Raw genomic sequence first — 55993 nt, forward strand, 5'->3', positions numbered from 1 at the left:
CACGCCGCGGCTTCGGAAGCTAGGCCTGGCGGTTGTTGGGGACTCGGGGTGGAGGGGAGTGGTGCCGCGCAGGGGTGTCCCCGCAGGACGAGCGCGCAACCTGGGCCGAGGGGTCATAGCGGGGGCTCAGTGCGCGAGCCGAGGAGACAGCCCGGAGGGGCACCGCGGACCGACCCCACCGACGGGGCCCCGCTGCGACGAGCGCACCCCGGCCGAGCCGCCCGCAGGGCATACGGCACCGCGGACCGACCCCACCGACGGGGCCCGGCTGCGACGAGCGCACCCCGGCCGAGCCGCCCGCAGGGCATACGGCACCGCGGACCGACCCCACCGACCGGGCCCGGCTGCGACGAGCCCACCCCGGCCGAGCCGCCCGCAGGGCACACGGCACCGCGGACCGACCCCACCGACGGGGCCCCGCTGCGACGAGCCCACCCCGGCCGAGCCGCCCGCAGGGCACACGGCACCGCGGACCGACCCCACCGACCAGGCCCCGGCGCAGCCGAACCCCACCCTGCCAGGGCAAAGCCAGGGCAGATCCAGCCCCGCCGGCGTTTGAGGCGCGGGGTCTGGGGCGGAGCCCCAGGAGCCCGGGCGCAGCCGAACCCGGACACCGCCGAGGCGCCCGCAAGGCCTAGGCGTAGCGGTCGCGGAGTTGGTACTTCAGGACCTTGCGCAGGGCCTCGTTGCGGGGGAGGGACTCCAGGAGTTCCAGTTGTTCGGGGAGTTTGTGGGCGGCCAGCCCCTGAGCGCGGAGGTGCGCGGTCACCTGGGGCAGGGTCAGGGGGGCGGCTCCCGGGGGTTGTTCGACCACCGCGCAGACGCGTTCGCCGCGGTCCGCGTCCGGGAGGCCGATGACGGCCACGTCGGCGACGCCCGGGAGCTGGTGGAGCAGGTCCTCGATCTCCTTCGCCGAGATGTTCTCGCCCTTGCGGATGATGACGTCCTTGCTGCGGCCGGTCAGGACCAGGTAGCCGTCCCCGGTGAGGTGGCCCAGGTCGCCGGTGATCAGGTAGCCGTCGGGGTCGAAGACCTCGGCGGACCGGTCCTGGTTCAGGTACCCCTGGCAGACGGCCTCGCCGCGCAGCCGGACCTCGCCGTCCGTGTTCGGGGGCAGGGGGGTGCCGTCTGGGGCCGTGATGCGGATGGACATGCCGGCCGGCGGGCGGCCCTCGGTGGTCGCCAGGTGTTCCGCGGTGTCGTCCGGGGCCCCCATGGTGATCATCGGGACCTCGGTCATGCCGTAGCCGTGGGTCAGCTGGCAGCCCAGCTCGCGGACGACCGCGTGGTAGATCTCCGGCGGTTTGGGGGCTCCGCCGCCCGCCAGCAGGCGCAGGGTGGGGATCAGCGGGACGTCCGGGGTCTTGCGCTGCTCGGCCAGGAACATGGAGTAGAAGGCCGTGGAGCCGCCGGCCACGGTGACTCCGTGGCGGCGGTAGCCGTCCAGCGCGCCGGGCATCGCGAACTTCTCGAACAGGACCGCGGGGAAGCCGTAGAGCAGCAGCATCACGGTGTAGTCGGGCCCGGCTATGTGCGCGAAGGGGAAGGCCATGGAGCCGACGTCGGCCGGGGTGAGGTGCAGGGCGTGGGCGAGGCAGGAGCCCCCCGCGATCAGGGAGCGGTCGGTGTGCAGGACGCCCTTGGGGTCGGAGGTCGTGCCGGAGGTCCAGTAGATCCACCGGACGTCGGTGCCGCGGGCGGGCGGCGGGGGGAGTACGGCGGGGTCGCCCTCGGGGAGGTCCTCGTAGGCCTCGAAGACGCCGCGCGCGCCGAGGCGGGTGGCCATCGCGGTGTGGTCGAAGCCGCGCCAGACGCCCGGTACGGCGAAGAACTCGGCCTTGGACTCGCGCAGCGCGAAGCCGACCTCCCGGTCCCGGTAGAAGGGGATCACGGGGGACTGGACGGCGCCGATGCGGGCGAGGGCGGCCGTGAGCAGCACGGTCTCGATGCGGGTGGGGAGCTGCCAGGCGACGACCGTGCCGGGGCGGACGCCCATGCCGTGGAGGCCCGCGGCGACGCGTTCGGCGCGGTCGCGCAGCTGCCCGAAGGTCAGGCGGCGGTCCGTCGACGGGTCCGCCGGGGGTTCGTCGGCGGCCTGGATGAGGACGGTGGTGTCCGGGGTCAGCGCGGCCCTGCGGGCGATCAGCTCCCACAGGGTCGCGGACCGGCTCAGTTCTGTCGCGGTGTCCGTCATCCCGGACCTCCCTTGGCCGATTTGCTGACGGATAGTCAGATCAAGCGGAGAGCGTAGGGCGCCGACGCTTGCCGGTCCAGAGGTGGCGGGGCTAGCTTGTTTCTGACGATCCATCAGATTGGGGAGACGGTCATGGAACTGGAATTGCCTCGGATCATCAGCGTCGACGACCACGTGATCGAGCCCGCCCACCTCTTCGACGTCTGGCTGCCCGCCAAGTACCGCGACCGCGGCCCCAAGGCGCTCACCGCGGGCATCGGTGAGCTGGAGTACACCGGCGGCAAGTACGTGATCTCCATGGACCCCGACGGCCCGCCGACCGACTGGTGGATCTACGAGGACCTCAAGTTCCCGTACAAGCGCAACATCGCCGCCGTCGGCTTCGACCGCGACGACATGACCCTGGAGGGGATCACGCGGGAGGAGATGCGCCGGGGCTGCTGGGACCCCAAGGCGCGCCTGGCCGACATGGACCTCAACCACGTGGAGGCGTCCCTGTGCTTCCCGACGTTTCCGAGGTTCTGCGGGCAGACCTTCGCCGAGGCGCACGACAAGGAGGTCGCGCTGGCCTGCGTACGGGCCTACAACGACTGGATGGTCGAGGAGTGGTGCGGCGACAGCGGCGGCCGGCTGATCCCGCTGTGCATCATCCCGCTGTGGGACATCGACCTCGCCGTCGCCGAGATCCGGCGCAACGCGGCCCGCGGGGTCCGGGCGGTCACCTTTTCCGAGATCCCCACCTACCTGGGACTCCCGTCGATCCACTCCGGGTACTGGGACCCCTTCTTCGCCGTCTGCCAGGAGACCGGCACGGTCGTCAACATGCACATCGGCTCCAGCTCCCAGATGCCCGCCGCCTCCCCCGACGCGCCGCCCGCCGTACAGGCCTCGCTCAGCTTCAACAACGCCATGGCCTCGATGATGGACTTCCTGTTCAGCGGGGTGCTGGTGAAGTTCCCGACGCTCAAACTGGCGTACAGCGAGGGCCAGATGGGCTGGATCCCGTACGCCCTGGAGCGCGCCGACGACGTCTGGCAGGAGCACCGCGCCTGGGGCGGGGTCCGCGACCTGATCCCCGAGCCGCCGTCCACGTACTACTACCGGCAGATGTTCTGCTGCTTCTTCCGCGACAAGCACGGGATCGCCTCGCTCGACGTCGTGGGCCGGGACAACGCCACCTTCGAGACCGACTACCCGCACGTGGACTCGACCTTCCCGCACACCAAGGAGGTCGCCCTCGACCACGTCAAGGGCCTCGACGACGAGACGGTCTACAAACTGATGCGCGGCAACGCCATCCGCATGCTCGGCCTGTCCCTGGACCAGGACCGCTGATGGACCTGACGTACACGGAGGAGGAGCGGGACTTCCGCGCCCGCCTGCGCGAATGGCTCGCCAAGACGCTGCCCGAGCTGCCCGCCCGGCCCTCCCCGGACGACTGGCCGGGGCGGCGGGCCTACGACCTCGGCTGGCAGCGCAGGCTGTACGAGGCCGGGTACGCGGGCCTGCACTGGCCCGTCGACGCGGGCGGGCGCGGGGCCGGCCCGACCCAGCACCTGATCTTCCTGGAGGAGACCGAACGCGCCGGGGCCCCGTACGTCGGCGCGAACTTCGTCGGACTGCTGCACGCCGGCCCGACCATCGCCGCCGAGGGCACGCCGGAGCAGCGGGCGCGCTGGCTGCCGCCCGTACTGCGGGGCGACGAGGTGTGGTGCCAGGGCTTCAGCGAACCCGGCGCGGGCTCCGACCTCGCCTCGCTGCGCACGCGCGCCGTCCGCGACGGCGACGAGTACGTGATCACCGGGTCGAAGATCTGGACCTCGCACGCCGAGGTCGCCGACTGGTGCGAGCTGCTGGTGCGGACCGAGCCCGTCAGCGCGGAGGTCCCCAAGCACCGGGGGATCACCTGGCTGGCCATGCCGATGGACGCCCCCGGGGTGTCGGTCCGGCCGCTGCGCACGCTCGCCGGGTCCACCGAGTTCGCGGAGATGTTCCTCGACGAGGTGCGCGTCCCTGTCACCCACCGGGTCGGGGCGGAGAACGACGGCTGGCGCGTCACCATGGTGACCCTGTCCTTCGAGCGCGGCACCGCCTTCGTCGGCGAGGTCGTCGCCTGCCGCCGCACGCTGGGCGAGCTCGCCCGCAGGGCCAAGGCGAACGGGCGCTGGGACGATCCGGTGCTGCGCCGCCGGCTCGGGCGGCTGTACGGGGAGTTCGGCGCGCTGTGGCGCCTGACGCAGTGGAACGTCAGCGAGGCGGAGCGCTCCGCCGGGGGTCGCGGTGGTGGTTCCGGCAGTGGCGTCCCTGGCAGTGGAGTCCTTGGCGGCGGCGGTTCCGGCAGCGGCGGTTCCGGTTTCGGCGTCCCCGGCATCGGTGGCTCCGTCTTCAAGCTGGCTTACTCGCACGCCCGCCAGGAGCTGTACGACGCGGCGGCGGAGGTCCTGGGGGCCGCCTGCCTCTCGCTGGAGGAGGAGTGGGCGCTGGACCGCCTCTCCTCGCTCTCCTACACCATCGCGGCGGGCACCTCGCAGATCCAGCGGAACATCGTCGCCGAGCGGATCCTCGGCCTCCCGAAGGGCCGGTGAGGGCCATGCACTTCCAGCCGACCGAGGACCAGCGGGCCCTGCGGGCGGGCGTACGGGACCTGCTGGCGGGCCGGTACGGGCGCGCGGCCCTGCGGGAGTCGGTGGACAGCGGAGCCGTGGTCGACCGCGCCCTGTGGCGGGAGCTGGGCGAGGCGGGCTTCTTCGCGCTGCGGCTGCCCGAGTCCGCCGGGGGCGTGGGGCTCGGCCTCCCCGAGGCGGTGCTCGTCTTCGAGGAGGCCGGGCGGGCGCTGCTGCCGGGGCCGCTGGTCGCCACGCACCTGGCCGCCGGGGTGGTGCCGGGGGCCGCGGAGGGGACCGCCGTGGTGACGGCCTTCGACCTCGGGGGCCGGCTGGTGGCGTACCTGGGGGAGGCGGACGCGGTCCTGGGGGAGGCGGACGCGGTTCTGGGTGCCGCCGGGGTCCCGGCCGGGGAGCCGGTGCGCTCGGCGGACCCGCTGACACCGCTGCACCGCGTGTCCTCGTACGCGGACTGCACGGCGTACCGCGAGACCGGGGCGCTGCTGACGGCCGCGCTCCAGGTGGGCAGCGCGCTGCGCACGGTGGAGCTGGCGGTGGGGTACGCGTCCGAGCGCGAGCAGTTCGGGCAGCCGATCGGGGCCTTCCAGGCGGTCAAGCACCTGTGCGCGGGGATGCTGGTCCGCGCGGAGGTGGCCCGTACGGCGGTCTACGCGGCGGCGGTGACGGGCGACGCGGGCGAGGCGGCCGGGGCGAAGCTGCTGGCGGACGAGGCGGCGGTGCGCAACGCCCGGGACTGCCTCCAGGTGCACGGCGGCATGGGCTTCACCTGGGAGGCGGATGTGCACCTGCACCTCAAGCGGGCCTGGGTGCGGGCGGAGCAGTGGCGGACCGGGGCGGAGGCGGAGGAGCTGCTGGCGGCGGAACTGCTGGGGGCCGCTGGGGCGGAACCGCTGGGGGCCGAGGGGCGGGGCGGAGACGCTGGGTGAAGGGGGGCCTCGGCGGGCCCGGGTGGGGCTCGGTGGGGCGCGGCGTCGTCATAGCGCGCTGTGACGGGGAGCCGGGAGGAGGGTGCGGCGGTGACGACGCGGGACGCATGTCCGATTACAGAGAGTTGATATCGGTTTGTGTCCTTCGTCCGCCGCATTACGGACCGGAGCGGGGTGCCTGCTCCGGTACGCTCCCACGAATGCGAGCGGTTGAGCGGCGCAGGCGTCGCACAGTATGCACCACGCCCAGTCCTTCGCGCGGGAATATGCCCGAAGCGCTTGTTGTCGTGACTGTATGTCAACCATGCTGCTCCGCAAGGGGATCACACTGGGTGATCCCATCCTGTCGCGAGGCGAAGTGTCCGCCGGTTCGGATGGTGTGAGCGGTGCAGGTGCTTCAGGTTCAGCTGGAAGTAGGTCCGGATCCCGCCGAGGTCGGCCGGGCCCGCCGGTGGGCGCGGTCCCGGCTGGCGGGGTCCGGCATAGGGGACGATGAGCCGCTCGCCGAGACGCTGATCCTGCTGATCTCCGAGCTGGTCACGAACGCGGTCGTGCACACGGGCTGTCCGGCCGTACTGCGGATGCTGTTCGGGGAGCCGGGCGTACGGGTCGAGGTGGCCGACGCGAGCGACCGGGCCCCGGCCCGCCGTCAGGCGGCCGGCGACGACACGGGCGGCCGGGGCCTGGAACTGGTCGACGGCCTGGCGGACCGCTGGGGCTGGCAGCGCGAGGGCGCGGGCAAACGGATCTGGTGCGAGATCGACCGCGCGGAGAAAGCGGCGGGCGACTGCGCCTCGGACGGGCCGCCGCAGGTTCACACTCCCGGGCGGGAACCGCGCGTGTACCTCTAACGAGGTGTTGACGATCCGTCACATTGTGATCACCCTGGTGTGGAGCGATTCGACGCGAGGGGACGCCAAGGGCACGCCTTGACGAGTGCGGGTCGCGGGGTGGCGGCTGCCGTGCCGCGCTCGGGGCGTGCACGCGCGCCGCCGCCACCCGCATGTACTCCGGCTGCGCCGCCGTGAGGCGCGGGCGCGTTCCCCCATTCGGCCCCTACGGCGAGCCGAAACCGATCCAGCGCGGCCGGGTAGCCGCCGCGGGCGGGATCCCCTGCGGGCAGCGCGGCGAGCCCGCCGGAGGCCAGCTCCTCTGCTGCCGCTTCGCCCGATGTGCGGCGGCGCCGGCGCGGGCGGTGGCGTCACCCGATCCCTGTGGAAGCCTCCAGGAACTTTTCCACATCGCGTTCGATGCACGGGGAAAGGTCGGAGAGGAGATCGAGGATTTCCCGCATCTCTCTCGCCAAGTCGTGGTGCGCGGCCCAGACCACTGCCTTTCGGGTGAGCACCGCCGACAGCAGATCATCGTCATAGAAGCCCCCTCTGCTCTGTTCCGGAGCCGTGGCGCGGAGAATCTCAAGAGCCGCTGGAAGCGTCCAGCGGAGGCCCACGTCCTGCCTGACAAGTCGTCCCAGCTCGTACGCAGTCAGCTCCCCGAGGGGGCGCCGCCGCAATCTGTGGACGGCCTTGACCAGACCCGTCGACTCTGCCGGCGGCTCAGGCCAGTACTCCCCTTCGAGGTCTTCGAGAGTGCGCTCGCGCTCACGTTTCCTGCTCACGCCAGCTTTCATGAGGGTTCGGCGCCGGCCTGGTGTCGACATTCAGACGCACCCCTTGTAGATCAGTCTCTCCAGCGTGTGGGCGTATTCCCTCAGCTTCTCCTTGTTCGCTGTCGATGCCACCGCGGAGGGCATCAGTGGTCAAATGCCGCAACCGTCTGAGCGAGCTACGCCCCGCTGGGTATAAACCTGCTCACCGCGGATGAATCTGCTGTTCTTCGTTCGTGCCATTGACCAGCGAAACGCGCACTTGGCGACGCTGGAGGTTGATGTAATCAACTCTGACTGCAACTTCATCTCCGATTTCGGTGCTAACTGCCCTGGCGTCGCCTGACCTGAAACTCGGCAGAAGGCCTTCGATTTCCGACGAAAGGCGCACGAAAATCCCGATGGGGGTAATTTTTGCGACGCGCCCTCTGTGGACCTCTCCCAGCTGTGTACGCGCAAATTCGACAAACGGGTCGACGGTGAGTTCTTTAATGGAGAGGGAGATATTGTTTCGGTCCGAGTCGAAACTCATGAAGACAACCGTGACCTCCTCTCCGATACCGGCGACTTGTGATGGATGATCTACTCTCGCCCACGAAAGATTGGCTGCAGAGACCTTCCCGCGGAATCCCCCTTCGAGGGTGACGGTCAAGCAAAAATCATCAACGTCGGAAATTACCCCCCTGCACACCTGACCAGGCTCAAGGTTCATGCTTGCCTCCATGTGAATAATCAGCTTCCAGGTGGGCGACAGTGTTATGTATTACGCATGAAGTCAGTCCTCCCAGCGGTACCCTTGATAGAAGTGGATCCACTTCCTATCCTGGATGAAAGAATTGAAGTGAGGAATGTCGGCCTGATCGATAACCCACTGCCATTCATTCGGTCGACCGTCATGCGGGATTCTGAGTTTAGGGCCGCCGGGATGCCCGTTTGGTGGAAACGCTTCCAAAAATCCCGGTCTCATCACCCATTCGTAGTATCCATCTTCCATGATTCCCTGTTCGGCGTATCTCTGTACGACCTTTTCGCTTTCTGCCAGATAGGCCGTTCCAGGGCCACCTTCGGTTGCTGGGTGAAGAGAGGGATCGAGTCCGTTCGCCTCTAGAGCCTTGTTTCCCTTTTTGGGGGTCCGGTACAGCGTGACCGGCTCCTCTGGGCAGCCCTCGGGAGCCAGCCCCAGAGGGTCGGACCAGGTGTGGGGGTTGTGGACGTAGGTGGCCGGGTTGGGGGCCGGGGTGAGGCCCAGGGGGTCCGGGGTGAGGTAGCGGGCTGTTTCGGGGTCGTAGGTGCGGAAGTAGTTGTGGTGGAGGGCGGACTCCTGGTCGAAGTATTGGCCCGGGAAGCGCAGGGGGGTGTAGGCGGTGGCGTTGCGGGTCCAGGTGGTGGAGCCCCAGAGGGTGGAGCGGGCGCGCCAGGCGATCTCCCCTGATTCGTCGACCAGCTCCTTCGGGGTGCCGATGAGGTCCGTGACGATGGCGAAGAAGCGGGTGTCCGTCGTGCCGAGGACGCTTTCCGCCTGGGTGAGGGGGTGCAGGCCGTCGTGGGTCCAGGTGAGGGTGACCGGGCCTGCCGTTTCTTCGCAGAGGGTGGTGCCGTCCCAGGTGAAGAGGACCTCTTCCGCCACCTCGCCGGTCGGGGTGAGGCGCTGCTTGGCCGTGCGACGGGAGAGGGCGTCGTAGCGGTAGCGCCAGACGGTGCCGTCGGGGGTGGTCACCGAGGCCATGCGGTCTTCCGCGTCCCAGGTGTAGCGCCAGGTGTCCGGCTTGCGGGAGAGGCGGGTCTGCTGGCGGAGGATGACGCGGCCGAGGGTGTCGTGTTCGTAGCGGATCGAGCCTGCGCGGGTGATGCGAGTGCCCTGGTACTCCCGCGGGCCCCGGGCCTCGCCTCCCGGGTGGCGGGAAGGCCAGGAGGCGGTGGTCTGGTTGCCCGCCTCGTCGTAGGCGTAGCGCTCCGACCAGTTGGCGGCGTCGACCGCGGTGACGCGGGACGCCGGGTCCAGGGTGAAGGTGTGCGGACCGGCGAGGGCGTCGTCGATTCCGGTGAGGGATCCGTCGGCGCGGTAGCTGTACCCACGGCGCTGGAGGGTGCGGCCGTCCTGGCCGACGAGGTGCTGGTCGGTCAGGCGGCCGAGGGGGTCGTAACCCTGTAGGAGGGCCAGGTCCGGGCCGATGGTGCGGGTGAGCTCGCGGCCGGCGGCGTCGCGCTCGAAGGTGATCGTGCGCCCGGACGTGGTGAGCTGGGTGCGGCGGTCGGCAGGGTCGTACGTCCACTCGGACCGCGCCCCGGTGGGGGTGGTACGACCGGTGCGACGGCCCAGGGCGTCGTGGGTGTAGGAGACGGTGCGGTCGTCCGTCGTTTCCGAGACGAGGCGACCGGCTTCGTCCCGGAGCAGGGAAAGCGTGGTGCCGTCCGCGGAGACAGCCCGGGCGAGCTCGCCGAAGACGTCGTACTCGTAGGAGGTGATGCCGTCCGCCGTCTCCTTGCGCAGGAGTCGGGACAGGGAGTCGTGCTCGTACGTGGTGGTCGAACCCAGGGCGTTCCTGCGCGATGCCAAGCGGCCCACGGCGTCGTACGCGTACGTCAGGGTGCGGTCGTCGAAGTCGGTCTCGGTGGCGAGGCGGCCGGCCTGGTCGTAGGTGTAGGTCCAGGTCAGGCCTTGGGGGTTGGTGACCCGGGTGAGGCGTAGTTCGGTGTCGTGGTCGAAGGAGTGGCGGACGCCGTCCGGGCCGGTGCGGGCGGTGAGGAGGTCGAAGTCGCCGTACTCGGAGACCGTCACACCGCCTGTCGCGTCAGTGTGGGTCAGGCAGTTTCCCTCGCCGTCGTACGTCCAGGATTCCGTGCTGCCGTCGGGGTTGGCCCGGTGCAGGAGGCGGCCCTCGACGCTCCAGGTGAGGCGAGTGGTGTGCCCGAGGGGGTCGGTGACGGTGGCCGGCCGGCCGAAGGCGTCCCGGGTGTAGCGGGTCCTCGCGCCCAGGGGGTCGACGGTCTCCAGGAGCAGGCCCGCGGGGTCGCAGCGGACCGAGGTCGTGTGGCCGAGCGCGTTCGTCACCGAGGACAGGTGGCTGCGGGTGTCGTAGGTGAAGCGGGTCGTGGTGCCGGCCGGTGAGGTGGTCGAGGTGCGGTTGCCCTGGGCGTCGTAGGCCGTACGGAAGACCCGGCCATCGGGCTGGATCACCTGGAGCGGCAGGCCCAGCGCGTTGTACTCGGCCCGGATCTCGCGTCCGTCGGGTCGGACCACGGTGGTGAGGCGGCCCTGCTCGTCGTAGGCGAAGCGGGTCGTGTGGCCGAGGGCGTCGGTACGCGTCAGCAGACGGTTGTAGGCGTCGCGGGTGAAGTGGGTCGCGGCGCCCGTCGGGTCGATTTCCGCGGTGACTTGGGCTCGGTCGTTGATCAGGTACTGGGTGCGGTGGCCGAGGGAGTCGGTGCGGGTGGTGACGCCGTCCTCGTAGGTGAAGCGGACGTTGAGGTGGCCGTTCGTGCTGGACTGGGCGATGCAGCGGTGCTGGGCGTCGTAGACGTAGTCGAAGTGGCGGTCGTTGGTGTCGGTCCAGGAGGTGATCCGGCCCAGGGCGTCGTAGCCGAAGCGCAGTGGCAGGCCGGAGGAGTTGGTGACCTCGGTGAGGTGGCCGTCCGTGTAGCCGTAGCGGAGCACTTGGGTGCCGTCGGCGAGGGAGAGGCCGGTTATCCGGCCCTCGGAGGAGGCGAGGCGCACCTCGTAGCCCCCGCTGTGGGAGATCGTGAGCGGGGCGCCGGTCAGCTCGTCGTAGGAGAAGGCGATCCAGGCGCCGGTGCGGTCGTCGATCTGCTGGAGGAGGCCGTTGTCCGAGAAGTGGCGGACGTGGCCCGTCTCCGGGTCGGTGACGGTGTACCAGCCGTCGGTGTCCCGGGTCATGGGCCAGCGCCGGCCCAGGGTGGGGAGGACGGGTGCGCCGTCCGGGTCGGGGTGCGGGTACTCCAGCAGGCTGCCGTCGGGCTGGACGAGGACGACGCCCTGCGGGTCGATCTCCAGGCGCTGGTCGACGGTGGAGGCCCAGGTGGGGCCGAACCAGCGGCCTGAACGGTACGAGGACTCGAAGGTCCTGGCGAGGACGAGGGGGAGCGATCCCGGCAGGACGAGGTCGGTCTGGGGGAGGAGCATCCGGCCCGTCGCGACGTCGACCGGGTCGTCCACGCAGGTCTTGCAGTCCTGCTCACGGGAGTTGCCGGGCTTGTCCTCATTGAGGTTCTCCCGGGCCGAGTGCTTGTGGTCGGGGGCGTCGGGCAGGTGTGGCTTCGGCAGTTCGCCGTTCGCGAGCCGGCCGAGGGTGGCGCCCTTTCTGATTGCGCTGGCTCCCGCGCCCACGCCCTTCGTCCCGGCGGCTTCGAGGATGAACTTGCCCACGCCCTCGCCGGGGTCCTTCATGAACTGCTCGTACATGCGCGATCCGGCCGTGGCCGGGTCGTTCACCATCGTCATGAGGCCGACGCCCAGGCCGCTGAGCCGCATCTTGTACTCGGTCGGATGCATGCGGTTGTACGGGTCGTCGGGGTCGACCGCGCGGAAGAAGCTGATCGCGCCCGCCGCGCCCTTGACCACGCCCCCGCCCACGTGCTGGAGGTCGACGCCCATACGGAGGGTCTCGGACGCCAGTTGCATGGCCGCGGACGGCATCGGCGGCGCGGCGTCCCGCGCCGTCTCCAGCGCCTTGACCACCGACCGGGCGGCCTCGTCACGCTGGTGGCGGGCCTCGGCCAGCTTCTCACGGGCCGCCTTGATGCCGTCCGCGCCGGGGTCGGTGAAGCCCATGGGGCGGGCGGGCAGCGGGTCCTGCTCGGCGCGGACCGCCGCGTTGTACGAATCGACCCACTTGTTGTACGCGTCGTGCGCGGCGACCGACGTCTTGACGGCGGTCTTGTACTCGTCGAGCGCCTCCTGGGCCCGGCCCTGCGCCCACTCCACCGTGTCGGCGAACCGGTTCAGCGCGCCGGCCGCGGTCTCGAAGGCGTCCGCCGCCGCGAACCACTTCGGGGGCTGCTTCTGGGCCTTCGCACGGAAGGCCTCGGCCGACGCGCCCTGGATGCCGTCCTCGTCCAGGCCCTTCAGGCCCTCGCCGGTCAGGTCGAAGGCTGCCTGGAAGTCGCTCAGGTGGGAGGCCGTCGCGCGGAGCTTGGAGGCGCTTCCGTGGATCAGCTTCTTCGGATCGTCGGTCTCCCCCAGCTCGACCTCCCCGACCTCGGCGCCGAGCCGGTTGGCGACCGCGTTCGCCCCGCCGCGGACGGCGTTGGCGCCGTCACGCCAGCCGATCTTCTCCAGCTTGTCGGCCGCTTTGTCGCCGGCCCATTCGACGCCGTCGCCGATGAGTTCGGCGCCGCGGTCGAGCCAGCCGTCGAGGTCGCGCCCCATCAGCGGTCACCTTCGGCCGCGCGGTTGCGCGCCCGGTCGAGGGTCTCGCGGTCCATGCCGGTGTGGTCGGCCACGCGCTCCACCACCTGGCCGGTGAAGCCCTTGGTCATCGCGTCCTGTTTGGCTTGGTCCCACGTCTGCTGGAAGTCGTTGCGGGCCTTCTGGGCCTCTTCCGGGGTCTCCTGACGGAACGGCGCCTTGATCTCGTCCCAGGACTTCCGTTCGGTCTCGTCCTCGTCCGCGTGCGGGTTGCCGACCACGGAGTTGACCGCGACCTTGAACGTGCCCTCCCGGTACTGGTCCTCCTCCCAGACCATGCCCGCGGAGATCCCCAGGTCACTCGCCAGACTGCTGGCACTCAGGACGAGCCCGCGAACACCCCACTCCCAGCGCGTACACAGTTCCTGGAAGACGTCCGTGACCTGCGGATGCCCGGCTTCCATGCCGGTCATCGCCAGGCTCTTGAACCCCCCGCCCATGGATGCCGGTCCTGCCGCACCGAACTCGCGCAGCTCGCCGATCGCGGCACGCAGGCCGTCCGTGATGTTCTTGACCGCGACCGGATCCATCTCCAGGTCTTTGCCACTGGTACTGCTCAAATCCCCACCCCCATGATCTTGGTCAGGGTAGAGGGGCCCCACGGCAGCCCGAACTTTGAGGATGCGAATTCGGTCAGACGTGCGAGGCGGCTTCCCGGGGCGCCGGCGCCGGTGGGGAGGCCGGCGCCGGCGGGGTGGGTCAGGCGGCCGGCTGGCCGGTCAGGTGGCCCAGGAGCTGGTCCATTTCGTTGCGCCAGACGCGGTGGACGTTCATCCGCGTCGGCTTCTGCTGACCCGGGAACTGCATGCGGAAGTTGCTCCACACCGCGTTCCGGTTGATCTCTGAGACCAGGTTCGCCGCCTGGTCCGAGGCGACCGCGAAGGCTATCTCCTGCGGACGGTTGCTCATCCGGCTGGCCTTGTGAACCACCACGGCCTGTTCGGTCACGGTGATGAAGTAGTAGGTGAGGAACGCCTGGCCGATGAGGCCGAGCATGCTCATCAGCCAGACGCTGGGACCCGCGACGGCCTGGATCACGACGAGGGGACGGTCGGCCGGGTTGGCCTGGGCGATGGCTTCCGCCACCTGCTGTTGGATCGTGGCCTTCTTGATGGCCATGGGGGACTCCCGAGCGGAAATAGGCGGCCCCCGACGGTCGGGGGCAACGCAGGGTACCGGGGTGCTTCGGGGTCCGGCGGGGCGGGGGTTCGCGTGGGCCGGCGACGCGTTCGGTCTGTCGTCTGCCGTCTGTCGTCTGCCGCCGTGTGCTCAGGCCCGCCGCCCGCCCAGGTCCGTGCCGACCCGCCGTCGGCGCCGGGTGGGGAGGCCCGGCGCCGGTCGGGGGCTACGCCTTGCCGGTGCAGATGACGTCGTACGGGCGGCCGACGGACAGGGTCAGCTGCATGGGCTCCTTGGTGCCGGCCGGGCACTCGCTCTTCGTCTTGACGAGGGCGAGCACCTTGGACGTGCCCGGACCGCCCGTGGCGCAGGGGACTTCCTGGGCCTGGTCGGTCACGCAGTCGCCCTGGACCAGCTGGCCGCCGCCGGCGCCCGCGTCGCCGGGGTGGTCGCCGGTGAGGTTGCGGCCGCAGACGGTGTTGGTGGGGATGCCGCTCGACTTGCCGCCGCTGTAGGAGATGCTGACCTCGATCATGAGGTCGGTGCCGGGCGGGCACTGGATCGACCCGGGGAGGATGCTGGCGTCCTTGATGTCGATGGCCTTGAAGGTGGCGCCGGAGGCCGAGCAGCTCTGCGGGCGGTAGCCGTCGGGCTTGTTGTCCGGGTCCGGGCCGCCGCAGTCGCCGACCTTCCACGAACTGGAGGTGTCGGAGGAGGACTCGGGATTGCCGGGGTCCTTCGAGGCCTTACCGGAGGGCTTGGCGGAGGCGGACGCCGAGGCCGAGCCGGAGGCGGTGGAGGAGGCCTTGTCGCCGAGCCACTGGGTGGCGCCGTAGAGGGCGCCGGCGCCGAGGACGACGGTCAGGACGGCGGCCAGGGCGCCGCTCGCGCGGCGTCTGGGGGGCTGGGGCGGCTGGGGCGGCGTGACCTGGTAGGGGTTGGCCATGCGGTACTCCTGGGGTGAGGGTGGCGGGGAGGGGACGGGGGGCGACGCGCCGACAGTGACGCGTCATGCACACCTCATGGTTCCACGGCCCTGTGACAGCCTGGATCCGGCCCTCGCCCCGGTCCGGATCCCGGTCCCGTGCCGCGACCTGGCCCTGCCCGGCGCCCGCCCCGCGCCCGCCCCGCGCCCGCCCGGCACCCGCCTCATCCCTGCCCCGCACCCGTCCCGCCCCGCCCCGCACCCGTCCCGCCCCCGCCCCGCACCCCGCTCCGGGCCGCCCGCAGACGGGTCGGAGTACGCGTCGGAGGGACCGTCGGCGGCCGGGTCAGAGGACTGCCACCGGGGCCACCGGGGTGCCCACGGCGCCGACGAAGGGTTCGGGCATCGCGGAGAGCAGGAAGGAGTAGCGGCCCTCTTCTGCACAGGCTGTGGACAACTTTTCGAGGTTCCAGTTCTGGCCCTGGTGCATGCCCATCTCGACCAGGTCGAGCGCGTGCACCGGCAGCCACAGGTCCTCGATCTCCGGCGGGAAGATCTCGAAGGTGAGGGTGTCGTTGGCGACCGCCGCGACGTCCCGGGCGTGGAACCACTGCGGGGTGCGGACGGACAGCCCGGGGGAGGGGAAGCCGTACCCGTGCTTGTCGCCCGCCAGGTAGACCTGGACCTGGCCCGTGCGGACGAGGACGATGTCGCCGGGCCGGACCGTCACCCCGCCGAACTCCTCGGCCTCGGCGAGGTCTTCCGGGGTCACCGCGTGGCCGCCCGCCAGCCGGTCCAGGCCCTTGGCGCGCGCCACGTCGAGCAGCACCCCGCGCGAGACGATGTGGCCGGCCTTGTCGATGCCGCTGTACTCGGCCCGGGAGTGCGCGGTGATCGAGGAGGCGGGGCGGCCGTTGTAGATCTTCCCCGAGTGCGAGACGTGCGTGAGCGCGTCCCAGTGGGTGCCCGCCTGGAGGCCCATGGTCACGGCGTCGTCGCTGCACGCCACCGTGCCCGGGCCGAAGAGTTCCTGGTTGATCTGCACCATCGTGTGCAGCGGGTTGATCCGGCCGGGGATCAGGCCCGCCTGTACGCCGTCCTCCTTCAGGGGCAGGGCCAGGGGGATCCGGCGGCCGCTGCGGATCTCCCGCGCGGCCTCCCGTACGACCTCGTCGGTGATCAGGTTCAGGGTGCCGATCTCGTCGTCGGCGCCCCAGCGGCCCCAGTTGTTGACGCGCTTGGCGATGTCGTGGAACTCCTCGGGCAGGGCCATGGCTCCATCAGCTCCTCGGGAAGGCGGACCCCAACTAGGGCTTGTGCGAGTGCATCTGACTGGTCATAGAATCTAACGGTCCGTCAGAAAACGCGGGAAGGGGCCGGACGTGGGGAACTTCTTGGCAGGCAAGGTCGTCGCCGTCACCGGCGCCGGCCGGGGCATCGGGCGGGCCGTGGCACTAGCCGCGGCCGCCGAGGGCGCCAAGGTCGTCGTCAACGACTACGGGGTGGGCATCGAGGGCGGCGAGCCGACGAGCGAGATCGCCGACGGCGTGGTGAAGGAGATCCAGGCCGCCGGCGGCGAGGCCGTCGCCGTCGCCGACGACATCTCCACCATGGCGGGCGGCCAGCGCATCGTCGACACCGCCCTCGCCCGGTACGGGCGCATCGACGGCGTCGTGTGCGTGGCCGGCATCCTGCGCGAGCGGATGCTCTTCAACATGTCCGAGGAGGAGTGGGACCCCGTCGTCGCCACCCACCTCAAGGGCACCTTCACCGTCTTCCGCGCGGCCTCCGCCGTCATGCGCCGCCAGGGCGGCGGCACCCTGATCGGCTTCACCAGCGGCAACCACCAGGGCTCGGTCGCCCAGGCCAACTACAGCGCCGCCAAGGGCGGGATCATCTCCCTCGTCCGGTCCGCCGCGCTCGGCCTGGCCAAGTACGGGGTCACGGCCAACGCCGTCGCACCCGTCGCCCGTACCCGCATGTCCGCCAACGTCCCCATGGAGCTCAAGGAGATCGGCGAGCCCGAGGACGTCGCGGCGCTGGTGACCTACCTGCTCAGCGACAAGGCCGTGGCCGTCGGCGGCGAGCGGATCACCGGGCAGGTCTACACGATCGCCGGACCGAAGATCGCCGTCTGGGCCCAGCCGCGCGAGCTGCGCGCCGGGTACGCCGAGGGCTCCTGGACGCCGGAGAAGATCGCCGACTTCCTCCCCGGGACGGTGGGCACCGACCCGATGCCGATGCTGGCGCAGCTGGAGGCCATGGCCAGGGCGGCGGCCGCCAAGGACCGCCCCAACGCGTAGGACACGGCAGCAGGGGGATCGGCATGGACTTCAGCTTCGGGGCCGAGGACGAGGAGCTGCGCGGCCGGGCCCGCGCTTGGCTCGCGGAGCACCTCGTGGGCCCGTACGCGCAGGCCGTCGGGCTCGGCGGGCCGGGCAGCGAGCACGAGGGGGTGGCCGCGCGGCGCGCGTGGGAGTGCGAGCTGGGCCGCGGCGGCTGGATCGGGCAGGGCTGGGAGGTCCCGTCCGGAGCGTACGGGCAGCAGCGGCTGTCCCTGACCGGGCAGGTGGTGTGGGCCGAGGAGTACGCGGCGCTGCGCGCGCCCGCCCGGGTCGGCCACATCGGCGAGAACCTCCTCGCGCCGACCCTGGTCGCGTACGGCAGCCGGGAGCAGCAGGACCGCTTCCTGCCCGGCATCGCGCGCGGCGAGGAGCTGTGGTGCCAGGGCTACAGCGAGCCGGGCGCGGGCTCCGACCTCGCGGGCATCCGTACCGCGGCCGTACGGGACGCGGCCGACGGGCTGTTCCGGGTCACCGGGCAGAAGATCTGGACCTCGCTGGCCCGGGACGCCGACTGGTGCTTCGTCCTGGCCCGCACCGAGCCGGGGTCCCGGCGCCACCGGGGCCTGACCTTCCTGCTCGTACGGATGGACCAGCCGGGCCGGATCGAGGTCCGGCCGATCCGGCAGATGTCGGGAACCTCGGAGTTCAACGAGGTGTTCTTCGACGGGGCGGTGGCGGCGGAGGCCGTCGGCGGCGAGGGCGAGGGCTGGACCGTGGCCATGGGTCTGCTCGCCCTGGAGCGGGGGGTCTCGACGCTGGTCCAGCAGATCGGCTTCGCGGCCGAACTGGACCGTGTTCTGGTGGCCTACGCGGCGTACGCGGCCTCCGCGCGGGCCGGGGACCCGGTGCTGCGCGAGCGCCTCGTACGGCAGTGGGCCGAACTGCGCACCATGCGGTGGAACGCCCTGCGCACCCTCGGCGCCGAAGGCGGTCCGGGCGCGCCCAGCGTGGCCAAGCTGCTGTGGGGCGGCTGGCACCGGCGGCTCGGTGAGCTCGCGGTGGAGGTCCGCGGGGCGGCGGCGACGGCCGGGCCGGCCGACTGGGCCGCGGACCTCCCGTACGAGCTCGGACTCGACGAGGAGCAGCGCCTGTTCCTGTTCACCCGCGCCGACACCATCTACGGCGGCTCGGACGAGATCCAGCGCAACATCATCGCCGAGCGCGTGCTCGGCCTGCCTAAGGAGTCCAGGTGAGAGGCGTCGTGTTCGACGGCAAGCAGGCCCGGGTGGTCGACGACCTGGAGATCCGGGATCCGGGGCCGGGGGAGGTGCTGGTCGCGGTGGCGGCGGCCGGGCTGTGCCACAGCGACCTGTCGGTGATCGACGGGACGATTCCGTTCCCGCCGCCGGTGGTGCTGGGGCACGAGGGTGCGGGGGTGGTCGAGGCCGTGGGGGCGGGCGTGACGCACGTGGCGCCCGGGGACCACGTGTCCCTGTCCACCCTCGCCAACTGCGGGGCGTGCGCCGACTGCGACCGGGGGCGGCCGACGATGTGCCGCAAGGCGATCGGGATGCCCGCGCAGCCCTTCTCGCGGGGCGGGAAGCCGCTGTTCCAGTTCGCCTCGAACTCCGCCTTCGCGGAGCGGACGGTCGTCAAGGCCGTGCAGGCGGTGAAGATCCCCGAGGACATCCCCTTCACCTCGGCGGCGCTGATCGGCTGCGGGGTCCTCACCGGGGTGGGGGCGGCCCTGAACCGGGCGAAGGTGGACCGCGGCGAGTCCGTGGTCGTCATCGGGACCGGCGGGATCGGGCTGAACGTGCTCCAGGGGGCCCGGATCGCGGGCGCCACGACCATCGTGGCGGTCGACGCGAACCCGGCGAAGGAGGCGGTGGCCCGGCAGTTCGGGGCCACGCACTTCATCGACGCCTCGGCCGTCGCGGACTCCTCGGCGGCGGTCCGCGAGATCCTGCCGACGGGCGCGGACCACGCCTTCGAGTGCGTGGGCAGCGTCAAGCTGATCCGGCAGGCGATCGACCTGCTGGACCGGCACGGTCAGGCGGTGCTGCTCGGCGTGCCCGGCTTCAAGGAGGAGGCCTCCTTCCTCGTCTCCTCTCTCTACCTGGACAAGACGATCATGGGCTGCCGGTACGGGTCCTCGCGCCCGCAGCGGGACATCGCCCTGTACGCGGAGCTCTACCGGCAGGGGCGGCTGCTGCTGGACGAACTGGTCACCGAGGTCTACCCGGTGGAGGACTTCGCCAAGGCCGCCGACGACGCCCATCACGGGCGGGTGGCGCGGGGGGTGCTGACCTTCTGACCGGGGCGGCGGGGTGGGCCGGGCCCCGTCGCATGGCCGGGGGCGGCCTTCGGGTGGTCCGCCGGGCGTGGCCTACGGTCGCGCCTCGTGACCTCGTGACCTCGTAGCCTCGTGACCTCGTGACCCCGTGGCCCTTCAGTGCCCGGGTCGCGGGGCGCCGGGGCGGCTGCCGGGCCGGCTCAGTCGGTGAAGCGGCCGAAGCGGCCCTTGTGGAAGAGGAGCGGCTCGCCCTCGCCGGCCGCGCCCATGGCTTCGACCCGGCCCACCACGATGAGGTGGTCCCCGCCGGTGTGGACGGCGTGGATCCGGCAGTCGATCCAGGCGGGCACGGCGTCGAGCTGCGGCGACCCGGTGACGGGGGCCGGGCGGTGGGCGACCCCGGCGAACTTGTCCGCGCCGCTGACGGCGAAGGACCGGCACAGCCCGCCCTGTTCGGCGCCGAGGATGTTGACGCAGAACACCCCGGCGCGGGCGATCCGCGGCCAGGTGGTCGACGTACGGGCCACCATGAAGGTGACCAGAGGCGGGTCCAGGGACAGCGAGGCGAAGGACTGGCAGGCGAAGCCGGCCGGTCCGTCCTCCCCCTCGCCGGGCGGCGCGGTGATGACGGTGATCCCGCTGGCGAAGTTCCCGAGGACGGCCCGGAATTCGGCGGCGCTGACCGGTGCGCGCTCGTCCTCGCCGACGGCCCGCAGGTCGGGGCGGGGCAGGGCTTCGACCGTCTCGGGCTCCGGCGCGGCAGAGGTGGGCGAGCCGACTGATCTGAGGTATCGGACGACGGTGGCCGCCATCCCTGCGTGTCCCATCACACGAACGATTGAACCTGACGGTGCGTCAGATGGGAAGGGGTGCGGGGCGCGGGCACCGGGCGGTGCGGGGCGCCGCGCGAGCCGTACCGGCCGGTGGGGGTGCGGATCCGCTCCGTTCCCACCGTGGTACCGCCGCTGCGGCCACACGGGTGAATCCCCGACCCGCCCTGGACCGGTCGGCCCACCGGCCGCCGGGGGCTCGGCATCGTGGCCAGCTACCGCACCGCCACACCGCCACACGCCACACCGCCGCACCACCGAAACCCTCGGAGAACCCCATGCTCGGCACCGACTTCCGTACCGGATCACCCAACTGGCTCGACCTCGGCAGTCCCGACACGGACACCGCCGCGCGGTTCTACGGGGCCCTCTTCGGCTGGCAGTTCGTCTCCGCCGGACCCGACGCGGGCGGGTACGGCTTCTTCCAGCTCCAGGGCAGGACCGTCGCCGCCCTCGGGCCGCTCACGGCGGAGGGTGCGAAGTCCGCCTGGATGGTGCACTTCATGAGCCCCGACATCCAGGCCACCACCGAGGCCGTCAGGGCGGGCGGCGGGGCGGTCCGGATGGAGCCCATGGACGTCATGGGCGAGGGCCGGCTGGCGCAGTACACCGACCCGCAGGGCGCCGAGTTCGCCGGCTGGCAGCCCGGCAAGACCGCCGGACTGCAAGTGGCATCCGCCGACAACACGCTGGTGTGGGCGGAACTCCACGTACCCGACCCGGTCGCGGACATCGCCTTCTACCAGGGGGTGTTCGGCTGGCGCCACGCCGAGATGAAGGCGCCCGGGATGACGTACCGCGTGCTGAGCATCGCCGACGGGGACCAGGAGGACGGTTCCTTCGGCGGGGTCGCGCCGCTGGGCGAGGGCGCGGGCGAGGAGGCGCGCTGGGTGCCGTACTTCAACGTGCCGGACGTGGACGCCACCACTGCCGCCGCCCAGCGCAACGGCGGGTCGGTGCTCATGCCGGGCGCGGACGTGCCGGAGGTCGGGCGGCTCGCTTGGCTGGCGGATCCGGCCGGAGCGGTGTTCGCGCTGCTGAAGCCTGACCCTCGGATGTAGGGGGGTGGGGGGCAGCCGTCGGGGTCGGCGTCGGGGTCGGCCTCGGGGTCGTCGGCGTGGGGGTTCGAGGTGCGGGGCCGGGCGGAGGAGGGGGTCCGGCGGTGACGGGATTCCCTGGGGCGCCGCCCCGGACCCCGCGCCTGCCTGGACCCGCGCCGTCCGGTCGTCAGCGGCCCAGGTACTTGGGTGTGCGGCGCTCCACGAAGCTGGCCACGCCCTCGTTCGCGTCGGCCGTGCTCATGTTGATCTCCTGGGCGGTGGCCTCCGCGGCCAGGGCGGCCGCCCGGTCCCCGTCGAGGGAGGCGTTGACCAGTTGCTTGGTCATCGCCAGGGCGCGGGTCGGGCCCTGGGCGAGGCGTTCCGCCCAGGCGCGGGCCGTCTCCTCCAGGGCGTCGGCCGGGACGACCTTGTTCACCAGGCCCAGGCGTTCGGCCTCGGCCGCCGGGACGGCGTCGCCGAAGAACATCAGCTCCTTGGCCTTCTGCGGGCCGATCAGGCGGGGGAGCAGGTAGGCGCCGCCGCCGTCCGGCACCAGGCCGCGGCGTACGAACACCTCGATGAACCGGGCCGGTTCGGCGGCGATGACGAGGTCGCAGGCGAGGGCCAGGTGGGCGCCGATGCCGGCGGCCGTGCCGTTGACTGCGGCGAGGACCGGCTTCTCGCAGTCGAGCACCGCCGTGATCAGGCGCTGCGCGCCGAGCCGGATCATGCGGGCCACGTCGCCCGCGACCCTCTCGCCGGCAGCGGGCGAGCCTCGCAGGTCGGCGCCTGCGCAGAAGCCCTTGCCGGTGGCGGTGATGACGACGGCGCGGATCGCCGGGTCGGCGGAGGCGTCGGCGAGCAGGGCGATGATGCGGTCGCGTTGGTCCCAGGTGACGGCGTTCATGGCCTCGGGGCGGTTGAGGGTGATCCAGGAGACGCCGTTCTCCGTGCGGTGCAGGATGTCGGGCTGGGGGGTGGGGGCGGTCATGGTTGCTCCCGTTCGGGGGGTGACTGAGGTGGGGCCGTGGCCGTGTCTTTGGGCGGGGCCAGGGCTGGGCTGGTGGGCGCGTGCGGGTGGGGGTGCGGGTGGGGGTGCCGCTGCGCGGAGCTGGTCCCCGCCCCGCCCTTCCTCCGTTCCCCGGGGCTCCGCCCCGGACCCCGCGCCTCAAACGCCGGCGGGGCTGAAGAACGGGGCTCCGCCCCGGACCCCGCGCCTCAAACGCCGGCGAGGCTGAATTGGCCCCTGAGCTCCGCCCGGGGGTCCGCGGGCGGAGTGGGGAGCTGGCGGCGAGCGCAGCGTCAGTGGCAGATGGCCAGGGCGTCCAGGGCCACCGCGCCCTGGCCGCGGGGGAGGACCATCAGGGGGTTGATGTCCAGTTCGGAGAGTTCGTCCCCCAGTTCCAGCGCCATCCGCTGGACCCGCAGGATGACCTCGACCAGGGCGTCGACGTCGGCCGGGGGTGCGCCCCGTACGCCCTCCAGCAGGGGGTGGCCGCGCAGTTCCGTCAGCATCGCCCGGGCCTGGTCCTCGCCGAACGGCGGCACGCGGACCGCCGCGTCGTGCAGGACCTCCACCAGGACCCCGCCGAGGCCCACCGTCACCGTCGGGCCGAAGAGGTCGTCCTGGGTGACGCCGACGACCATCTCCACCCCGCGCTCGACCATCTGGCAGACCAGGATCCCGTCGAGCGGGATGTTCTCGTAGCGGGCTATGTCGGTCAGCTCGCGGTAGGCGTCGCGGATCTGGCTCGCGGACGTCAGGCCGATCTTGACCAGGCCCAGTTCCGTCTTGTGGCCGAGCTGGGGGCCCGAGGCCTTCATGACCACCGGGTACCCGACCAGGCCCGCCGCGCGGACGGCGGCCGCCGCGCTGGTGACGAGCTGCTCGCGGGGGACCCGGATGCCGTACGCGCGCAGCAGCTGTTTGGCCGCGTGCTCGCTGAGCTGCTGGCCCGGCCGCATCAGGGCCTGCGCCTTGCGGTACGAGGGCGAGGGTGTGCGCGGGGCTTCGTCGAAGGGGGAGCGGTAGGCCGAGGTGAAGCGGTGGTGGCCGAGGTAGGCGCGGACGGCGGTGATGCAGTTGCCGAAGGTGCGGAAGGTGGCCACGCGGGAGGAGCCGAGGAGCGTGGTGCGGTACGCGTCCTCCGTGCCGACCGGGGAGCCCCAGATCACGCAGATCAGCTTGTCCGTGGCCTCGGCCGCGTCCACCAGGTCCTGGGCGAGCTTGTCGCTCATCGGCGGGAAGGGGCCGGTGATCGGGCAGATCAGGACGCCGACGGCCGGGTCGGCGAGGATCGCGTCGATGATCTTCCGGCCGCGCCAGTCGCCCACCGGGTGGCCGCCGTTGTCCACGGGGTTGGCGACGTTGAGGTAGTCGGGGATCCACTGGTGGAGTTCCTGCTGCCTGGCCTCGGAGAGGGTGGGCAGGGTGAGGCCCGCCTCGGTGGCCAGGTCGGAGAAGTGGGCGCCGGTGCCGCCGGAGATGGAGTAGACGACGACCCCTTCGGCCTTCGGCTTGCGGGCCCGGGCGAGCAGGGCGGCGGTGTCCTGGAGTTCGTCGAGCCCGTCGACGCGGATGACGCCGAACTGCCGCATGGCGGCGTCCACGACGGTGTCGGCGCCGGTCAGCTTGCCGGTGTGGGAGGCGGCCATCCGGGCGCCCGTCTCGGTGCGGCCGACCTTGACGGCGACGACGGGGACCCCGGCCCGCGCCGCGCGGTCGGCGGCGAGCAGGAAGGACCGGCCGTCCTTGAGGCCTTCCACGTAGCAGGCGATCGCGCCGACCTCGGGCTGCTCGGCGAAGTAGGAGATGAAGTCGGAGGTCTCCAGGTCCGCCTCGTTGCCGGTGGGCGCCCAGTGGGAGAGCCGGATGCCCAGCTCCTGGAGGGTGTAGACGGGTCGGCCCTGGTGGCCGGACTGGGTGATCAGCGCGATGGCCGGGCCGTCGAGGTCGTCGCGGAACCTCTCGAAGGCGTTGAGGTTCGTGTTGGGGCCCAGCAGGCGCAGGCCCGAGCGGCCGACGGCGGCGGCGAGCCGGGCCTGGGCGGCGGCGCCCTCGTCGCCGGTCTCGGCGAAGCCGGAGGCGAAGGCGACGGCGAACTTCACCTTGGTCTCGGCCAGTTCCTCGATGACGGGGAGCGGGTCGGCGACCAGCAGCACGGCGAGGTCCACCTGTTCGGGCAGGTCCGCGACGCAGGGCGCGCAGGGCAGGCCGAAGACGGTCCCGCGGGTCGGGTGCACCGGGTGGATGCGGGCGCCGACGCGCTCGGCCCAGGCGATGAGCTGGCGGGTGATGCCGGTGTTCGGCCGGCCCTCGGCGTCGGAGGCGCCGATGACCGCGACCGATTCGGGCCGGAAGAACCGGTCCAGGTCGGGCACGTCGGAGTGCAGGGGCCGGCCGCTGACGTCGAGCGGGACCACGTCCTCGGTGGACGGCGCCGCCGTCGAGTGGACGGCCGTCCTGGGGGTCTCCCCGCAGGCCTCGACGCGTGCGCGGAAGTCGGTGGTGAGGGTGCCGTGAGTAGATCCAAGCATCGTTCCGCCCGCTCCTGCTCGATGAACATCGATGGAACCTCAATAACTGACGTGCAGTCAGATTACTGAACTGACGTGTCGTCAGGAACAGGGCTGCGCAGGAAAGCTGGTGGAGGAGATGTGGTGAACGGTGTCAGATTCCCTCTGGACGGGTCCAGAGCGCCGTTCAGGCCAGGGTGCGCAGCCGGCGGGACACGGCCGCGGCGATCTTCTCGGCGTCCCGCGCCAGCTCCCGCAGCATCCCGCTGATGGGGTTGGTGAAGCCGGTGAAGTACAGGCCGGGAGCCTGCGCCGGGGTCCGCGCGCCGTGCGTACGGGGCCGCCCGCGCTCGTCGAGTACGCCGAGGTCACCGACCAGGCCCTCCAGGGCGCGCCGGTACCCGGTGGCCGCGATCACCGCGTCCGGGGTGATCCGCGAGCCGTCCGCGAGCACCACCTCGGCGCCCTCGAAGGATGCGACGGCTGCGACCGGCTCGACCCGGCCGCCGCGGACCGCATCGATCAGGCCGACGTCCTGCACCGGGATGGCCCCCTGCCTGACCCGGCTGTACAGGCCGGTCTCCGGGCGCGGGAGCCCGTACGCCGACAGGTCCGGGACCGAGGCCCGTGCGACGAGCGCCCCCAGCCGGTCCACGAGCCCTACGGGCAGCCGCCGCACCAGGATCCCGGTCCGCTGGGCCGGCCAGCCCGCGGTGGAGCGGCGCACGATGTGCGGGGCGGTGCGCACGGCGAGGCGGACCCGCGCCGCGCCGCCCTCGACGAGGTCGACGGCTATCTCGGCGCCGGTGTTGCCCGCGCCGACGACCAGCACGTCCTGGCCGGCGTACGGCTTCGGGTCGCGGTAGTCGGCTGCGTGCAGCAGCCGCCCCGGGTACGCCTCGCGGCCGGGCCAGTCGGGCAGGGCGGGGGTGTGGTTGAACCCGGTGGCGACGACGACGGCGCCGGCCGTCAGCACCCGCCCGCCGCTGGCGTGCAGGGTCCAGCCGCCGTCGGCCGCGGGCTCGATCCGGGTCACCTCGACACCGGTGACGAGCTCCAGCTCGTGGAACTCGGCGTACTTCTCCAGGTACCGCACGAGGTCGTCGCGGGAGACCCAGCGTCCGAAGCGGCGCGGCACGGCCAGGCCCGGGAGGGCCGAGAGGCGGCGCGTGGTGTGCAGGTGGAGCCGGTCGTAGTGGCGGCGCCAGGACGCGCCGACCGCGTCGGACTTCTCCACGACCACCGCGCGGACCCCGCGGGCGCGCAGCGCGGCGGCCACGGCGAGACCGCCGGGGCCCGCGCCGATGACGTACACGGGGCGGGGCTGGGTGGTCATCTCGACTGCTGCGGGGGATCCGGACATGAGGTGTGATCGTATCGCCACGCAGCGTTGATGGGTCTCGGTCAAGGAGGGAATCGATTGCGGATCGATCACGGGCGGCATGGCCTGGGTCGGGCCGCCGGCCCGGGTCGGGGCGGGTCGGGTGTGCGTCCGGGGGGCCGTCCGGCTTGGGTCGGGTGTGCGTCCGGGGTCCGTCCGACGGGTGCGCGGTGGCCGTCCGGTGGCCATCCGGCGGCCGTCCGGTGGCCGTCCAGGGCCCCGTCCCGAGGCCATCCGGTGGGCCGATGGCGCGGCGCACGGCAGGGCGCCGGGCGAGGCGGCCCGTCCGCTGACACTGTGGGCCCCGCTTCCGCAGCGACTGGAGACAGGGGTGCGCCATGTGGCAGCCGGACGGCTGGGACGTACGGGTCCGCCTGGGGGTCCTCACCCCGCACGCCGACGTCGGCCCCGAGTCGGAACTGCGCGCCATGGCCCCCGCGGACGTGGGGCTGCACGCCGCCCGGGTGCCGTTCGGCGCGATGGGGAGAGGCGGCTCGATGGGTCCCACCATCGGGCCCGCTCCCGTACGGGCCTTCGCCGAGCCCCCGTACGTGGACGAGGCCACCGCACTGCTGGCGGCCGCGCCGGTGGCTGCGATCGCCTTCGCCTTCACCAGCTCCGCGTACGCCCTCGGCGCGCGCGGCGAGGCGCGGATGCTCGACCGCCTGGGGGCGCGCGCCGGAGGCCTGTCCGTGGTCGCCACCTGCGCCGCTACGACCGAGGCCCTGCGCGTCCTGGGGGTGACGCGGCTCGGCCTCGTGGACCCGCCGTGGTTCGACGCGGCCCTCAACGGCCTGGGCCGGGACTACTACCGGGACGCCGGCTTCGACGTGCCCTTCGCCGCCCCGTGCGGCCTGCCCAGCGGCCAGGCGCTCATCCGGCCCGAGGCCCTGCACGACTGGGTCGCCGCCCGCCTTCCCGACGAGGCCGAGGCGGTCGTCATCGGCGGCAACGGCTTCCGGGCCGTGGGGGTCATCGAGGCCCTGGAGGCCACCCTCGGCCGTCCCGTCCTCACCGCCAACCAGGTCCTCCTCTGGGCGGCCCTGCGCGCGGCGGGCGCCCCCACCGACGGCATCGGCGGCTACGGCGGGCTCTTCGCGCGTTCGTGAGCGCCGGGGCCTTGCGGGAACGCTCCGGATCCGCTGAACTGACGTACCGTCAGATCAATGGTGCGAGGGGTGGAGGCTGCCGATGCAGACCATCTGGCTCAGCGGGGCCGAATGGCTCGCCGTACTCCGGATAGGCCTCGGCCTGTGGTGGCTGGAGAGCTGGCGGCACAAGGACAAGAAGGGCTGGTTCGAACGCGGCACCGGCATCGCCTGGGCCGCCGACGTCGCGGGCAAACACCGCTGGACCTTCGTCAAGGGCGGCTTCGAACTGGTCGTGAAGCCGCGCCCCAAACTGATGGCGTACCTCGTCGTCTACGCCGAACTCGCCCTCGGGCTGGGCCTGGTCCTCGGCTTCCTCACGCCCGTCGCACTGGTCGCCGGACTGCTGCTGAACCTGCTCTACCTCGTGCTGATGATCCACGACTGGGCGGAGCAGGGTCAGAACGCGATGATGGCGCTCATCTCCCTCGTCGCGCTCCTCGCCATGAGCTGGCAGACCTGGTCCCTCGACGCGGCGATCGGACTGTTCCTGTGAACCCGCCCCCGGACACCGCGCGCTACGACCTCCCCGAGACGGACGAGTTCACCCGCCCCTACTGGGACGCGGCGGCCGAGGGCCGTCTCCTGCTCCGCCGCTGCGCGGACTGCGGGCGGGCGCACCACTACCCGCGGGAGTTCTGCCCGTTCTGCTGGGCCGGCGAGGACCGCGTGACGTGGGAGACCGCGAGCGGCCGGGCGACCCTCTACACCTGGTCGGTGATCCACCGCAACGACCTGCCGCCCTTCGGTACGCGCGTCCCGTACGCGGCGGCGGTGGTCGACCTGGCGGAGGGCCCGCGCATGATGACCGAGGTCGTCGACTGCGAACCGGCGGACCTGCGGATCGGGATGCGGCTGGAGGTCGCCTTCCGCGAGGCGGCGGACGGCGTGGCCGTGGCGGTGTTCCGCCCGGCGCGGACCGCCTGAGCCACCGCCGACGGGCCGCCTGAGCCACCGCCGACCGGACTGCCTGAGCCACCGCCGACCGGACTGCCTGAGCCGCCGCCGACCGGGCCGCCGGGGGGCGCCGAATTCGGCTGTCCGGAATTCGGGGACCTGTGGCTGGTATGCGCCGATTGGAGGGCCGCGACCGGTGTCGATCAGTGACGCCGGGCGGTTCTGGCGCCTTTGATCGCTGAATTACTCTGAGCGCGTTCAAAGCAGTTGGTGACCAGGCTTTGGGGGGATGCGCCTTTCGTGCGCCCGGAGCCGCACAAAGGGGAAGCAGCACACATGAAGCTCAAGCGCCTGGCCGTCGTGGCCGCCGCCGCCGTGGTCGGTCCCAGCGTCCTGATGGCCACGCCCGCGATGGCCGACGAGGTCAAGAACCCGGCGGTGACCACGCCGGACAGCGACCCCAAGGGCGACGCCCCGGCCTCGCAGACGGCCTACAGCGGCCCGAAGCTGGCGCTCGACGGCCTGCCGCAGGACGGGTTCAAGGCGGGCGGCGCGTGGACCGAGCTCACCCTGCGCATGGACAACAGCGGCGGCAAGAGCCTGTCGAGCTACGACCTGGGGCTGTTCTTCTCCGGCACCGACGTCCCCGTCAAGGGCGCGCACATCGAGGTGGAGCACCGTTACGCCGGCCACTGGCAGGCCGCCGAGCGGCAGGCCGGTCCGGGCCCGCAGACCGCGGTGTTCGACCTGCTGGCCGGGATCCCGGTCGCGCAGGACAAGTCCATCCAGATCCCGGTGCGCGTGCGCGTGGCGGCCGACGCCGCCGCGGCCCCGCTCCGGATCCAGGTCACGGGCACCAACCACACGAACGTCGACTCCGAGACGGCCACCTACACCTCGAAGATCACGCGCGAGCAGCAGGCCGCCGAGGGTCCCAAGCTCAGCCTCGCCGGGCTGCCCCAGTCGGGCTTCAAGGCCGGCGGCGACACCTGGCGCACGCTCACCCTGAAGGTGGACAACTCCAAGCGCCCCGGCACGAACGAGTTCAACCTCGGTGTCGACCTCGTCTCGCAGGGCGCCGACATCCGGGCCGACCAGGTCGAGGTGGAGTACCTCGCCACGACCGTCGACGGAATGACCTACTGGCACCCGGTCGAGGTCAGCCGGGAGAACGGCAAGCTCCGGATCTTCGACTACGGCGGCGAGTACAGCGCCGGTGAGCAGCGGGACCTGGTCATCCGGGTCCGGTTCGCCGGGGACACCCCCGCGACGGGCTTCTCGCTGAACGTGTTCGGCGCGGGCAACCCGCACCACGGCGGCGCCGTCGCCGACACCGTCACGTACTACTCCTCCGTGGCCCGCGACTCCGGCATCGTCGACGTCGAGGGCCCGAAGGTGACCGTCGACGGGATCCCCGCCGAGGGCTTCCGGGCCGGCGCGGACTGGCAGGAGCTCCAGCTCCACCTGGACAACGCGGGCAAGGGCGACCTCAAGGACTTCCTGGTGGCCGCCCACATGGGGCGCGGCTTCGACGAGGGCCCGTGGGTGACGCTCGCGCAGATCAAGGTCCAGGCCTACGGTGCCGACGGCTGGTACGACGTCGAGATGGACGGGTCTGAGGAACTCGTGGGCGGCGACCTCGGCCAGGTGTCGCTGAAGGCCGGCCAGAAGACCACGCTGAAGGTGCGCATCCGCTTCACCGGCGACACCGCCCCCGGGGCCTTCCACATGGTGTTCGGCGGCTACGCGAACACGGACAAGGGCGAGTTCGTCTCCTCCGCCACGGACACCATCGAGACCAAGATCCTCGCGGCGGGCGCCGGCGGCGGCAACGGCAACGGGGGCCAGGCCGGCGGCAACGGCAACCAGCCGAAGCCCGACGGCGGCGTGAAGCCGGTCGCCGACCAGAACGGCGGCGGCACGGCCACCACCCCCAAGGGCGGCCATCTCGCCACCGCCGGCGCCGACTCCGCCACCTCCTGGGCCCTCGGTGGCGCCGGCCTCGCCGTCGCCATGGGCGCCGCGCTCGTGGCCGGCACCGGCAAGCGCCGCCGTCCCACGGCTTAAGGCCTCACGGGCCCGCCGGGGTCCGCGCGCTGCGGCGTACGGACCCCGGACGGCCCGGACCGGAACCGGACAGGAACCGGACAGGAACCGGACAGGAACCGAACGGCCCCTAAGGCCACAGCAGTTCGCGGATCCAGGCGGCGTCTCCGGCCGGGCGCCGGTAGCGCAGGCGGGTGTGGCGGCGGGCTGCGTCGCCCTGGAAGAACTCCACCTCGGAGGCCTCCAGGACGTACCGCGTCCAGGTCGGGGCCGGGGCGTCCGGCTCCGCCTCGGCCCGCTCCCAGGCGGCCGCCGACGCCCGTTCCAGCTCCTCCCGGGAGCCGAGCACCTCGCTCTGCCGGCCCGTCAGCGCGGAGGCGAGCGCACCCCGCGAGCGCACGGCCAGGTCCGCCCTGCTCTCCTGCGGGCCGCAGGCCGTGACCCGGCCCCGGATCCGCACCTGCCGGGCCACGGACGGCCAGTAGAAGGCGAGCGCGGCCGCGGGCTGCCCGGCCAGTTGCCGGCCCTTGGCGCTGGTGGCGTGCGTGGCGAAGTGCCAGCCGCGCGAGTCGGCGTCGTGCAGCATCAGGATGCGCACGTCGGGCCGCCCCTCGCCGTCCACGGTCGCCAGGCTCATCGTGTGCGGCTCCGGCTGCCCGGCCCCGGCGGCGTGCAGGAACCACTCCCGGAACAGCGGCAGCGGCTCGGCCGGCGCCGTCCCGGTGTCGAAGACGGGCAGCGGGTTCTCCCATACGCGCAGGGAGTGCAGGGTGGCGTGGAAGGCGCCGCTGCCGGCCCCGCCGGTCTCGCTCGTCTGGCTGGTCATGGGGTCAGGCTAGTGCTGTGGCCGGGAAGGTTCGCCGGGTCGCGGTGTCCGGTGCGGTGCGTCGCAAGGCGGAGGGCCACGGCTCGTACTGGACGTACTTGCGTGGTCCGACAACGCCGCGAGGCGCCGTGCCGGGCGCCGCGACCCGGTGGACCTTCCCGGTCACAGCACTAGATGCCCGTCCCCTCCCCGCAGGCGCCACTTCGGACTCGCTCATCTAGGGTGCGGGCCCATGAACGTGCACAGAGGTATGGCGCGGGGGCTGTTCGCCCTCGCCGGGATACTCGCCGGGGCGGCGGTCGTCGCCCCGCTGTCCAACAAGCCCGGCGGCTTCGCCGTCCTGGCCGAGCTGGACGAGCCCCTGCTCATGGGTTCCGGAGCGGCCCTCGCCCTCGTCGGGGCCCTCCTGCTCTCCTCCCGCCGCCGCGCCGCCCGTACGGTCGGGAGCCACGGCCTGGTGTGGGTGCTGGTCCTGGCCGCGTCGTGCGTCCCGGTGTACCTGATCGCCACCGACCCCTTCCCGTCCGTCGAGTACGACGTCCCGGCCCCGGACGGCGCCGCCCGCCGCCTCGTGGTGGAGCGCACGTCCCCGCTGACCGACCCGGTCTGGGAGGTCTACGTGGACGACGGCAGCTTCCCCGTGGCCCGCCGCTGGCCGGTGGCCCGGTTCGACGAGATGGCGCCCTGGCCGCAGCACGTCCGGAAGGCGCGATGGGTCTCCCCGGACGTCATCAGCCTCACCGACGCCGACCACAACCAGCACGAGATCCGGCTCTCCCCGGAGGGCAGGCCGCTGGACTCCCTCGTCTGGTAGGGGTGGGCCGCGCTCACCCCCGTCCCAGGATCACCGTCCCCGAGGAGCAGAACCAGCCTCCCGTCCCCGAGGCCAGCGCCACCTCCGGCAGCCGGCCGCCGGCTTTGGTGACCTGGCCCGCTCCGGCCTCGCCGCGGAGCTGGCGGACCGCCTCGACCAGGAGGAAGAGGCCGCGCATGCCGGGGTGGCAGGCCGAGAGGCCGCCGCCGTCGGTGTTGACCGGGAGTTCGCCGTCGCGCAGCAGGCGGCCCTTCTCCACGAAGGCGCCGCCCTCGCCCTTCGCGCAGAAGCCGAGGTCCTCCAGGGTCACCAGGGTCATGTAGGTGAAGGCGTCGTAGATCTCCGCGAGGTCCACGTCCGCGGGGGTGAGGCCCGCCCGTCGGAACGCCAGCCTGCCCGAGACGGCCGCCGGGGACACCGTGAAGTCCTCCCACTCCGACATGGTGGTGTGCGAGACGGAGGTGCCCGCGCCCAGGATCCACACCGGGGCCTTCGCGGTGTCCGGTACGTAGTCCTCCGCCGCCAGCAGCACCGCGCAGCCGCCGTCCGAGCGGATGCAGCAGTGCAGTTTGGTGAAGGGGTCCGCGATCATCTCGCCGGACAGGACCTCCTCGACCGTGATCGGCTCGCGGAACATCGCGTCCGGGTTGGTGGCCGCGTTCGCCCGGGCCTGGACGGCCACCGAGGCGAGCTGCTCCAGCGTGGTGCCGTACTCGTGCATGTGGCGGCGGGCGGCCATCGCGTACTTGGAGATCAGCGTGTGCCCGTACGGGACCTCGAACTGGAGCGGACCGCGCGCGCCGAAGGAGAGGTTCGAGGTCCGCCGCCGGGCCTTGATGTCCGCGCGGGCGGTGGATCCGTAGACCAGCAGGACGGCGTTGGCGTGCCCGGCCGCGATGGCGTCCGCGGCGTGGGCGGCCATCACCTCCCAGGTGGAGCCGCCCACCGAGGTGGAGTCCACCCAGGTGGGGCGCAGACCCAGGTACTCGGCCACCTCCACCGGTGCGAGGGTGCCGAGGCCGGCCGAGGCGAAGCCGTCGATGGCGGAGCGGTCCAGGCCGGAGTCGGCCAGGGCCCGGCGGGCGGCCTGCGCGTGCAGGGCGTAGGGGGTGGGGCCGTCCACCCGGCCGCAGTCGGAGAGGGCGACGCCGACGACCGCGACCCGGCGGCGGGGGGTGCCGGCGGCGGGGGCGGAGGCGGATGCGGGCCCTCGGAGGGGCCCGGGCGTGGGTCCAGGCATGGGCCGACGGTACATCTGACGGAACGTCAGATGCTAGACCCCCTCCGGGGCGGGAACCCGGGGCCCGCGCCTGCACCCCGCCGCCCCACTTCGGGGTGGTGGCCTGGCGCTCCGCGGTCCGTGCCGCCGGACCCCTCCGGGTGGAAATCGGGCGCTCCGTGAGCCGCGACCGGTGCTGCTGGTGCTCCGCACCCCCCGGGAGGGCCGGTGCCTGCCGTGCCGGTACCGGGCCCGGCGTCCGTGTCGGGGCCGGCGTCGGCGGGGCTTCCCGCAGGGAGCGGGGCCCGCCCCCTGTGCTTCTGGCGTCGGCCGCCCTAACATGACGGCCCGTCAGATACGGGGAGGAGCCCGACGATGGATGCCGCCTTCACCGCGGAGCAGGACGAGATGCGCCGTACCCTGCGCGAGATCCTGGGCAAACGCTGCGGCCCGGACGAGGTCAAAGCCGCCGTCCGCACCGCCGCCGGACACGACCGCGAGCTGTGGCAGCAGCTCTCCCAGCAGCTCGGGCTCCCGGGCATCGCCATCGCCGAGGAGTACGGAGGCGTCGGCTGCACCCCCGCCGACCTGGCCCTGGCCTGCGAGGAGACCGGCCGGGCGCTGCTGCCCTCACCGCTGCTGGCCACCGCCGTGCTCTGTGCGCCGCTGATCACCGCCCTCGGCACCGGGGCCCAGCGCGCCGCACTCCTCGCGCCCCTCGCGGCCGGCGGGCTCACCGCCGCCCTCGCCGTCCCCGGCCCGGCCCTGGCCACCGCCCTCGCCCTGAGCGGCGACAACACCGCCGGGGACTGGGCCGGCGGCGGCCGCGCGGGCGGGGTGCAGGCCCGCGCCGACGCGACGGGCGGCGGCTGGCGGCTCTACGGGGAGAGCGCCCAGGTCCTCGACGGGCACAGCGCCTCGCTGCTGCTGGTCGCCGCGCACACCGGCGGCTTCGCGCGGAGCCGCACGCTGCTGTTCCTCGTACGGGAGGACGCGCCCGGCCTCGTCCGCACCCGCCAGGCCGTCCTCGACGAGACCCGCCCGCAGGCCAGGATCCAGCTGCGGGACGTCCCCGCGGAACTGCTCGGCGAGGACGGGAACGGGGACGGGGGCGGGGACGCGGGCGGGGGCGACGGGGCCGACGTGCTCGGGGCCCTCGCCGCCACCGGGCGGACGGCCTGCACCGTTCTCGCCGCCGAGGCGGTCGGCGCGGCCGGGCAGGCCCTCGCCCGCACCGTGGAGTACGTACGCCAGCGCGAGCAGTTCGGCCGGCCCATCGGCTCCTTCCAGGCGGTCAAGCACCGCCTCGCGGACCTGTACGTCCAGGTCCAGGCCGCCAGGTCGGCGGCCTACTACGCCGCCTGGGACCCCGAGCAGGGCGGCCTCGCCCTCGCGCAGGCCCTGGAGGCCCTGCGGGTCACCGCGGGCGAGGCCATCCAGCTGCACGGAGGCATCGGCTTCACCTGGGAGCACGACGCACACCTCTACTTCAAACGGGCGGCGGCCGACGAGCTGCTGTTCGGCCCCGTCCACCGGCTGCGGGCCCACGCCGCGCACCGCGCCGGACTCTTCACCTCCCCCACGGAACCCGAGAAGGTGGCCGTCTGATGGCTGTGGCTCCCGGCGTCGGCGTCAAGCTGATGCAGAAGGTCTCCTCGACCATGCTGTTCGCCAAGATCGCACCGCACTTCATCCCCGCCATGGACCGGGCGGTGCACAAGCTGACCCGCGGCAAGGTGCTGCTCAGCGCCCGGATGCTGCCGGGCGTGATCCTCACCGCCAAGGGCGCGAGGAGCGGCGAACCGCGCACCACCCCGCTCGCCTGCATGCCGGAGGACGGCGGGACGAGCTGGCTGCTGATCGGCTCCAACTTCGGCCGGCCCGGGCACCCGGCGTGGACCGGAAACCTGCTCAAGCACCCGGACGCGGACGTGAGTTGGAAGGGCCAGGACATCGCCGTACGGGCCCGGCTGCTGGAAGGCGAGGAGCGCGCGGAGGCATGGACCGCGGTGCTGAGGTTCTGGCCGCCGTACGCGACGTACCAGGCGCGCATCGAGCGCGAGATCCGGCTGTTCCGCCTGGAGCGTCGCTGATCGCAGGCGGTCTCGGACGCACGCCCGTCACCTGGCGCGCGGGCAGGGCCGAACCGGCGGTGTGCCGGTGTCGTTCCGGGCGGCGGCCCCCTCCGGGTGTCGTACCGGGCGGCGGACCCCTCCGGGGGTCCGCCCTTACCTGGTGGGCTTCTTGCCGGTCATGCCCAGGTGGACGAGGAGGGCCAGGTTCGGCTTCAGCTCGGCCTGCTTGACTCCCCAGGTCTGGAAGCCCTTCTGGTGCGAGGCGACCGCGGCCAGCATGGCGACCAGCGAACCGGCCATCGCCGCCGGGCTGAGGTCCTTGTCGACCTTGCCCTTGGCCTGGAGCTCCTTCATCGACTCCGTGAGGGAGTTGGTGACCGAGTTCAGGATCTTCATGCGGATCTTGTAGAAGCGCTTGTCGCCCTCGGCCGCGCCGAGGTCGACGACCCGCAGGATCGCGTCGTTGCGACGCCAGAAGTCCAGGAATCCCTCGACGAGTTCTTCTGCCGCAGCCCAGCCGGCCTTGCCGACCCAGTTGCGGCCCTCGACGAGCGAGGTCAACTGTGCGCCTTCGGTCGCCATTTGCTCGGCGATCTCCAGGACGGCACCCTCGACGTCCGGGAAGTACTGGTAGAAGGTCGCGGGGGAGGTACCGGCCTTGCGGGCGACATCGATCACTTTGACGTCGCGGTACGGCGAGGAGCTGAGCATCTCGCTCAGGCAGTCGAGCAGCTTCTGCCGCGTCGCCTGGCCGCGCCGGCCGGCGACACGCCCGTCGACGGTGCGTACTTGTCCTGTCATGCCGTCAGCTTACCGAGGGGTGATCGGCGCGCTATTCGGCCGCCTGCAAATGGGGTTACGGGCTCATTGGCCTGGGCCGGAGCCCGTCCGGGGCGGGCCGCGCGGCGGATTCCGGCCGTCCCGTACGGGCGCCGCCCCAGGCCTGCCGTGCGTACGGCGGCCCAGGCGGGTCGCCCCCTTCCGCGAGGTTTCCCCCGATTAGTCTTATCAACAGGCTGTGGACAAGTTTTCGGGCGGATCATGGCTGGGAGAGGTGGGAGGGTACACACCCCCGCACAACGGAAGGAACCGGGCTGATGGCCGCATTCGCGGAAGGCGAACCCTGCTGGGTGGACGCCTCGCTTCCGGACGTCGAGGCGGGAAAGCGCTTCTACGGCGAACTCTTCGGGTGGACCTTCGGCGACAGCGCGGGCGCCGAGTACGGCGGCTACACCCAGGCCTACAGCCGCGGCCGCAACGTCGCCGCCCTCGCCCCCAAGCCCGACGGCCGGATGCCCACCGTATGGGGGATCTACCTCCACACCACCGACGCCTACGCCTGCGCCCAGCGCATCCGCGCCGCAGGCGGCCAGCTGGTGATGGACCCGATGCCGGTCGGCCCGTACGGCACGGCCGCCATGGCCGCCGACCCCGGAGGCGCCGTCTTCGGCCTCTGGCAGCCCGGCACCCACGACGGCTTCGAGGCCCAGCAGGAGCCGTACACGTACTGCTGGACCGAGGTCTACACCCGGGCCCGCGACGCCGTCGACGCCTTCTACGCCAAGGTCTTCGGCTACGTACCGCAGGACCAGGACGACGCCGGGGTCGAGTACCGCGTCTGGTCCCCGCCCGGCAGGGCCCCCGGGACGGACACCGCCGTCATGGGCCGCAGCCTGATCACCGACGCCTTCCCCGAGATCATGCCCGCCCATTTCCTGGCCTATTTCGCCGTCCCGGACTGCGACCAGTCCGTCGCCACGGTGCAGCGGCTCGGCGGCCGGGTCACCGCCGATCCCTTCGACACGCCGTACGGCCGGATCGCGGTCGTCGCCGACAATCAGGGGGCCGTCTTCGGGCTCCTGTCGGAACCCAGGACGAAGCCGGCCGCGTAGCCGGGGCCGTACCCCGCGCGGGCCTGACAGAATCGGGGTGCGCGACCCGGGCGGCGCCCGGGATGAGACGCTGCACGGGGCAGGCCCCGTGCCGGTGCGCGTGCTGGTGGAAGCGGGTCCGGCGAGGGACCCGTACGGGGAGGTGTGGAGGCGAGTGGTGGAGCAGCTGACGCAGCACGACCCGAGACGGATCGGCCCCTTCGAGGTGCTGGGACGGCTCGGCGCCGGCGGCATGGGGCTGGTCTATCTCGCGCGGTCCGCGTCCGGACGGCGGGTCGCGATCAAGACGGTGCGCACCGAGCTCGCCGAGGACCAGCTCTTCCGCGTGCGCTTCACCCGCGAGGTGGAGGCGGCGCGCGCCGTGTCCGGCTTCTACACCGCGGCCGTGGTCGACGCCGACCCGCGCGCGGCCGTGCCGTGGCTGGCCACCGCGTACGTTCCGGCGCCCTCCCTGGAGGAGATCGTCAACGAGTGCGGGCCCATGCCCGCCCAGGCCGTACGGTGGCTCGCCGCCGGCATCGCCGAGGCCCTGCAGTCCATCCACGGTGCGGGACTGGTCCACCGCGACCTGAAGCCGTCCAACGTGCTCGTCGTCGAGGACGGCCCGCGCGTGATCGACTTCGGCATCGCCAGCGGTGTCTCCAACACCCGCCTGACCATGACGAACGTCGCCGTCGGCACCCCCGCGTACATGTCGCCGGAGCAGGCGAAGGACTCGCGCAGCGTCAAGGGCGCCAGCGACGTCTTCTCGCTCGGCTCGACGCTGGTGTTCGCCGCGACCGGGCACCCGCCGTACCACGGGGCGAACCCGGTGGAGACGGTGTTCATGCTGCTGCGCGAGGGGCCCAACCTGGAGGGGCTGCCCGAGGAGCTGCGGCCGCTGATCGAGTCCTGCATGCAGATGGACGCCACCCTGCGGCCCACCCCGGCCGACCTCCAGGCACAGCTGGCCCCGCACCTCTTCGAGGGCGGCGACGAGAGCGGCACCGCCTCCGCGTGGCTGCCCGGCCGGGCCGTCGCGATGATCGAGGCCCGGCGGGCCGGGCACCGTACGCCCCCCGCGCCCGTCGTGCCCGCGCCCGGACCCGCCTCCGGCGCCGGTCACGGCTCCCGCGGGCCGATCTCCGGGCCCGCCACGCACCGCCGCCAGCGCGGCGTCGACCCCTGGCTGGACCCGCGGACCGGCCAGGCCGTGCCGCAGCGCCCGCAGCACCCGCCGATGTCCCCGGTGCCCTCCGGCGAACCTGTCCGCCTCGGCGGCTCCCCGGTGCCGATCGGGCCCGGCCCGCGCGCCACCGCCGCGGCCCCGGCCGGGCACGCCGCCGCCGACTCCGCGACCGGCTGGGTCCGGCCCCCCGGCGGCGTGGCCTCCCCGTCCGCTGCGGCCCCCGCCACCGGACCCGCGGTCCCCGGCCCGGGACCCGCCCCGGACAGCGGGCGCTGGCGCCCGTGGCGCTTCCGCATGTCCAACGAGGTCTGGGGCACCCCCACCGTCGCCGGGGACCTGCTCTACGTCACCTCCTTCGAGGTGCACGCCCTGGACGTGGCCAGCGGCCGCCGCCAGTTCAAGACCCGCGACGTCGCCTGGTCCATGGCCGTCTCCGACGGCCGCATCCACGCCTCCGACGGCCCCTCCCTCTACGCGCTCGACGCCTCCGACGGCTCCGAGCGCTGGCGGCTGTCCAGCGACGCCTGGGTGTACGCCCTGCGCGCCGACCGGGGCACCGTCATCAGCGCCACGCGCGGCGGCGGCGTACAGGGCTGGGAGTCCTCGAACGGCCAGAAGCTGTGGGAGCTGACCGGCGCGCAGACCGACTTCGAGACCCCGGAGGCGGCCCCCGTCCTGCACGACGGCACGGTCTACGTGTGGCAGGACGCGCGGCTGCGCGCCCTGGACGCCCGCACCGGCCGCGAGTCCTGGTCCTACCCGGTGGGCGACGCGGCCTCCTGCGGGAACGTCCCCGTACGGGTCACCCCCGCCCCCGACGGCAACGTGTACGTCTGCGCCGGCACCCGGGTGCTGTCCGTGGACCGGGCCTCGGGCCGGGTCCGCTGGCACTTCGAGGCCCCCGCGGTGTTCCTCGCGGCCCCGGCCTTCGCCCCGGGCGCCGCCGTGACCGGCGGCGGGGTCTACCTCGCCGACCACCTCGGCACCGTCTACGCCCTGGACGCCGCCACCGGCAAGGACCGCTGGCGCATCGCGACCGAGACCCGGACCTCCACGGACCCCGTGGTCGTCGCCAACGGCAGCGTCCACCTGGGCTCGGGCAGCGCCCTGTACACGCTCGACGCGGTCACCGGCACCCCGAAGTGGCGTTTCGCCGCGGGCGGCGAGATCACCGGCCTGCCGGCGGTCGCGGACGGCCGCGTGCACTTCGGTTCGGCGGACCACTGCCTGTACACCCTGGACGCGGCGGGCGGCCAGCTCCGCTGGAAGCTGGCCACGGGCGGCGAGATCACGGGCGCCCCGGTGGCCGAGGCGGGCGTGGTCTACGCGTGCAGCAAGGACCGCTGCGTATACGCCCTGGACGCGGCGAAGGGGACGGGCACCCGTACCGCACAGTGACGCTCCCGGCGCGGTCCGGCGCGCGGTGATCGGCCCCGCCGGGTCGCGCACCGGACGGGGAGTGACAGGATGGACCCCATGAGCAACGTCTACTTCGACATCACCATCAACGGCGAAGACGCCGGCCGCATCGTCTTCAACCTCTTCGACGACGTCGTCCCGAAGACCACCCAGAACTTCCGCGAGCTCGCCACCGGCGTGCACGGCTTCGGCTACGCGGGCTCCCCGTTCCACCGCGTCATCCCGCAGTTCATGCTGCAGGGCGGCGACTTCACCAACCAGAACGGCACCGGCGGGAAGAGCATCTACGGCGAGAAGTTCGCCGACGAGAACTTCCAGCTGAAGCACGACCGCCCGTTCCTGCTGTCGATGGCGAACGCCGGCCGCAACACCAACGGCTCGCAGTTCTTCATCACCACCATCCCGACCCCGTGGCTCGACGGCAAGCACGTCGTCTTCGGCGAGGTCGTCGAGGGTTCGGACCTGGTCACGAAGATCGAGGGCCTCGGCTCCCAGTCCGGCGCCACCAGCGCCAAGATCGCGATCAAGGCCTCGGGCGTCGTCGAGGGCTGATCCCTCCGCCTGTACGACTGGCCGGCCCCGCCCCCCTGACCGGGGGCCGGGGCCGCCGTCATGTCCGGTGCCCGCGGCCCGGGCGGTCGCGGGCGTGGGCGTGACGGCCGTCGCACCAGGCACGGAAGGGGCTCCGGACGGCGGCCGCCGCTCCGATGGGACCCGTCGGCGGGCCGGGTACCTCGCGGATCATGCGAGTACGTCGCGGTTCGTGCCCGGGCCCCGCGGTACAGGGGTCTCGATGCAGACGCTACGCCCGGGGGCGGGTCCCCGCATGCGGGAACTGGTAGGGTCCCGCCCGTCGTCTTCGGGGGAGGGGTCGCACCATGGACATGGGACGTCGTATCCGGTTCACCGCCGTGCTGGTGACCGTCGTGTTCGCACTGACGGGGTTCTCGTCGAGCGGCGGGAGCAGCAGTGGCGGCAGCAGCGGGAAGAGCAAGAGCAAGAGCAGCAGCGGGGGCGGGTGCTCCAGCTCCAAGAGCAAGAAGAAGACCCACACCGGCGGCAGCGGCAGCTCCGCCACTCCCTCGCCGAGCAGCACCGCCCCTCCGGCGCACGCCGTGGTCGTCACCTGCGCCGGCACGGGGAAGACGGAGGCCACCCTCAAGGTGACCTCCGACGTGGGCGCGGCACGCACCGTGAGGATCCCGGTGGTCTTCGAGGACGCGCAGCGCGGCACCCTCGACAGCGGCTCCGTACGGGTCGAGCTCAAGGCGCGCGAGACCAAGACGGTCACCGTCCCGATGACGCTGCCGGGCAAGGCCGCCGAGGTGAAGAACTGCACGGTCGGCAGGATCGAGAAGGCCTACTGACGCGGCCGCGCCGCGCAGGTCACCGCAGCCTCGGCGCCGGAGCCGCCTTCCGCCCGGTGAACAGCTCCGCCTGCCGCTCCGGCGGCAGGTTCCCCAGCGCGATCAGCGCCGGAGCCTGGGCCAGGGCCTGCTGGAGCGCGGCCTGCTTGGCCGACCACAGGGCCCGTACGGTGCCCTGCACGGCCTCCGTCGGGAAGCCGGCCAGCGTCTCGGCCGCGCGCAGGGCCGCCGGGAGCAGTTCCCCGGGCCCGGTCAGCTCCGACACCAGGCCGATCTCATGGGCGCGGCGCGCCGAGAGCCGTTCGGCCGTGCCCATCAGGGACATGCGGGCGACCTCGCCGAAGGGCATCCGCTGCGCCATGTAGACGGCCTCGTAGGCGCTGACCATCCCGTACGTGGTGTGCGGGTCGAAGAAGGTGGCGCTCTCCGAGGCGATCAGGAAGTCCGCCTCGCCCAGCAGGTAGAAGGCCCCGCCGCAGGCCATGCCGTTGACGGCGGCGATGACCGGCTTCCACAGGTCGCCCGCCTTGGGGCCGATCGCTACCAGCGGATCGTCGGCCGAGTAGGGGGAGGCCGGCTGCGGCACCTCCACGCCCCGGTCGATGCCCGTGCAGAAGGCGGCCGTCCCGGCGCCCGTCAGCACCACTGCCCGTACGTCCGGCTCGAAGCGCAACTCCCGCCACGTCTCGGACAGTTCGGCCGCCGTCTCCAGGTCGATCGCGTTGTGCCTGCGCTCCCGGTCCAGGGTGACGACCGCGACCCCGGTCGCCTTGTCCCGCTCCACCCGAAGCGTCATGGCTTCTCCAGGATCCAGCGCGGCACGGCCATCCCGCCCGTCTCGGTGAAGACCACCTGGACCCGGGCGCCGATGCGCAGCCGGGCCGGGTCCACCGAGTCGAGGGGGGCGTCGGCCGAGGAGACGAGGTTGCCCGCCAGCCGGATGTGCGGGGCGTCGGCGAGCTCCACGAGGATCACGTTGTACGGGGCCTGCGCGGCGTACGCGGGCAGCAGCGGCGGATGCGGCAGGACGTAGGACCAGATCCGGCCGCGTCCGCTCACCGGGCGCCACTCGCTGTCGAAGGACTGGCAGTGCGGGCAGCAGGGGCGGGGCGGGAAGCGCAGACGGCCGCACGCGGTGCAGGCCTGGACGCGGAGTTCGCCTTGCGCGGCGTACTCCCAGAAGGGGGCGCCGTCCTCGTCGGGGACGGGCAGCAGCAGCTCGTCGGGAGCGGTGGTCATCGGTCCTCGCCTCCTCAGGCGCGCAGCAGGATCGCGGACGTCGGGACACCCTCGCCCGCCGTGACCAGGCAGGTCGCGGCGTCCGGCACCTGGGCGGTGGAGCTGCCGCGCAGCTGCTTGACGCCTTCGTTGATCAGGTTGAAGCCGTGCACGTACGCCTCGCTCAGGCCGCCGCCGCCGGTGTTGATGGGGAGCCGGCCGCCCATCTCCAGGGCCCCGCCCTCGGTGAATGCGGCGCCCTCGCCGCGCCCGCAGAAGCCGTAGCCCTCCAGGGAGAGCGGGATCAGGGGGGTGAAGGCGTCGTAGATCTGGGCGACGTCCACGTCCTGGGGGCCGAAGTCGGCCTGTTTCCACAGGTGTCGGGCGGCGGTCCAGGCGGGGCCGGTCAGGGGGTCGTCGTTCCAGTAGTTGACCATGCCGTGGTGCTGGGCGGGCAGGCCCTGGGCGGCGGAGTGCACGTACACGGGCTTCTGGCGGCAGTCCCGGGCGCGTTCGGCCGAGACGATCACGCAGGCGAGGGCGCCGTCCGTCTCCAGGCAGTTGTCGAAGAGGCAGAGCGGGTCGCTGATCATGCGGGAGGTCATGTACATCTCGCGGGTCAGCGGGCGCTCGTACATCATGGCGGCCGGGTTCTCGTTGGCCCGGTTGCGGCAGGCCATCGCCACGTTGAAGAGGTGGTCGCGGGTGGCCCCGTACTCGTGCATGTAGCGCCGGGCCAGCATGCCGATCTCGTCGGCGGGGCGCAGCAGCCCGAAGGGGCGGGTCCACTGGCCGGGGGTGGGCAGCTGGACGGCGGTGTTCTTCCAGGGGCGGGGGCCCGAGCCGCGCTTGCGCGAGCGCCAGGCGATGCCGACGGTGGCCTGGCCGGTGGCGACGGCCGCGGCGAGGTGGCCGACGGTGGCGCAGGAACCGCCGCCGCCGTAACCGATCTTGGAGAAGAAGGTGACGTCGCCCGCGCCGATGGCCTTGGCGACCTCGACCTCGTCGGTCTCCTCCATGGTGTAGGAGGAGAAGGCATCGACCTCGGAAGGTTCGATTCCGGCGTCGGCCAGGGCCGCCAGGATCGCGCGGCACGCCAATTCCTTCTCGGACTGCGGTAGCCGTTTGGCAAAGGGGGTCTGCCCGATGCCGACTATCGCCGTAGCGTCCTTGAGCGTTGCCGCCATCGCCACCTCCGGGGTGCACCAGTACTGACAGCCGCGAAGGCTACAGCTAATCTGACGGATAGTCAGCTATTGGGTACCGGGGAGGGCGGACGATGGGCGAGGACCGGCACGGCGCGCGGCACGAGGCGGGGTACGGCACGGGACACGACGCGGCGGGACACGGCACGGGGCCCGGGGCCCGGCCCGGCGCCGCCGCGTACGACACCGCGTACGACACCGCGTACGACACCGCGTACGACACCGCGTACGGCGCCTCGTACGACACCGCTCCCGCCGACGGCGGCGAGGACCCGCGCGGCGACCTGCGCTGGGGCAGCATCGCCGGCCTGGTCCGCGAGGCCGCGACCCGCTACGCCGACCGCGAGGCCGTCGTCGACGGCCGCTCCCGCGTCAGCTACGCGCAGCTCGGCGCCCGCATCGAGCGCGCCGCGGCCGCCTGCATCGCCGCCGGAGTCGAACCCGGCGACCGGGTCGCCGTGTGGGCCCCCAACACCCTGGAATGGATCGTCTCCGCCCTCGGAGCCGTCTCGGCGGGCGCCGTACTCGTCCCCCTCAACACCCGTTTCAAGGGCACGGAAGCGGCGTACGTCCTCCAGCGCAGCCGCACCCGGCTGCTCTTCGTCACCGGCACCTTCCTCGGCACCTCCTACGTCGCCTCCCTGCGCCGTGCCGCCGCCGAAGGCCCCGGCACCGGCCCGCTGCCCGCACTGCCGCACCTGGAACAGGTCGTCGTCCTCGCCGACGACGCCCCCGAGTCCTTCCGCACCTGGAAGGACTTCCTGGCCGGCGGGGACCGCGTACCGGCCGACACGGTCCGCGAACGCGCCGAGGCCATCCCCTCCGACGCCCCCTCCGACATCGTCTTCACCTCCGGCACCACCGGAAGCCCCAAGGGCGCCGTCATCACCCACGCCCAGTCCCTGCGCTGCTACGCCGTCTGGAGCGAACTCGCCGGACTGCGCGAGGGCGACCGCTACCTGATCGTGAACCCCTTCTTCCACACCTTCGGCTACAAGGCCGGGATCATCGCCTGCCTGATGCGCGGCGCCACGATGGTCCCCCAGCCCGTCTTCGACGTGGACACCGTCCTCGCCAACATCGCGGCCGAGCGGATCTCCGTACTCCCCGGGCCGCCCACCCTCCACCAGTCCCTCCTCGACCACCCCCAGCGCGACCACCACGACCTCGGCGCCCTGCGCCTGGTCGTCACCGGCGCCGCCGTCGTCCCGCTCCAGCTCGTCGAGCGGCTGCGCGGCGAACTGCACATCGACGTCGTCCTCACCGCCTACGGGCTCTCCGAGGCCAGCGGCATCGTCACCATGTGCCGCCGCGGCGACCCGGCCGAAGTCATCGCCGCCACCTCCGGACGTCCCGTCCCGGGCACGGAGGTGCGCATCGCCGACCGGCACGGGGCCGCACAGGCCCCCGGCACGGCGGGCGAGGTGTGGGTCCGCGGCCACCACGTCATGCGCGGCTACTTCGAGGACCCCGCCGAGACGGCGAAGGCGATCACCCCCGACGGCTGGCTGCGCACGGGAGACGTCGGGGTCCTCGACGCGGACGGCAACCTGCGCATCACCGACCGGATCAAGGACATGTTCATCGTCGGCGGCTTCAACGCCTACCCCGCCGAGATCGAGCAACTCCTCGGCCTGCACCCGGACATCGCCGACGTCGCCGTGATCGGCGTCGCGGACCCGCGCCTCGGCGAGGTCGGCAAGGCGTACGCGGTCCGCCGCCCCGGCTCCACCCTCACCGCCGACGACCTGATCGCCTGGAGCCGGCGCGAGATGGCCAACTACAAGGTGCCGCGGGCGGTGGAGTTCGTCTCCGAACTCCCGCGCAACGCCAGCGGCAAGGTCCTCAAACGGGAACTGCGCGCCCGCTGAGTCAGGGGACGAGCTTGCCCAGGTCGATGGCTGCGGGGAAGGGCACCGACACCTTCAGCCACTCGCGGTGGATCCCGGTGGCGACGTACGACCGGGTGACCGTGTCCAGTTCGTAGACGTGGACGGCGGGCCCGCTCGGCTCGTCCTCCACACGCCAGAAGTGGGGGATGCCCGCCTGGGCGTACTTGAACGGCTTGATGGAGCGGTCGCGGTCGGCCGACTCCTCGGACACCACCTCGATCACGAGGGCGACCTCGTCCGGGAGGAAGCGGGTGCGGTCGGGGTCGTAGGCGACCGTCGCGGCCAGGATGTCCGGCTCGGGGCGGCTCCTTTTGTCGAGCCGGACGGTCATTTCCAGTGAAACCTCGATGCCGTCGGGTGCGGCCTGCCCCAGGCTGAAGGTCAGGTTCTGCACGAGCCGGGAGTGCCAGGACCGCTGCGGGGACAGCCTGAAGATCAGCGCTCCGTCGATGAGCTCGGTGTGCCGGGGAGCCTGGGGCAGGTGATCGAGGTCGTCCGCTTCCCAGCCGCTCGGGCGGGGCGGGAGCATCCATTCGGGGAGCTCGGCTGGCATCGTGTCCTCCGGATGTGTGAGTCAACCTAGTGGGCCGGGCCCTTCCGCACGGGGCGCTCGACGTGCCTACCCGGCCTTGCGGGCCAGGACCAGGCGCCACCGCGGGGCGCCCGAGGGCAGCCGCCCGAAGTGCTCCAGCGGCGCGGTCTCCACCGTGAACCCGGCTGCCCGCAGGTCACGGCTGACCCCGCCCAGCGGGAAGGTCCGGTAGTACATGACGAACGGCGGCCGCCACACCGCGTTGCGCACCCGCATCGCCGCGTCGAAGCCCGCCACCGCCCACCACAGCGGCGAAGTCGGCGGGATCGGCGCACCGATCGGGAAGGCGAAGAGCCCGCCCTCGCGCAGCGCCGCGTGCACGCCTGAGAACAGGGCGGGCCGCTCGGCCGGGAGGAAGTGCCCGAAGGCCCCGAAGCTCACCGCCAGGTCGTACGAGTCCCCGAGCGCGGGCGGCAGTGCCCGCGCGTCGGCCCGTACGAAGTCCACGCGCGGGTCCGGGTGCACCCGGGCGGCCTCGGCCAGCATCCCCGCACTGAGGTCCACCCCGGTCACCCGCCCCCGGCACAGCCGGCGCAGCATCCCGAGCCCCGCCCCCGTGCCGCAGCAGACGTCCAGCCCGGCGCCGAAGGAGCCCTCCCGCTGGGCGAGGGTCTCCTCGACGGCGTCGAGCATCCGGTCCGGGGTGCGGAAGGGCGTGTGGTCGAACTTCGGCGCGAGCAGGTCGTAACCGCGCTCGACCGAGGAGAGGGCCTGCACGGCCAGCTCGCGGACGCTCGGCCCCTGGGAGGTGAACACCCTCCCACCCTAAGCGCCGCCGCCCGCCGGGCGCCGTCCCCGCGGACACACGAACGCGGCGGCCGCGGTGGCTCCCCCTCCGGGCCACCGCGACCGCCGTTCGTTCCCCCGTGTTCCCCCGTGCTCCGCGCCGGATTCCCCCGTGTCCCCCCGGATCCCCCCGTGGTTCCCCCGTACGGCGTGGAGCTGCTCGTGCGGCCTGCTACGGACGCGGACCGGACGCGTGGTTGTCCAGCGTCTGGATCTCCTCGCCGGAGGTCTGGGTGTCCAGCGGCTTGACCTCGGCGCCGGAGACCTGGTTGCCGAGCGGCTTGACCTCGGCGCCCGACGCGTGGTTGTCCTGCGTCTCGATGTCAAGGCCCGACGCGTGGTTGTCGAGCGGCTTGATGTCGCCGTCGGCCGGCAGGATGTTCTCGTTCGTCGTCATCGGACCTCCTGGTGGATGGGTCGGGCCCGCTCGGCGATTCCCCCGATGACCGCCGAACGGGTAGTCCTCCATTCGACCCGGTAGCCCCCCGACGCGCCGGGTCGATGCACCTATCGTGCCCGGAGGCGATAAACGAACGATGAACGCCGCGTTCAACGGCCGGAGCCCAGCTCAGGCAGCCAGCTCCGAGGCCAACAGGGCGCGCACCTCGGCCAGTTCCGCCGAGTCCAGCTGGGCGAAGACCGCCTCCGCGTCCCGCCAGCACGCCCGCGCCCGGTCCGTCTGCCCCAGCCGCCGCAGCGCCTTGCCCAGCACCGTCAGGACCGTCGCCCGGCGCCACTCCCCGCCGATCCCGCGCAGGGCGATGGCCTGCTCGGCGTGCGAGGCGGCCAGGGTGGGCCGGCGCGCGGCCAGGTGGGCCTCGGCGAGCCGGAAGTGGGTCACGCCCTCCCACAGCGGCTGCCGGTTCTCGTGGAAGAGGGACAGGGCCTCGGTGAGCTGGGCCAGGGCCTCACCGAGCCGGCCCGCCTGGGTGAGGGCGATGCCCAGCGCGTACCGGCCGTTCGCCAGCCGCAGGGTCAGGCCCATCCGGTCGTATATGGCGATGCCCTGCTGCGCGAGGTCGATGGCGCTGCTGAGACGGCCCAGCATCACGTGGATGCGGGAGAGGTTGCACAGGGCGCTGGCCTCGCCGATGTTGTTGTCGTCGGCCCGGAAGTTCTCGATGGCCTCCAGCAGGAACCGCTCGCCGTCGGCGTACCGGCCCTGATGGAGCGCGATGATCCCGCGGTCGTTCGGCGCCCAGCAGCTCGGCAGCGGGTCGTCGGCCTCACGGGCGAGCACCATGGCCTGCCGCGCCTCGTCGTCGGCCTCCGCGTTCAGCCCGGAGACCAGGTAGACCATGGTCAGCGTGGTACGGGCCCGGCCCTCGGCGCGCGGGTCCTTCGCGGTGCGGGCGGCGTCGCGCAGGGCCACGGCCGCCGACTCGTACTGCCGGGAGTTGGCCCCGGACTCGGCGAGGTCCTTCGCCGCCCACAGCAGGTCCACGGCCCGGCGCAGTACGTGCGTCTCGCCGCCCCGCGCCGCGGCCTGCCGTACGCAGGCCAGCAGCGGGTCGGCCTCGGCGAACAGCCAGTCCAGGGCGGTGCGCGGCTCCGCGAAGACCAGGCCGGGGTGGCGGGTGGCGGACAGGTGCGCGGGGAGCCGGTCGCCGGGGCGCTCCAGCGCGTAGACCCCGGAGGCGGTGGCCAGGTAGAAGTCCAGCACCCGGTCGAGGGCGGCGTCGCGGCTGCTCGGCGGCTGCTCGTCTCGTTCGGCGCAGGCACGCGCGTAGAGCCGTACGAGGTCGTGGAAGCGGTAGCGGCCGGGCGCGGCGGATTCCAGCAGGGAGCAGTCGACTAAAGCTTCGAGGAGGTCCTCGGTGTCGTGCTCGGGCAGGTCGAGCACGGCGGCGGCCGCGGAGAGGGAGATGTCGGGCCCGTCGGGCAGGCCCAGCAGGCGGAACGCGCGCTGCTGGGCGGGCTCCAGCTGGCCGTAGCCCAGCTCGAAGGTGGCCTTGACGGCGAGGTCGCCGGCCTGGAGCTCGTCGAGGCGGCGGCGCTCGTCGGCGAGCTTGGCGGCGAGGACGGACACGGTCCAGGTGCGCCGGGCGGCGAGGCGGGAGGCGGCGATGCGGATCGCGAGCGGCAGGAACCCGCAGGCGCCGACCACGTCGAGGGCGGCCTGCCGTTCGGCGCGTACGCGTTCCTCCCCCACGATGCGGGTGAACAGCTGGAGGGCCTCCTCGGGGCTCATCACGTCGAGGTCGACGAGATGGGCCCCGGCGAGGCCCGCCATGCGGACCCGGCTGGTGACGAGGGCGGCGCAGCCCGCGGTGCCCGGCAGCAGCGGGCGTACCTGGGCCGCGTCCCGCGCGTTGTCGAGCAGGACCAGGACGCGGCGGCCGTCGAGGGTGGAGCGGTAGAGCGCGGCGCGCTCGGCGGAGGAGTCGGGGATGGCGCTGTCGGGGGTGCCCAGCGCGCGCAGGAACGATCCGAGGACGGCTTCCGGTTCGGCGGGGCGGGCCTCGGTGCCCTGGAGGTCCACGTAGAGCTGCCCGTCGGGGAAGTGCGGGCGGGCGGCGTGGGCCACGTGCACGGCGAGGGTGGTCTTGCCGACGCCCCCGATCCCGGCGAGCGCGGAGACGGCCATGACCTGGCCCTCGGCGCCGCCCGAAAGGATCGTGCCGAGCTCGTCGACGAAACTGGCGCGGCCCGTGAAATCGGGCACGGTCGCGGGCAATTGGGCCGGCCTCACGTGTACGGAGGCGGCCGCGGGCGCCGGGTCCTCGGCGCGGGCGAGGTCGGCGTCGGCGTTCAGGATGCGCTGCTGCAGGGCGGAGAGCTCGGGGCGCGGGTCGACGCCGAGCTCGTCGGCGAGGAGTCGGCGGGTGTCGGCGTAGACGGCGAGTGCCTCGGCCTGCCGGCCGCTGCGGTAGAGGGCGAGCATGAGCAGCTCGCGCAGGCGTTCGCGCAGCGGGTGGGCGGCGGTGAGGGCGGTGAGCTCGGAGACCGCCTCGGCGTGGTGGCCGACCTCCAGGTCGAGGTCGAGGCGGCTCTCCAGCAGCTGGAGGCGCCATTCGGCGAGCCGGACGCGTTCGGTCTCGGCGTGCGGGCCGGGCACACCCGCGAGGGGCTCGCCTTCCCACAGGTCCAGGGCGCGGGCCAGGAGCGTACGGGCCAGGCTGCGGTCACCGGCCGTACGCGCCGCCTCGGCGTCGGCGGCGAGGCTGCGGGCGACGCCCAGGTCGAGGGTGGCGGCGGAGCGCAGCCGGATGGCGTAGCCGCCGGACTCGGTGACCAGCAGCCCGGGGTCGAGGACCTTGCGCAGGCGGGAGGCGTAGGTCCGGATGGTGGCGAGGGCCTGCTGCGGCGGGTCCTCGCCCCAGATGGCGTCGATCAGCTCGGGCGCGGTGGCGGTGCGCCCGTCGCGCAGCAGGAGCGCGGCGAGCAGGGCGCGCTGCTGGGGGGTGCCGGAGGGCAGGGCGTCGGAGCCGCGCCAGGCGCGGATGGGCCCGAGGACGGCGAAGCGGGACCCTGCGGAGGCGGGGGAGGCGGAGGGCGGGGCCGGTGCGGCCGGTTCGGCGGCGGTGATGCGGGCTGCTTCGGGGTGTTTCCGCGGGTGCGGGATGGCCGGTACGCCGTCCATCTGTCGTCCCCCCTGCCTTCCGTCGGTGTAAGGGCCAGTCTGCCCTGTCTTGCGCGTACACGTCAGCCCGTAACGGACCGATCGGCTCCCAACTAGCTGACGGTTCGTCAGATCAGCGCTACCGTATCGGGTATGGAGACCTTCCCGAAGATCATCTCGGTGGACGACCACACGGTGGAGCCCCCCCACGTCTGGCGGGACCGGCTCCCGTCCAAGTACCAGGACACCGGCCCCCGCGTCGTCCGCGCCCCCTTGAAGGAAATGACCTTCCTCGGCGGCAAGTTCGCTCCCGTCATGGGGGCCAAGGGCGACGACGGCCCGATCGGCGACTGGTGGGTGTACGAGGACCTGCACCGGCCGCTCACGCGCCTCGACACCGCCGTCGGGTACGACCGCGACGAGATCAAACTGGAAGTCATCACCTACGAGCAGATGCGCCCCGGGTCCTTCTCGGTTCCCGACCGGCTCGCGGACATGGACGTCAACCACGTCCAGTCGGCCCTCTGCTTCCCGACCTTCCCGCGCTTCTGCGGGCAGACCTTCACCGAGGCCAAGGACCGCGAACTCGGCCTGCTCGGCGTACGGGCGTACAACGACTGGATGGTGGAGGAGTGGTGCGGCCCCGAAGCCCACGGCCGCCTGATCCCCCTCACCCTCGTCCCGCTGTGGGACGCCCGGCTGGCCGCGGCCGAGGTGCGCCGCAACGCCGCACGCGGGGTGCGCGCGGTCGCCTTCTCCGAGATACCCCCGCACCTCGGGCTCCCCTCCATCCACACGGACGACTGGGACCCCTTCCTCCAGGCGTGCGACGAGACCGGCACGGTCATCGCCATGCACATCGGCTCGTCCTCCCGCATGCCGTCCACCTCGGCGGACGCCCCGCCGGCGGTCGGCTCCACCATCACCTTCGCCAACTGCTGCTTCTCGATGGTCGACTGGCTGATGAGCGGCAAGTTCGAACGCTTCCCGAACCTCAAGATCATGTACGCGGAGGGCCAGATCGGCTGGATCCCGTACATCCTGGAGCGCGCGAACGTGGTCTGGGAGGAGAACCGCGCCTGGGGCGGCGTCGCGGACAAGGTCCACCGCCCGCCGTCGGAACTCTTCGCCGAGCACGTCTTCGGCTGCTTCTTCGACGACCCCTTCGGCCTGAAGAACCTCGACGCGATCGGCGTCGCGAACGTCCTCTACGAAACGGACTACCCCCACTCGGACTCCACCTGGCCCAAGTCCCGCGAGGTCGGCGAGGCCCAGATGGGCCACCTGGACCCGGCGGTGGTGGACCGCATCGTCCGCGGCAACGCGATCGACCTGCTGGGCCTGACCCCGGAGGGGCTCTGGGCGGGGGGTCGTGGAGTGAAGGCCTAGGAGCGTCGCCCGGGGGCCCCTGCAGAAACGATATCTCTCGTGATCGATCTTGATATCGTTTAAGTAGGACAGGGGCAGGTCGCCCCTCGCTGAGGAGGTTCACCATGGCCAGAACCGTCATCGACGTGGACGACGCCCTGCTGGCGGAGGCCGCCGAGATCTTCGGTACGAAGACGAAGGTGGCCACCGTGAACGCGGCCCTGGAGGACGTGGTCAAGCGGCGCAAGCGGGAAGAGTTCCTGAACTGGCTCGCCGAAGGCGGGCTGCCGGACCTGACCGGCCCGGTGGAGCCGACCGCCGAAGCCGCCACCGAGCCCCTCGGGGAGACGGATCACGTGCAGGACAGGGCGGCATGACCGAGCGCTTCCTGATCGACAAGTCAGCCCTTGCCCGCTACCCCAAGCCGGTTGTCCACGCCGTTGTCCACCCGCTCCACAATGCGGGTGTGCTCGCTGTCTGCGGCGCGGTGGAACTCGAGGTGATGTACAGCGCCCGCTCCAAGGCCGACGCGGACCGGGTCCGTAAGGGGATGGGCGCCTTCGACTGGCTCCCCACCCCCGACGAGGCCTGGGACCGGGCCCTTGAGGTCCAGGCACGCCTCATCGTGGCTGGGAAGTGGAAGGCGGTGTCCCTCCCGGACCTGGTCATCGCGGCGACCGCCGAGCGGCACGGCGCAACCGTTCTGCACTACGACGGCGACTACGACATGATCGCCGAAGTGACGGGCCAGCCGATGCGCTGGGTCGTGCCGCGCGGCGCAGCGGACTGAACCGCCCGGGGCGCCCGCCGGTGCGCTACCGCCAGCGGCTCATGACCAGCCCCAGCCGGGCGCGGGACGCCCTCGCTCGGGAGCGCGTAGCGACCTGTGGCGGCTTATGACCAGCCCCAGCCGGGCGCCGGACGCCGTCCCTCGGGAGCGCGTAGCGATCTGTGGCGGTTCATGACCAGCCCCAGACGGGCGCCGGACGCGCTCTCCGGGGAGCGTGTAGCGATCTGTGGCGGCTTATGACCAGCCCCAGACGGGTGGCAGACGCAGTCCCTCGGGGAGCGCGTAGCGATCTGTGGCGGCTTATGAGCAGCCACAAGCGGGTGGCAGACGCTGAGACGTGAGGAGCGCGTAGCGATGTGACGCGCTACCACCCCCTGGCGGCTCCTGCCGGGGGACTGGCCGGGGTCTCGCTCCGGCAAGGCAACTGCACCCGGCCCGCCCCTCCCCGGCCGCCCCGCACAACCACTAGTCCCCAGGTGACCGTTCTTTTGGGGGCTTCCCGACAGTCCTGTCTTTCCGTGTCGGGACGGCCGGTCAAGGGTGGCCGCAGGCCATCGCGAAGCGACGCGACCGCAGGGAGCGCCCTTGAGGGGCCGGCCCGACACGGAGAGACCATGGGACTGACGGGAAACCCCCAAACCATCCCTGATCAGGCTCCACAGGCACAGGCCCCCCAACACCCCCGCCCCGCCTTGCACCTGCGGCCGACTCCGGGGCATGCTGCGCCGGGGCAAAGCGGAGGGATCATCATGCCGGTGGACAAGCAGACCGTGGTGACGGCTGTGTTGTGTGCCGTGGCGGCCTTGGGGGCTTCTGCGGCGATGGCTGTGCTGGTACCGCCGCCCGAGGAGGTCCCGCCCGTGCGGGCGAAGGCAGGTCCCACCGGTCCGGTGGCGGAGCCGTCGCGATCACAAGCGGCGAAGCCGCAGCTTTCGTCCGGTCCCGCGACCACCCTGCCGCCCGCCGTCACCCCGCAGCCCGGGGGTCCCGCGGCCTTCACCGGGGCCCTCTTCACGGGCGGCCTGGACGGTGATCACTTCTGCACCGCGACCGTCGTGCAGAGCCCGGGCCGGAACCTGATCGTCACCGCCGGCCACTGTCTGCTCGACGGGGCACAGGCCGACGGGGAAGCCGTCTTCGCACCCGCATACGCCAACGGGTTCGCCCCGTACGGCACATGGAAGCTCGAGGAAGTCTTCGAGGACGACCGCTGGGCCCAGGGCACGGACGACGCCTACGACCTCGCCTTCGCCCGCCTCGCCCCCGACGACAAGGGCCGCACCATAGAGGACGTGACCGGCGCGGCCGTGCTGGACACCAGCGGCCGTGCGGGCGAGGAGGTCACGGTCACCGGTTACCCCGCCGACCGCAAGGTTCCCCGTACCTGCACCGCGGTGGCCGTCCGCGAGAGCGAGACCGAACAGCGCTTCGACTGCGCCGACTTCCCCGGCGGCACCAGCGGCAGCGCGTGGATCGCCCGCGACGGGAAGATCATCGGCATCCTCACCGGCGGCGACACGGACGACGTGTCGACCAGCACGATCCTCGGGGACTACGCGGCCTCGCTGTACGCCAAGGCCACAGCCGGCGCCGCCGCCCCCGCAACTGCCCCCACCGCAAGCTCCACCCCCACGGCCGGCCCCACTCCCACTCCCACACCCACCCCAACCGCCACCGCCACCGCCACCGCCACGCGCTAGGCCAGCAGCCCGAGGTGGACCGGTTCCGCCGGGGTGTTCGCCAGGAGGTCCGGCAGGCGCGGCGGCCAGAGGGGTTCGCCGAGGGTGGCCAGGCGCTGCGGGGAGAGCCACTGCCAGTGGATGCCGGGCGCCTCCAGGACGGGTTCGCGGCGGGGGCCGGTGGTGACGTAGATGTGCTCGTGCTGGCGGACCGGGATGCCCTGGTGCGTGAAGTCGTGCTCCCAGGTGCACAGCAGTCGGCCCGGTTCCAGGTCGGTCCACCCGGTCTCCTCGCGCAGCTCTCGCCGCACGCAGTCCTCGGGGCTCTCCCCGGGGTCGATGCCGCCGCCGGGCGGCAGCCAGTGGATGCCGACCTCCACGTTGTTCTCGCGGAAGAGGAACACCGATCCGGTGGGGGACAAGATGACAACACGCGCTGCGTGACGTGGAGTTCGTATCATCAACTCAGAGTACGCCGGTGATCGCTCAGAGGGACGGGACTCGACCTCGCGAAACCCCGCCCGTCACCTCGCACCCACACCTCGCACCCCACGCCCACGCCCATGCCGGCCCCCCTACACCCCCACCCCCCTACCCCGCCGCCAGCGCCAGCGTCGGGGACAGGCGGGCCGCGCGGACCGCCGGGTAGAGGCCGGCCAGGGTGCCGATCGCGAGGGTGGCCCCGAAGCCGCCGGTCACCGCCCAGAGGGGGACCACCCAGGGGAGGTCGCCGGCCCGGGCGTAGACGGCGGTGGCGGCCGCGCCCAAGGCGATGCCCGCGAGCCCGCCCAGGCCGGACAGGAGCAGGGACTCCGTCACGAACTGGATCCGGATCTGGCCCTTGGTGCCGCCGAGGGAACGGCGCAGGCCGATCTCGTGGCGGCGCTCCAACACCGAGATGATCATGGTGTTGGCGACGCCGACCCCGCCCACCAGCAGGGCGATCCCGCCCAGGCCGAGCAGCAGCGTGCTGAAGGCTCCCTCGGTGGCCGCCTTCGCCTGGAGGGCCGCCGAGGGGTCGGTGACCGATACCGCGCTCGGGGTCTGGGGGTTGGCCGTCGGGGCGATCAGGTTCCGTATCTCCGCCACCCGGTCGTCCGCCGATCGTTCGTACACCGCTGTCGGGTGCCCGTCGAAGCCCAGGAGCCGTTCGGCCGCGTCCCAGCCGATCAGGGCGGAGCGCTCGATCTCCGGGGCCAGCGGGATCGGCGCCAGGATGCCGATGACCGTGAAGTACCGGCCGCCGATGAACACTTGCTGCCCGGGCTCGGTGATGCCCAGGCGCCGCGCGGAGACGTCGCCGAGCACCACCGACGGGTAGCGGCCGGTGGCTTCGTTGAGCCAGGTGCCGCTGCCCATCCGCGCGCGCAGGGTTCCGAGCAGGTCGTCCTTGGCCGCCTTGAGCACGACCCCGCCCGTCTCCTCCGACGGGATGTTCTCCGTCCGGCGTACGGACTCGGCCACGTCACCGGTGGTGCCGATCGACTCGACCCCCTGGATCCGGGAGATCATGCCCGGGGCTTCCTTGGGCAGTCGGGTGTCCTGACCGCTGAACATGCCCTGGCCCGGCGACGCGACGAGCATGTTGGTGCCGAGCCGGTCCAGTTCGCGCAGCAGTTTGGCCTGGCTGGAGGAGGAGATCCCGACCACCGCGATCATCGTCGCGATGCCGATGGCGATGCCGAGCGCGGAGAGGAACACCCGCATCGGGCGGGCGCGCAGGCCGGCCGAACCGACGTGCAGGACGTCCCGGGGGGACAGCCTCGGCGGCGTCAGCCTCCGCGCACGGGTGCCCGTACGGCTACCCGTACGGGCACCCGCATCCGCACCCCTACGCCGCCCCGTCACGCGACCACCGCCCCA

The 55993-nt window shown here is 72.6% G+C and carries 49 protein-coding genes (1 of these 49 cut by a window edge); 24 read left to right on the forward strand and 25 right to left on the reverse strand.

What is annotated here, in order from left to right; all coding sequences use genetic code 11:
- Positions 1-634: 634 nt before the first annotated feature.
- Positions 635-2194: an AMP-binding protein gene (locus AB0D94_RS25040; protein ID WP_362055735.1), complete on the reverse strand. Its 1560-nt coding sequence runs from the start codon at positions 2192-2194 to the stop codon at positions 635-637.
- 132 nt (positions 2195-2326) lie between these two features.
- On the opposite strand from AB0D94_RS25040, the gene AB0D94_RS25045 reads away from it, so the two are divergent.
- The 4 genes from AB0D94_RS25045 to AB0D94_RS25060 all read left to right on the forward strand — a co-directional run bounded on the left by AB0D94_RS25045 (position 2327) and on the right by AB0D94_RS25060 (position 6595).
- Positions 2327-3529 (forward strand): amidohydrolase family protein, encoded by a 1203-nt coding sequence (locus tag AB0D94_RS25045; protein ID WP_362055737.1) that lies wholly within the window; start codon positions 2327-2329, stop codon positions 3527-3529.
- Positions 3529-4779: an acyl-CoA dehydrogenase family protein gene (locus AB0D94_RS25050; protein ID WP_362055739.1), complete on the forward strand. Its 1251-nt coding sequence runs from the start codon at positions 3529-3531 to the stop codon at positions 4777-4779. The genes AB0D94_RS25045 and AB0D94_RS25050 overlap by 1 nt, the downstream gene beginning before the upstream one ends.
- Positions 4780-4784: 5 nt before the next feature.
- A complete protein-coding gene (locus AB0D94_RS25055) occupies positions 4785-5744 on the forward strand; it encodes an acyl-CoA dehydrogenase family protein (protein WP_362055741.1) in 960 nt (319 codons plus the stop codon).
- A gap of 386 nt (positions 5745-6130) precedes the next feature.
- On the forward strand, positions 6131-6595 hold the full coding sequence (locus AB0D94_RS25060; RefSeq protein ID WP_362055743.1) for an ATP-binding protein: 465 nt from the start codon (positions 6131-6133) through the stop codon (positions 6593-6595).
- A gap of 350 nt (positions 6596-6945) precedes the next feature.
- Here AB0D94_RS25060 and AB0D94_RS25065 read toward each other — a convergent pair whose 3' ends face one another.
- From AB0D94_RS25065 to AB0D94_RS25095, 7 genes are all read right to left on the reverse strand, one after another.
- A complete protein-coding gene (locus AB0D94_RS25065) occupies positions 6946-7362 on the reverse strand; it encodes a contact-dependent growth inhibition system immunity protein (protein WP_362055745.1) in 417 nt (138 codons plus the stop codon).
- Positions 7363-7555: 193 nt separating this feature from the next.
- Complete coding sequence (locus AB0D94_RS25070; protein WP_362055748.1) at positions 7556-8062, reverse strand: S1 RNA-binding domain-containing protein; 507 nt, start codon at positions 8060-8062, stop codon at positions 7556-7558.
- A gap of 63 nt (positions 8063-8125) precedes the next feature.
- Positions 8126-12736 carry a putative T7SS-secreted protein gene (locus AB0D94_RS25075; protein WP_362055750.1) on the reverse strand — a complete coding sequence of 1537 codons (4611 nt, stop codon included), beginning with the start codon at positions 12734-12736 and terminating at the stop codon, positions 8126-8128.
- The gene (locus AB0D94_RS25080) at positions 12736-13335 is read right to left on the reverse strand and encodes a hypothetical protein (RefSeq protein WP_362055752.1); all 600 of its coding nucleotides are present in this window, start codon (positions 13333-13335) and stop codon (positions 12736-12738) included. The genes AB0D94_RS25075 and AB0D94_RS25080 overlap by 1 nt, the downstream gene beginning before the upstream one ends.
- 139 nt (positions 13336-13474) lie before the next feature.
- Positions 13475-13894, reverse strand: a complete 420-nt coding sequence (locus AB0D94_RS25085; protein WP_362055754.1) for a hypothetical protein — start codon at positions 13892-13894, stop codon at positions 13475-13477.
- A 226-nt stretch (positions 13895-14120) separates the two neighbouring features.
- Positions 14121-14840: a hypothetical protein gene (locus AB0D94_RS25090; protein WP_362055756.1), complete on the reverse strand. Its 720-nt coding sequence runs from the start codon at positions 14838-14840 to the stop codon at positions 14121-14123.
- A gap of 325 nt (positions 14841-15165) precedes the next feature.
- Positions 15166-16092 carry a cyclase family protein gene (locus AB0D94_RS25095; RefSeq protein ID WP_362055758.1) on the reverse strand — a complete coding sequence of 309 codons (927 nt, stop codon included), beginning with the start codon at positions 16090-16092 and terminating at the stop codon, positions 15166-15168.
- 109 nt (positions 16093-16201) lie between these two features.
- On the opposite strand from AB0D94_RS25095, the gene AB0D94_RS25100 reads away from it, so the two are divergent.
- The 3 genes from AB0D94_RS25100 to AB0D94_RS25110 are packed head-to-tail and all read left to right on the forward strand — an operon-like array spanning position 16202 to position 19421.
- Entirely contained in the window at positions 16202-17122 is a 921-nt protein-coding gene (locus AB0D94_RS25100; RefSeq protein ID WP_362055760.1) for an SDR family NAD(P)-dependent oxidoreductase, read from the forward strand.
- A gap of 23 nt (positions 17123-17145) precedes the next feature.
- Complete coding sequence (locus AB0D94_RS25105) at positions 17146-18357, forward strand: acyl-CoA dehydrogenase family protein (protein WP_362055762.1); 1212 nt, start codon at positions 17146-17148, stop codon at positions 18355-18357.
- Positions 18354-19421 (forward strand): Zn-dependent alcohol dehydrogenase, encoded by a 1068-nt coding sequence (locus AB0D94_RS25110; protein WP_362055764.1) that lies wholly within the window; start codon positions 18354-18356, stop codon positions 19419-19421. The genes AB0D94_RS25105 and AB0D94_RS25110 overlap by 4 nt, the downstream gene beginning before the upstream one ends.
- A 179-nt stretch (positions 19422-19600) precedes the next feature.
- Here AB0D94_RS25110 and AB0D94_RS25115 read toward each other — a convergent pair whose 3' ends face one another.
- The gene (locus AB0D94_RS25115; protein WP_362055856.1) at positions 19601-20212 is read right to left on the reverse strand and encodes a flavin reductase family protein; all 612 of its coding nucleotides are present in this window, start codon (positions 20210-20212) and stop codon (positions 19601-19603) included.
- A gap of 296 nt (positions 20213-20508) precedes the next feature.
- Between AB0D94_RS25115 and AB0D94_RS25120 the strand changes: the two genes are divergently transcribed.
- Positions 20509-21291: a VOC family protein gene (locus AB0D94_RS25120; RefSeq protein WP_362055766.1), complete on the forward strand. Its 783-nt coding sequence runs from the start codon at positions 20509-20511 to the stop codon at positions 21289-21291.
- 166 nt (positions 21292-21457) lie between these two features.
- Here the strand turns inward: AB0D94_RS25120 and AB0D94_RS25125 are convergent, their stop codons facing one another.
- The 3 genes from AB0D94_RS25125 to AB0D94_RS25135 all read right to left on the reverse strand — a co-directional run bounded on the left by AB0D94_RS25125 (position 21458) and on the right by AB0D94_RS25135 (position 26149).
- On the reverse strand, positions 21458-22261 hold the full coding sequence (locus AB0D94_RS25125; RefSeq protein WP_362055768.1) for an enoyl-CoA hydratase-related protein: 804 nt from the start codon (positions 22259-22261) through the stop codon (positions 21458-21460).
- Positions 22262-22572: 311 nt separating this feature from the next.
- Positions 22573-24807: an acetate--CoA ligase family protein gene (locus AB0D94_RS25130; protein WP_362055770.1), complete on the reverse strand. Its 2235-nt coding sequence runs from the start codon at positions 24805-24807 to the stop codon at positions 22573-22575.
- Positions 24808-24973: 166 nt separating this feature from the next.
- Positions 24974-26149 (reverse strand): NAD(P)/FAD-dependent oxidoreductase, encoded by a 1176-nt coding sequence (locus AB0D94_RS25135; protein WP_362055773.1) that lies wholly within the window; start codon positions 26147-26149, stop codon positions 24974-24976.
- Positions 26150-26505: 356 nt separating this feature from the next.
- On the opposite strand from AB0D94_RS25135, the gene AB0D94_RS25140 reads away from it, so the two are divergent.
- The 4 genes from AB0D94_RS25140 (at position 26506) to AB0D94_RS25155 (ending at position 30279) form a co-directional block, all read left to right on the forward strand.
- Positions 26506-27276 (forward strand): maleate cis-trans isomerase, encoded by a 771-nt coding sequence (locus AB0D94_RS25140; RefSeq protein ID WP_362055775.1) that lies wholly within the window; start codon positions 26506-26508, stop codon positions 27274-27276.
- 82 nt (positions 27277-27358) lie between these two features.
- Entirely contained in the window at positions 27359-27811 is a 453-nt protein-coding gene (locus AB0D94_RS25145; protein ID WP_362055777.1) for a DoxX family protein, read from the forward strand.
- Positions 27808-28242 (forward strand): Zn-ribbon domain-containing OB-fold protein, encoded by a 435-nt coding sequence (locus AB0D94_RS25150; protein ID WP_362055779.1) that lies wholly within the window; start codon positions 27808-27810, stop codon positions 28240-28242. Before AB0D94_RS25145 ends, AB0D94_RS25150 begins: the two co-directional genes overlap by 4 nt.
- A 306-nt stretch (positions 28243-28548) precedes the next feature.
- On the forward strand, positions 28549-30279 hold the full coding sequence (locus AB0D94_RS25155; protein WP_362055781.1) for a hypothetical protein: 1731 nt from the start codon (positions 28549-28551) through the stop codon (positions 30277-30279).
- Between the two features lie 109 nt (positions 30280-30388).
- On the opposite strand, the gene AB0D94_RS25160 is transcribed toward AB0D94_RS25155, so the two are convergent.
- Positions 30389-31084, reverse strand: a complete 696-nt coding sequence (locus AB0D94_RS25160; RefSeq protein ID WP_362055784.1) for a pyridoxal 5'-phosphate synthase — start codon at positions 31082-31084, stop codon at positions 30389-30391.
- A gap of 232 nt (positions 31085-31316) precedes the next feature.
- Here AB0D94_RS25160 and AB0D94_RS25165 point away from each other — a divergent pair, with 232 nt between their 5' ends.
- Positions 31317-31898, forward strand: coding sequence for a hypothetical protein (locus AB0D94_RS25165; RefSeq protein ID WP_362055786.1), 582 nt, complete (start codon positions 31317-31319; stop codon positions 31896-31898).
- Between the two features lie 13 nt (positions 31899-31911).
- Here the strand turns inward: AB0D94_RS25165 and AB0D94_RS25170 are convergent, their stop codons facing one another.
- Positions 31912-33138 carry an acetyl-CoA acetyltransferase gene (locus AB0D94_RS25170; RefSeq protein ID WP_362055788.1) on the reverse strand — a complete coding sequence of 409 codons (1227 nt, stop codon included), beginning with the start codon at positions 33136-33138 and terminating at the stop codon, positions 31912-31914.
- A gap of 354 nt (positions 33139-33492) precedes the next feature.
- Between AB0D94_RS25170 and AB0D94_RS25175 the strand changes: the two genes are divergently transcribed.
- Entirely contained in the window at positions 33493-34725 is a 1233-nt protein-coding gene (locus tag AB0D94_RS25175) for an acyl-CoA dehydrogenase family protein (RefSeq protein ID WP_362055790.1), read from the forward strand.
- Positions 34725-35210: a nitroreductase family deazaflavin-dependent oxidoreductase gene (locus AB0D94_RS25180; RefSeq protein WP_362055792.1), complete on the forward strand. Its 486-nt coding sequence runs from the start codon at positions 34725-34727 to the stop codon at positions 35208-35210. The genes AB0D94_RS25175 and AB0D94_RS25180 overlap by 1 nt, the downstream gene beginning before the upstream one ends.
- Positions 35211-35345: 135 nt before the next feature.
- Here AB0D94_RS25180 and AB0D94_RS25185 read toward each other — a convergent pair whose 3' ends face one another.
- Positions 35346-35993 (reverse strand): TetR family transcriptional regulator, encoded by a 648-nt coding sequence (locus AB0D94_RS25185; protein WP_362055794.1) that lies wholly within the window; start codon positions 35991-35993, stop codon positions 35346-35348.
- Positions 35994-36289: 296 nt separating this feature from the next.
- Here AB0D94_RS25185 and AB0D94_RS25190 point away from each other — a divergent pair, with 296 nt between their 5' ends.
- The 4 genes from AB0D94_RS25190 to AB0D94_RS25205 all read left to right on the forward strand — a co-directional run bounded on the left by AB0D94_RS25190 (position 36290) and on the right by AB0D94_RS25205 (position 41038).
- Positions 36290-37084: a VOC family protein gene (locus AB0D94_RS25190; RefSeq protein WP_362055796.1), complete on the forward strand. Its 795-nt coding sequence runs from the start codon at positions 36290-36292 to the stop codon at positions 37082-37084.
- A gap of 154 nt (positions 37085-37238) precedes the next feature.
- A complete protein-coding gene (locus tag AB0D94_RS25195; RefSeq protein ID WP_362055798.1) occupies positions 37239-39650 on the forward strand; it encodes a PQQ-binding-like beta-propeller repeat protein in 2412 nt (803 codons plus the stop codon).
- A gap of 78 nt (positions 39651-39728) precedes the next feature.
- Positions 39729-40223: a peptidylprolyl isomerase gene (locus AB0D94_RS25200; protein WP_362055858.1), complete on the forward strand. Its 495-nt coding sequence runs from the start codon at positions 39729-39731 to the stop codon at positions 40221-40223.
- A 326-nt stretch (positions 40224-40549) separates the two neighbouring features.
- A complete protein-coding gene (locus AB0D94_RS25205; RefSeq protein ID WP_362055800.1) occupies positions 40550-41038 on the forward strand; it encodes a hypothetical protein in 489 nt (162 codons plus the stop codon).
- 19 nt (positions 41039-41057) lie between these two features.
- Here AB0D94_RS25205 and AB0D94_RS25210 read toward each other — a convergent pair whose 3' ends face one another.
- Genes AB0D94_RS25210 through AB0D94_RS25220 form a run of 3 tightly spaced genes read right to left on the reverse strand, consistent with a single transcriptional unit; the run spans position 41058 to position 43443 of the window.
- On the reverse strand, positions 41058-41834 hold the full coding sequence (locus tag AB0D94_RS25210; RefSeq protein WP_362055802.1) for an enoyl-CoA hydratase/isomerase family protein: 777 nt from the start codon (positions 41832-41834) through the stop codon (positions 41058-41060).
- Positions 41831-42277 (reverse strand): OB-fold domain-containing protein, encoded by a 447-nt coding sequence (locus AB0D94_RS25215; protein ID WP_362055804.1) that lies wholly within the window; start codon positions 42275-42277, stop codon positions 41831-41833. The genes AB0D94_RS25210 and AB0D94_RS25215 overlap by 4 nt, the downstream gene beginning before the upstream one ends.
- A gap of 14 nt (positions 42278-42291) precedes the next feature.
- A complete protein-coding gene (locus AB0D94_RS25220; protein WP_362055806.1) occupies positions 42292-43443 on the reverse strand; it encodes a lipid-transfer protein in 1152 nt (383 codons plus the stop codon).
- Between the two features lie 92 nt (positions 43444-43535).
- Here AB0D94_RS25220 and AB0D94_RS25225 point away from each other — a divergent pair, with 92 nt between their 5' ends.
- The gene (locus AB0D94_RS25225) at positions 43536-45332 is read left to right on the forward strand and encodes a FadD3 family acyl-CoA ligase (RefSeq protein WP_362055808.1); all 1797 of its coding nucleotides are present in this window, start codon (positions 43536-43538) and stop codon (positions 45330-45332) included.
- Between the two features lies 1 nt (position 45333).
- On the opposite strand, the gene AB0D94_RS25230 is transcribed toward AB0D94_RS25225, so the two are convergent.
- From AB0D94_RS25230 to AB0D94_RS25245, 4 genes are all read right to left on the reverse strand, one after another.
- Positions 45334-45906, reverse strand: coding sequence for a Uma2 family endonuclease (locus tag AB0D94_RS25230; RefSeq protein WP_362055810.1), 573 nt, complete (start codon positions 45904-45906; stop codon positions 45334-45336).
- A 66-nt stretch (positions 45907-45972) separates the two neighbouring features.
- Positions 45973-46701: a class I SAM-dependent methyltransferase gene (locus tag AB0D94_RS25235; protein WP_362055812.1), complete on the reverse strand. Its 729-nt coding sequence runs from the start codon at positions 46699-46701 to the stop codon at positions 45973-45975.
- A gap of 202 nt (positions 46702-46903) precedes the next feature.
- Complete coding sequence (locus AB0D94_RS25240) at positions 46904-47128, reverse strand: hypothetical protein (protein WP_362055814.1); 225 nt, start codon at positions 47126-47128, stop codon at positions 46904-46906.
- 171 nt (positions 47129-47299) lie between these two features.
- Complete coding sequence (locus AB0D94_RS25245; protein WP_362055816.1) at positions 47300-50314, reverse strand: BTAD domain-containing putative transcriptional regulator; 3015 nt, start codon at positions 50312-50314, stop codon at positions 47300-47302.
- 132 nt (positions 50315-50446) lie between these two features.
- Between AB0D94_RS25245 and AB0D94_RS25250 the strand changes: the two genes are divergently transcribed.
- From AB0D94_RS25250 to AB0D94_RS25265, 4 genes are all read left to right on the forward strand, one after another.
- The gene (locus AB0D94_RS25250) at positions 50447-51682 is read left to right on the forward strand and encodes an amidohydrolase family protein (RefSeq protein WP_362055818.1); all 1236 of its coding nucleotides are present in this window, start codon (positions 50447-50449) and stop codon (positions 51680-51682) included.
- A gap of 104 nt (positions 51683-51786) precedes the next feature.
- Positions 51787-52038, forward strand: coding sequence for a type II toxin-antitoxin system VapB family antitoxin (locus AB0D94_RS25255; RefSeq protein ID WP_362055820.1), 252 nt, complete (start codon positions 51787-51789; stop codon positions 52036-52038).
- Positions 52035-52451 carry a PIN domain nuclease gene (locus AB0D94_RS25260; protein ID WP_362055822.1) on the forward strand — a complete coding sequence of 139 codons (417 nt, stop codon included), beginning with the start codon at positions 52035-52037 and terminating at the stop codon, positions 52449-52451. Before AB0D94_RS25255 ends, AB0D94_RS25260 begins: the two co-directional genes overlap by 4 nt.
- Before the next feature lie 749 nt (positions 52452-53200).
- Positions 53201-54151 carry a trypsin-like peptidase domain-containing protein gene (locus AB0D94_RS25265; protein WP_362055824.1) on the forward strand — a complete coding sequence of 317 codons (951 nt, stop codon included), beginning with the start codon at positions 53201-53203 and terminating at the stop codon, positions 54149-54151.
- Here the strand turns inward: AB0D94_RS25265 and AB0D94_RS25270 are convergent.
- The 3 genes from AB0D94_RS25270 to AB0D94_RS25280 form a co-directional block, all read right to left on the reverse strand.
- Positions 54148-54591, reverse strand: a complete 444-nt coding sequence (locus AB0D94_RS25270; RefSeq protein ID WP_362055826.1) for an NUDIX domain-containing protein — start codon at positions 54589-54591, stop codon at positions 54148-54150. The two genes, AB0D94_RS25265 and AB0D94_RS25270, sit on opposite strands and share 4 nt — an antisense overlap.
- Before the next feature lie 130 nt (positions 54592-54721).
- Positions 54722-55906 (reverse strand): ABC transporter permease, encoded by a 1185-nt coding sequence (locus AB0D94_RS25275; protein ID WP_362055860.1) that lies wholly within the window; start codon positions 55904-55906, stop codon positions 54722-54724.
- 68 nt (positions 55907-55974) lie between these two features.
- Positions 55975-55993, reverse strand: the 3' end of a protein-coding gene (locus AB0D94_RS25280; RefSeq protein WP_362055828.1) for an ABC transporter ATP-binding protein. It continues 827 nt past the right edge of the window; the window shows 19 of its 846 coding nt (coding positions 828-846); the start codon falls outside the window, past its right edge; it ends in the stop codon at positions 55975-55977.

Source organism: Streptomyces sp. NPDC048255, from assembly GCF_040652415.1.
In the GTDB taxonomy this organism is placed as follows: Bacteria; Actinomycetota; Actinomycetes; order Streptomycetales; family Streptomycetaceae; genus Streptomyces.

Excerpts from the sequence above, each read along its gene's own strand:
- AB0D94_RS25040 (WP_362055735.1), bottom strand. The coding sequence starts at position 2,194 with ATGACGGACACCGCGACAGAACTGAGCCGGTCCGCGACCCTGTGGGAG.
- AB0D94_RS25045 (WP_362055737.1), top strand. The coding sequence starts at position 2,327 with ATGGAACTGGAATTGCCTCGGATCATCAGCGTCGACGACCACGTGATC.
- AB0D94_RS25050 (WP_362055739.1), top strand. The coding sequence starts at position 3,529 with ATGGACCTGACGTACACGGAGGAGGAGCGGGACTTCCGCGCCCGCCTG.
- AB0D94_RS25055 (WP_362055741.1), top strand. The coding sequence starts at position 4,785 with ATGCACTTCCAGCCGACCGAGGACCAGCGGGCCCTGCGGGCGGGCGTA.
- AB0D94_RS25070 (WP_362055748.1), bottom strand. The coding sequence starts at position 8,062 with ATGAACCTTGAGCCTGGTCAGGTGTGCAGGGGGGTAATTTCCGACGTT.
- AB0D94_RS25075 (WP_362055750.1), bottom strand. The coding sequence starts at position 12,736 with ATGGGGCGCGACCTCGACGGCTGGCTCGACCGCGGCGCCGAACTCATC.
- AB0D94_RS25085 (WP_362055754.1), bottom strand. The coding sequence starts at position 13,894 with ATGGCCATCAAGAAGGCCACGATCCAACAGCAGGTGGCGGAAGCCATC.
- AB0D94_RS25090 (WP_362055756.1), bottom strand. The coding sequence starts at position 14,840 with ATGGCCAACCCCTACCAGGTCACGCCGCCCCAGCCGCCCCAGCCCCCC.
- AB0D94_RS25095 (WP_362055758.1), bottom strand. The coding sequence starts at position 16,092 with ATGGCCCTGCCCGAGGAGTTCCACGACATCGCCAAGCGCGTCAACAAC.
- AB0D94_RS25105 (WP_362055762.1), top strand. The coding sequence starts at position 17,146 with ATGGACTTCAGCTTCGGGGCCGAGGACGAGGAGCTGCGCGGCCGGGCC.
- AB0D94_RS25115 (WP_362055856.1), bottom strand. The coding sequence starts at position 20,212 with ATGGCGGCCACCGTCGTCCGATACCTCAGATCAGTCGGCTCGCCCACC.
- AB0D94_RS25120 (WP_362055766.1), top strand. The coding sequence starts at position 20,509 with ATGCTCGGCACCGACTTCCGTACCGGATCACCCAACTGGCTCGACCTC.
- AB0D94_RS25125 (WP_362055768.1), bottom strand. The coding sequence starts at position 22,261 with ATGACCGCCCCCACCCCCCAGCCCGACATCCTGCACCGCACGGAGAAC.
- AB0D94_RS25130 (WP_362055770.1), bottom strand. The coding sequence starts at position 24,807 with ATGCTTGGATCTACTCACGGCACCCTCACCACCGACTTCCGCGCACGC.
- AB0D94_RS25135 (WP_362055773.1), bottom strand. The coding sequence starts at position 26,149 with ATGTCCGGATCCCCCGCAGCAGTCGAGATGACCACCCAGCCCCGCCCC.
- AB0D94_RS25140 (WP_362055775.1), top strand. The coding sequence starts at position 26,506 with ATGTGGCAGCCGGACGGCTGGGACGTACGGGTCCGCCTGGGGGTCCTC.
- AB0D94_RS25145 (WP_362055777.1), top strand. The coding sequence starts at position 27,359 with ATGCAGACCATCTGGCTCAGCGGGGCCGAATGGCTCGCCGTACTCCGG.
- AB0D94_RS25155 (WP_362055781.1), top strand. The coding sequence starts at position 28,549 with ATGAAGCTCAAGCGCCTGGCCGTCGTGGCCGCCGCCGCCGTGGTCGGT.
- AB0D94_RS25160 (WP_362055784.1), bottom strand. The coding sequence starts at position 31,084 with ATGACCAGCCAGACGAGCGAGACCGGCGGGGCCGGCAGCGGCGCCTTC.
- AB0D94_RS25165 (WP_362055786.1), top strand. The coding sequence starts at position 31,317 with ATGAACGTGCACAGAGGTATGGCGCGGGGGCTGTTCGCCCTCGCCGGG.
- AB0D94_RS25170 (WP_362055788.1), bottom strand. The coding sequence starts at position 33,138 with ATGCCTGGACCCACGCCCGGGCCCCTCCGAGGGCCCGCATCCGCCTCC.
- AB0D94_RS25175 (WP_362055790.1), top strand. The coding sequence starts at position 33,493 with ATGGATGCCGCCTTCACCGCGGAGCAGGACGAGATGCGCCGTACCCTG.
- AB0D94_RS25180 (WP_362055792.1), top strand. The coding sequence starts at position 34,725 with ATGGCTGTGGCTCCCGGCGTCGGCGTCAAGCTGATGCAGAAGGTCTCC.
- AB0D94_RS25185 (WP_362055794.1), bottom strand. The coding sequence starts at position 35,993 with ATGACAGGACAAGTACGCACCGTCGACGGGCGTGTCGCCGGCCGGCGC.
- AB0D94_RS25190 (WP_362055796.1), top strand. The coding sequence starts at position 36,290 with ATGGCCGCATTCGCGGAAGGCGAACCCTGCTGGGTGGACGCCTCGCTT.
- AB0D94_RS25200 (WP_362055858.1), top strand. The coding sequence starts at position 39,729 with ATGAGCAACGTCTACTTCGACATCACCATCAACGGCGAAGACGCCGGC.
- AB0D94_RS25205 (WP_362055800.1), top strand. The coding sequence starts at position 40,550 with ATGGACATGGGACGTCGTATCCGGTTCACCGCCGTGCTGGTGACCGTC.
- AB0D94_RS25210 (WP_362055802.1), bottom strand. The coding sequence starts at position 41,834 with ATGACGCTTCGGGTGGAGCGGGACAAGGCGACCGGGGTCGCGGTCGTC.
- AB0D94_RS25215 (WP_362055804.1), bottom strand. The coding sequence starts at position 42,277 with ATGACCACCGCTCCCGACGAGCTGCTGCTGCCCGTCCCCGACGAGGAC.
- AB0D94_RS25220 (WP_362055806.1), bottom strand. The coding sequence starts at position 43,443 with ATGGCGGCAACGCTCAAGGACGCTACGGCGATAGTCGGCATCGGGCAG.
- AB0D94_RS25225 (WP_362055808.1), top strand. The coding sequence starts at position 43,536 with ATGGGCGAGGACCGGCACGGCGCGCGGCACGAGGCGGGGTACGGCACG.
- AB0D94_RS25230 (WP_362055810.1), bottom strand. The coding sequence starts at position 45,906 with ATGCCAGCCGAGCTCCCCGAATGGATGCTCCCGCCCCGCCCGAGCGGC.
- AB0D94_RS25240 (WP_362055814.1), bottom strand. The coding sequence starts at position 47,128 with ATGACGACGAACGAGAACATCCTGCCGGCCGACGGCGACATCAAGCCG.
- AB0D94_RS25245 (WP_362055816.1), bottom strand. The coding sequence starts at position 50,314 with ATGGACGGCGTACCGGCCATCCCGCACCCGCGGAAACACCCCGAAGCA.
- AB0D94_RS25250 (WP_362055818.1), top strand. The coding sequence starts at position 50,447 with ATGGAGACCTTCCCGAAGATCATCTCGGTGGACGACCACACGGTGGAG.
- AB0D94_RS25255 (WP_362055820.1), top strand. The coding sequence starts at position 51,787 with ATGGCCAGAACCGTCATCGACGTGGACGACGCCCTGCTGGCGGAGGCC.
- AB0D94_RS25260 (WP_362055822.1), top strand. The coding sequence starts at position 52,035 with ATGACCGAGCGCTTCCTGATCGACAAGTCAGCCCTTGCCCGCTACCCC.
- AB0D94_RS25265 (WP_362055824.1), top strand. The coding sequence starts at position 53,201 with ATGCCGGTGGACAAGCAGACCGTGGTGACGGCTGTGTTGTGTGCCGTG.
- AB0D94_RS25270 (WP_362055826.1), bottom strand. The coding sequence starts at position 54,591 with ATGATACGAACTCCACGTCACGCAGCGCGTGTTGTCATCTTGTCCCCC.